Consider the following 57,671-nt stretch of genomic DNA (forward strand, 5'->3'; position numbering starts at 1 on the left):
CTGCGGTTTCTCCCATTCCGTCAACTCCATACATTTCCTTCATTTTCGGGTTGATAAAACGCCATCCGAACGTAGTATCAAACATCTGGCTGTCTCTTCCGAAAGCGGCACTTGGTTTTGACATCACATACGGCGAACGGGTCATATGTTCTACTCCGCCTGCAATATAAATTTCTCCTTCTCCGGCTGCAATAGAACGGAAAGCATTGGCAACGGCCGACATTCCTGAAGCACAAAGCCTGTTGACCGTTTCACCTCCTATCTTATATGGAAGACCTGCCAGTAAAAGTCCCATTCTTGCCACATTTCTGTTATCTTCTCCTGCCTGGTTGGCACATCCGAAAATAACATCCTCAATTTCATCAACAGGAACTTCCGGATTTCTGGCTACGATTTCTTTAAGCACAATGGCTGCCAGATCATCGGCTCTTACTTCTGATAATCCTCCCTGTAGTTTTGAAACAGGAGTTCTGACATAGTCTATAATGTATACGTTATTCATTTCTTATTAGATTTTAGATGATAGATTTCAGATAGCAGACATTTTCAAAATCTAATATCTGATGTCTTTTATCTTATTTATAGCTCTGTTATTTTTTTTCCTATTTTATATACCGTTCCTACGAATTTTGCAATCAGATCATTATTTTGATTGGTGATCTTAATATCGTAAACAGCTGTTTTCCGGGTATTATTCACCAGAATGCTTTCTGCCCTGAAAGTATCCCCTTCTTTTCCGGCTTTGGTAAAATTGATGATACAGTTCAGTGCTACCGCAGCATCTCCGGTGTTATTGGAGGAAAATGCCAGAGCGGAGTCCGCAAAAGCAAATGTTACTCCTCCGTGCACTGTTTTCAGCCCGTTAATCATTTCTTTTTTGATGGGCATTTCTATTAAACAGTAATTTTCTTTTACCTCAATCATTCTGATATTCATCCATTGGGAAAAATAATCCTGATTAAGCATATAATCTGCAACCTGTCTTGGATTCATTTCTGTCATACGTTCGTTATTTCTTCATATAATTCATCAGATAATCTATCATAAACACTCATGGTTTTGCCAAGAATGATCTGTTCGTAGGTAAGGTTTTCTGAGTCGGAAGGAACTTCAGGCGGATAAGGTGCATTCAAATCAATACCTTCTTCATTTGCCAGTCTTTTAATCAACATTTTGTATTTCTCATTAAACTTCCCCAACAGCTCAAGCCTTTCCTGAACATCTTCAATTGAGGACGCTTCTCTGATTAAATATTCTTTCTCAATTAAAAGTCTTACTTCAAGTTCTGCCCTGAATTCATCTATATTCATGAAAATATTTTATCTATTTTCCTTTTATTTCCTTAACCATTTTTTATCCGGAGCTATCAAATATTGTTTACCATCTTTGTCAAATCCCCAAACATCTGATATTTCTCTTAATTGAAACAAATCATAATCTTTTTTATGAATTTTGATTTTATTCAATCTTCTTAATTTTCGGTTAGCTTTTCTTTTATTCTCTTTTTCTGTCACAGCAGTAGTAATTCCCGTTATGGATGTTTTCCTTCTTGACCTACTCATCATAAAATAAACTAGCTAACAGATTTATAATTTTCTTAGCAAAGGGCTTTGTCTATACCTTTCTTCCTGGTATTCCCCGTAAAGATTCTGCAGGGTTTCTGAAATTTTTGCATATCCGATCTCTTTTCCCCAGTCTAATAATCCTTTTGGATAGTTGACTCCTTTCTGCATAGCCAACTCAATGTCCTCATCATTGGCAATACCTAATCTTTTGGCTTCAACGGCCTCATTGATCAGCATTGAGATAATTCTTAAAAAGATCTGCTGGTATAATGCGTCATCTTTTGAAGCTGCAGGTTTTTCTGCACCTTCACTGTAGTCATAGAAGCCTTTTCCGGTTTTTCTGCCGTGAAGTTTGGCTTCAGACATTCTCTGTTGAAGCAAAGATGGCTTATACTTCGGATCATAGAAATAATCTTTGTAAACGGTAGTGGTTACCGCAAAGTTGACATCAACTCCGATAAGGTCCATCAGTTCAAAAGGTCCCATTTTGAAGTTCCCGAGGGTTTTCATGGCTTCGTCTACCTGCTCAGGAGAGGCTATATTTTCTTCAACAATTCTTAATGCTTCGCCATAGTATGGACGGGCAATTCTGTTAACGATGAACCCAGGAATATCTTTAGCAATAACTGGTATTTTTCCCCAGTCTTTCATAAGGATATACATTTTTTCCGCTAAAGTTTTTTCTGTTACTAAAGATGGGATAATTTCCACTAAAGGCATTAGAGGTGCCGGGTTGAAAAAGTGGATACCAATGAAACGTTCCGGTTTCTTAAGTTCTGCACCCAGAGAGGTAATAGAAATGGAAGAGGTGTTGGAACTGATCACACAGCTGTCAGAAACATAGGTTTCAAGCTCTGTGAATACTTTGGTTTTAATTTCTTTGTTTTCGATGATGGCTTCAATGACAAGATCTGAATCTTTTAAATCCTGAAGAGCTTCACCTTTAACGATATTGGTTCTGATTTCTGCGGCTTTTTCCTGAGAGATTTTACCTTTTTCAGACAGTTTCTGAAGGGTCTTTTCCAGGCCGGTAAGCGCTTTATCAATCTGCGGTGTATTCGCATCGAATAAAACAACTTTGCATCCCGCTGTTGCAGCTACCTGGGCAATTCCTACCCCCATAGTTCCTGCACCGATAATTCCGATATTCATATTTTTAATTTGAAAATTTGAAAATGAGCTCATTTGAAAATTATTTAAATTTTGAAGTAGAAACAATTTTAGAGAGAATTAATATAATCTCTTTTAAATCTTTAAATAATTTCTCGTCCGGAGAACTCAAAAACGGTGATTGCAAACATAATAAAAACCAATATTCTGTTATGAATAAAATCAGTCTTACTTTTAGCATTTTGAGCTTCTCTTACATTAGCCCCAATAGATGTTCCCGATTTAAAAAATTTGATTCGCGATCGAAAATCTGCTTACCTTATAGAGTTCTTCTGAAAATTCAATAATATCCAATGTAAATTCGAAAGTTTTATTAACAATTATATTTTCCCTATCGTTTCTCATTTTAAAATTTTCAAATGAGCTCATTTTCAAATTGATTATTTTCCTTTATAATTAGGTTTTCTTTTCTGTAAAAAGGCATTTACTCCTTCTATGAAGTCTTCTGTTTCTGCAGCTTCCTGCTGAAGATCTCCTTCTAATTCAAGCTGCTCTTTCAGGGTATTGTTGTAAGAGTTTGCAAACGCTTTTTTCGTCAATTTGATCGCTGCAGTTGGCATATTGGCCATTTTTTCAAGGATCTCCATTGATTTAGGAGCAAATTCTTCTTCTGTGAACACTTCTGCCACAAGACCATGCATTTTAGATTCTTCTGCTGATAGTTTTTTACCTGTAAAGGCCAGATAATTGGCTAATTGCCTACCTAAAAGTTTCGGTAAGAAATAGGTTCCTCCTGTATCAGGAATTAATCCGATATTAGAGAATGCCTGTGAGAAATACGCTTTGTTGTTAGCCAGTACAAAATCACAGATCAGTGCCAGCATGGCTCCTGCTCCTACTGCAGGACCGTTTACCAAAGCGATAACCGGTTTTTTACAACGGGTAACTTCCAGCACCAAAGGGTTATAATAATCTACCACAATTTTTCTGATAATATCATTATCGCGATGCTCGTTCCCCTGTACAAAAGCATCATCCAGGTTCTGTCCCGAGCAGAAAGCTCTTCCTCTTCCTGAAATGGCAACACATCTTACTGTTTCATCTTCGCTGCATTCTTTAATAAAATCTTTCAGATCTGATAAAGACGGCTTTGTAAGAGCATTCATGGTTTCCGGCTGGTTGAGATAAGCAATTTTCAGTTTCCCGTCAAAATGCATTTCAATATCAAGTTGTGTATACATAGTTTTTAATTTTATTATTTAACAATGCACTAATTTAACAATATAAATCAATGTAACGGCCTGCCATACTATAACAATTGAACAGATTAACAATGTTACAAATAAAATGTAACAATATCGGCTACGCTTTGTTTATTGATTAGTGGCATTTAAAATAATCAAACGGCTCCAGACAGTCTAAACACTGATAAGAGGCCTTACATAGCGTGGATCCGAATCTGCTGATCTGTTTGGTATGTTCGGAACCACATCTCGGACATTTTTTCGGTTTTCCGATATGATGTTCGTCTGCTCCTTTTTCCGGAGGGGTAATTCCGTAAACACGGAGTTTTTCTCTGGCTTCATCGGTTAACCAGTCTGTTGTCCAGATTGGAAACATTTTGGTTACCACCTTTGCATCCCAGCCGTTTTCCTTCATCATTTTGATGATATCCTCTTCAATGGTAAACATTGCAGGACAGGCGGAATAGGTAGGTGTAATGATTACTTCACAGGTATTTTCACCAGTAACATGAGCTTCTCTTACAATTCCCAATTCCACAATATCAATCACGGGAATTTCCGGATCAGGGATTGTTTTTAATAAATCTAATAGGTTGTTCAATTTCTTTAATTTAACAATTTAGCAGTAGAACAAGACAATCTTTACTGCATTGTTGTACTGATATATTGGTCCATTGTCTACCAGGTACATCCCGGATATGCTCTCTGCATATACTGCAACTCGCAAAGGATATATCCAAAATATTCTGTATGGTATCCTGTTCTTGATTTTGGCTGCATGAAAGGATTAGCAGGATATTCTAACCCAAACTCCTGAAAATCTTTTTGTGTAATGGCTACAAACTCATTGTATAGTTCGTCAGCATTGGGAGCAATATTCAAAGCGATAAGGTCATCCTCTCCTTCTACTTTTGCAAACAATCCTTTGGTGTATTCCCAGATATTCTCAATGGCTTTTACCAAACGTTCACGGCTTTCCTCTGTTCCCTGGGCAAAAATTTTCATCCAGGAAGAAGTGTGGGTATAGTGATACTTTACTTCTTTCAATGATTTCTGAGCGATGGCAGAAAGTTCTTCATCGGCAGAGTTGGAAAGGGCTTCATACATCAGCTTCTGATAGATGGAGAACACATATACTTTAAGAATTGTCTGTGCATAATCTTCATTGGGAAGTTCTGTCCAGTGAGCGTTTACATATTCGTGTTCATATCTTAAAAAAGCAATGTCATCTTCACTTTTACCGTTGTCAATTACTCTTGAAGCATACACGTAAAAATTATTAGCCTGCCCCAGCTCATCCAACGCAATATTTGTCAATGCAATATCTTCTTCCAGATAAGGACCTTCACCGCACCACGCAGACAAACGCTGCCCCATAATGAAGCTGTCGTCTGCTAGTTTTAATAAATAATTATATAATGGGTTCATTGTTTAGTAGATTTCAGATTTCAGACATCAGATTTCAGATCGACAAAAAAAGTCTGGTATCTGAGATCTCATATCTTAAAATCTTGATTAATTACATATTTTTTACGTCGTTAGGGATTTCGTAGAAAGTTGGGTGACGGTATAGCTTATCATCAGCAGGATCGAAGAATGCCTCTTTATCCACCCCTTCTGAAGTCACAATATATTTACTTGGAACTACCCAAACAGAAGTTCCTTCTTTTCTTCTTGTATAAACGTCTCTTGCATTCTGCAAAGCCATTTCTGCTGTTGGCGCCTGTACAATTCCAACATGTTTGTGGGATAATCCCGGTTTAGTCTGAATAAACACTTCCCACATATCTAAATTTGCCATAATTAATTTGAAAATTTGAAAATTGGTTAATTTGAAAATTGATTGATTGCCTTCATTGAAAATTTGAGAATTATTAACGTTTTTAATTTATTTTCAAATTGGCACATTTTCAAATCATATAACTTCTTTTTGTTGTTTTTCTGCAAAAGCTATCGCCGCTTCTTTTACCCAAGAGTTTTCTCTTTGAGCTTTTCTCTTCGTTTCAATACGCTTTTTATTACAAGGACCGTTTCCTTTTAAGATGGTCATGAATTCATCCCATGGAAGCTCTCCGAAATCATAATGCTGTCTTTCTTCATTCCATTTCAGGTCTTTATCCGGAATCGTCAATCCTAAGAATTCAGCCTGAGAAACGGTAACGTCAATAAATCTCTGGCGAAGACTGTCATTACTTTCTCTTTTAACTCTGTAATTCATAGAGATTTTAGAGTTTGGTGAACTGTCATCATTCGGGCCAAACATCATCAGAGCCGGCCACCAGAAACGGTTCAATGAAGCCTGAGCCATTTCTTTCTGTTGTTTGGTACCACGGCAAAGCGCCATCAGAATTTCATATCCCTGTCTTTGGTGAAATGATTCTTCTTTACAAATCTTCACCATTGCTCTTGAATAGGGTCCATAAGAGTTCCCCATCAGCATTACCTGATTCATAATTGCCGCACCATCTACCAGCCAGCCGATAGCACCTATATCTGCCCAGCTCAAAGTAGGGTAATTGAAAATACTTGAGTATTTTGCTTTTCCTTCCAACATATCATCATAGGTAGCATCTCTGTCTGCTCTGATGCTTCCGTCTCCTAATGTTTCTGTTGCAGAATAAAGGTATAAACCATGTCCTGCTTCATCCTGAACTTTAGCCAAAAGCGCCATTTTTCTTCTCAATGAAGGGGCTCTTGAAATCCAGTTAGCTTCCGGCAACATCCCGACAATCTCAGAATGGGCGTGCTGTGAAATCTGACGAACCAATAATTTTCTGTAATCATCCGGCATTACATCTTTGGGTTCTACTTTATTTTCTTCGTGAACGTATTGAACAAATTTTTCTAAGTCCATAACTAAAATTTTTAAAATTTTAAAATGTAACAATGAATCAATATAACAGTCTAACAATAATTGTTACATGGGTAAACTGTTACATTGTTACATTAATTACACGTCATAATTAAGCATCACCACATTCGTTGTCGGGTGACATTGACAAGTAAGAACGTAACCTCTGGCTACTTCGTCTTCGGTAAGTGCGTAGTTTTTCTCCATGAATACTTCTCCTTCTAAAACCTGCGCTTTACACGTACAGCACACGCCTCCTTTACATGCGAAAGGAACCGGAAGCTGGTCTTTCAATGCTTTATCTAAGATACTCTCTTTTTTGGAATTTAAGTGGAACGAATATTCATCATCATCAATGATTACCGTTACCATACTTTCAATGTTGGCAATAGCCTTGAATTCATCACTCATTTCTTCGGAATTTTCTTCGTCAGGAGCGGTGAAATATTCAAATAATACCTGAATGGCAGGTACTTTTTTATCTTTCTTTAAATAATCAGCGATTCCTTTGATCATTTCTGCAGGTCCGCAGATAAAATAGGTCGCTTCTTTCACATCGATGTCTGTATATCTTTCAAACAGCTGTTCCAGTTTTTCGGCTGAAATACGCCCTTCAAATACAGGATCTTCGTGTTTCTCACGGCTTACCAGATAGATTACTTTCAGTCTTCCGTTGAAGTGCTCTACCAACTTATCAATCTCTGCTCTCTTCATCACATGATTCATGCTTCTGTTGCTGTAGAAAAGATAAGCGTTGCTGTTAGGCTCCTGGTAAAGGCTTTCTTTAATATTTGATAAAACAGGACTGATTCCGCTTCCCGCCGCCAAACCAACATAGGTTTTTACGTTCGTAGGATGGTAAGAGGTATTGAAACCACCCATTGGAGGCATTACTTCCAGCAGTTCATCCATATGAAGATGTTCATTGAAATATCCTGAAACTTTTCCTCCTTCAAGGAGCTTTACCAATACTTCCAACGTGTTGCTTTTCTCACTTGGGGCATTGCAGATAGAATAAGAACGTCTCTCTTCGTTTCCGTTGATAATCATCCGGAAATTAAGATACTGTCCCTGCTTGAACCTGAATTTATCCTTCAGCTCTTCAGGGATTTCTACCGCTACATTTACTGCTTCGGAAGTATCTTTCTGAACTTTTACAGTCTTAAGTTTATAAAATGAATTCATTATTTTTTAAGTATTCTATTAATTTTTCCGCCTTCACACTTCGGTAAGCTGTCCTGAGCGTGAATTTTTACTTTTGTGGTGATTCCTACCCGTTTTTTTATTTCGTTTTCTATGCTTTTTCCAAAGTTTCCAACAAAATTAAAATAATCATCGGTACCCGCCAGTATTTTTTGATCTTTCACCAATTCATCTGCGATTTCCACATCAATATCAAGTGCTACACACATCTGTTCTTTTTCAACGGGTGTCAGGTAATAATTCGGAACGACTCCTTTTACATGGGAAAAGGCTTCTTCAATCTGGCTTGGATAAACATTCACCCCTCTTACGATCAGCATATCGTCTGCCCGGCCTTTAATAGGTCTCATTTTCACCATGGTTCTCTTGCTGTTTTCATCATAATACAGGCTGGTGATATCGTTGGTCCAATATCTTAAAAGCGGCATTGCCTTTTTCGTTAATGTGGTAATCACTAAAACCCCTTCTTCCCCGAAAGGAACCGGCTGTTTGGTAACCGGATCTAAAATTTCCGGATAGAAATGATCTTCCCAGATGTAAGAACCTCCTTTTTCCTCAAAGTCTTCCATGGAAACCCCGGGACCGATAATTTCGCTTAATCCGTAGATATTCGTTGCATGAAGACCTAATCTTTCTTCAATATGTCCTCTGATAATTTCCGTCCATGGCTCTGAACCTAAAACCGCATATTTCAGACTGATTTCTTCAGCAGAAATTCCTCTGTTGGCAAATTCCTCGGCAATTGTCAGTGCATAAGACGGCGAACAGCAAATGACTTCCGGCTTGAAATCCATGATCAGATCTACCTGTCTTGCCGTCATTCCTCCTGAAATCGGAAGAACACTCATTCCTAATTTTTCTGCTCCATAATGTAGTCCCAGTCCACCGGTAAAAATTCCGTATCCGTATGCATTATGCAGCTGCATTCCCGGTCTGGCTCCAGCAGCATTTAATGATCTTGCCACCACTTCACTGAAAAGGTCTACATCTTCTTTGGTATAGCCCACCACGGTAGGCTTTCCCGTTGTCCCGCTCGAACAGTGAATTCTCTGCAGTTCACTTTTCGGAACAGTGAAGAGGCCGAATGGATAGTTATCTCTTAAATCCTGCTTATAAGTAATCGGAAGTTTCGCAATATCTTCTACCGACCTTATCTCTTCCGGAGCAATTCCTGATTTATTAAACTTTCCTCTATAAAATTCTGATCGCTCTGCAAGATAGGTGACCAAAGCCGCCAACCGGTCAGACTGAAGCTGTCTCAACTGATCGAGCTTCAAATATTCAACTGAAAAATCCATATCTTAACTAACTAACATTTGTTAGGTGTAAATTTAAAAAGATTTTGCTATCTGGCAAAATTTTTATGATTTTTATCACATTTTGAATGATTCTAAATAACTGGAATTCTGATGAGATAAGAATCGAAGATGGGAGCAGGAAGATGGAAGTTATAAATTGCGCATTTAAATTATGGTGGTTACCCTTAGTTTTAACAAACGATAAGACCTTCTAAAAAATCTGCTCAATCTGCCAGATCCGCGAGAGTTAAAATCATAAAATCTGTAAATCCGTGCGGTCTGTGGGAAAATTTGCATTGCTTCTTTTTTCAAACGCAAAGTTCATTGATAGGCAATGCTGATTTAGAGGAGGCAAAGATCGAATCAACTCCGTTGATTCGATGAAGCGGTCGTATAGCGACACGCTTACTATAGGCAAATAGTATAAAGCCGTTCTGTGGGAAATTTCTGTTTAAAAACGGGGCTCATCAGTATTTTTGATTTCCTCTCAGCCCGAAAAGAATTTTATCTCTTATCTCGCTAGTAATCTCATCGGTAGAATCGCTGTTTCTTTTGAACCAGAAATAAGAGTTATTTAGGGTATGCAGAATAAATCTTGTGGTAAAAGAAGGTGATTTCAATTCCCACATTTCCGCTTTGTAAATTTCAGAGATCAGCTCTTCCACTTCTTCCTGATAATTTTTTCTCAACTCTACAAATTCAGGAAGCCTTTCTTCGAGATGCTTCCATTCATTGGAATAAATATGGGTGACATCGCGGTTTTTAAGCACTACGGATAAATGCCTGTCAATAAACAAGTTTAGTTTATCCTTTGGGGCAGCTTCAGTACTTTTCACCTTCTGAAGTTCATCAAAAAATTCCTGAGCAATACCAAAGCATATCCATTCCAAAATTTCTTCTTTAGAACGGATGTGGGCATATAAAGATGCCGCCTTGATGCTGAGCTTCGTAGCCAGATCTCTCACCGAGCTTCCCATATACCCTTTCTCTTTGAAAAGTTCTACGGCTACGTCTAGTATTTTTTTCTGTTTTTCTTTAAGTTCCATATTTTTCAGTTACCCGGAAGTGCTTTTCGGCTGCGTACCCATCTTAATAAAAGAAGCATCACAATACCTGTCAAAATAAGATTTCCTGCTGCTGCATCACTAAAAAAACGGTCTAAAGTATAGGATTCACTTCCAGAATAAAAACTAAACTGGTGTGCCTGCATACTCCAGAATGCATTGCGAAACACAGCTATTACAGAGGGAATTATGAAAGTAAAGCCTAAAATAATTACATTTAATGCTACTGATGACAGGTTTTTCCTGTATCTGGCGATAAAAGCAAGCGACAGGAAAACAATTAATTCCACGAGCAAAGCTATCAAAAAAATCTGAAAACCTACAACACGGTCACTAATAAATCCCAGCAAAGCCGTATTTATGATTACCAGTAACATAAACGTCACAATAGAAATAAACCATTGCAGAAGAGAAGATATCCTGAATGTAATTACAACCATTGATAAGGTCGTCGCCAGATACAGCAATGCCAGAAAAATATCATAATGCAATACTTTAGCATCTTTTCCCATTATTAGATTCCCGTAATACTCTTTCAGGATATAAGAATCTGCGTAGAGCCCTTTTTTATTAGGAAGGTATTCAGGAACATCATAGGAGTTCCCCCTTCTGTCACCAATTAAAACATCAGAAACAAATTCCTTATTATAAAAATATTTAAACCACAGTGCAGTGGTTACATTAGTTTCTAAATGATGTTCTTTAAGCAGATCTAAATACTGGCTCAGGATTTTTTGCAGCTGTACGGAATCATTTCTATAAAAGAGCTGTCTGACCTGATCTGTATATAAAGAATCTAATTTGTTATCATAATAAAATACTTCCCGATCCTGATTGGCTATCATACTTTTCCAGGGATACTCTTTATCTTTATATTTGAAAAACTCACTATCAATAGTCTGATATACAGAATCAACAGGATCTATATAGGAACTTTCAGGCTGTCTTTCCTTATTATAATCATCATTAAGCATCAGCAGCCTGCCTTTATAGGTAATTTCAGCATTCCGGCTTAGCTGCTCAGCAGAAAAAACAGTTCTTGCAGCATATCTGCTTCCATAATTCACTGAGAAAAAAGCCATTGAAAAAAACACAAAAATTCCCAGTACAATCCACCATTCTTTAAAAAGATCGTCTTTCTTTTTAGGGTAAAATGATTTGAAACCATTATTCCTGATATAAAACAGAAACCATATAAGAAGAATAACACTTCCTATAATCCCAATTCCGAACGCTGTAAGATCCCTGTGTTTATAAAAATAAACATCTTTACGATAAAGATCTTTTCCAAAATCATTAAACCAGAAACCAGCCAGAAATGCCAGTATATGAAACAGTATTCCCACTATAACTATATAAGGAAATCTGGTATTCCACAACAATGGAAACCGAAGCAGTAATTGAGTATCAAATTTTTTCAACATAAGATCTATTTTAAAAAGAAAACCCGGCTTGATTTTGAAATATCACGGAAATAAACCAGATTAATTTCCTGGTCCAAAGAAAATTTCATAAAATCTTCCCTCTTCAAATCTCCGTTAAAAGTGGCTATAAATGTACTTCCGTTCTGCTCAAGAGAATGCAGTGGCAATATAGAGAGCTTACGCTTAAGTTCTGTAATTCCCTCATTCGTTTCGAATTCTACAATAAGAGATCCGGTTTCGTGTGCATTCAGATTCTGCTGTCTTCCTTTTTTCAGAAAAATAATCTGACCGGAATTTTTCTCAACTTCGTACAGTTGCTGTGAGCTGAGAACTACTGCCAAGGGACGAAACGGTGAATCCGCAATCTGTCTGAGATCTTCCAAAACGGTTTGCTGCGCAATAATATCCAGATTGGCAAGCGGTTCATCAATGAGCAGAATTTTAGGTTTTCTTAAAAGCATTCTGGCTAATTCAAATCTCATCTTATATCCTGAACTAAGATTTTTCCAGGCATATTCTTTAAATTCTCTTAATCCGAGCCTTGCAATGATCAGTTCTGTAATTTCAACTGCTTCATCAGGAGAATATCCGTATGATACCGCTGTAAACAAAAGGTTCTGGATAAGACTTCCTTTCCATGAAGGAGTACGCTGCGGAATATAAATAAGTTTGGAACGAAGATCATAGGCATCCGTATAAGGAAACAGATAATAAAGTTCTCCTTTATCTGCTTTCAGTTCTCCACACAGAGATCGGAGAAGTGTTGTCTTTCCGTTTCCATTCTCTCCTACTAAACCTGCTATTTCTCCGGTTCTGAGCTCAAGGTTCATAGGACCTAATGTAAAGGATTTAGAATGTTTTTTCTCCCAACCAATCATTTTGGTGAGAATATGGCGGTCCACAGGTTCTTTGTTCTGAAGCTGATCTGTAACTTCAGAAAGTAAGGCTGTCAGTTTTCCCGGCACCTCTTCCGAATGCTGGTGGCTGTCAAACCATTTCAGGAATAAGTTGGTTTTTCTGTAAAAATTAACGTGCTCTGTATCCAGCGTAAAATCTATAATCCGTTTCAACGCCTGATGATAATTCCCGGAACTGATCTGCTCTGCAGTTTCCTCTTTCTGTTTATGAAAAGTTTTCATCGGTTTTTATTTCGTCCTAAAAGGTATTAAATATTTTGTTTCCCCCGAATAAAATTAAAATCGGAAATTTTGTCAAGTTAATTTTACGTTAAAAATAACAAATCCGGAAATTTTGTCCATATTTTTTATAAATTTAATAATTGAACAGTTTTTGCGGTAAGGTAATCGATTAAATGATTAAATAACTGATGGCATTAAGAAACTAAGCCTTAAAATTTAGTTTCTTGATGTTTTTAAAAAAATTAAACCTGAATATATCATTACAAAAAACATAAAAATATGAACTTAAACCAATATACTGTAAAATCACAGGAAGCCATCCAGACAGCACAGCAGACTGCAATGGAGTTTGGCAACCAGAGTATCGAACCACAACACATTCTGGAAGGAATCTTCCAGGTGGATGAAAATATATCGCCTTTCTTATTAAAAAAATCTGAAGCAGATGCCAATCTGGTAAGAGAACGCAACCGTGAAAGTTTAGAAAAACTTCCTAAAGTACAGGGAGGAAATATCTACTTATCACAATCTGCTAACAAAGTATTATTAGATGCCCCCAACATCGCTAAAAAAATGGGTGACGAATATGTAACGATTGAGCATTTATGGCTATCCCTTTTAGAAACAACTTCGGAGGTCTCCAAGATGCTTAAAGATATGGGCGTAACCAAAAATCTTTTGGAAGGCGCCATCAAAGAATTAAGAAAAGGAAGCAAAGCTACTTCTGCCAGCTCAGAAGAAACCTATCAATCCTTAAATAAATATGCAAAAAACTTCAACGAGTTAGCTGCTGAAGGGAAGCTGGATCCGGTAATCGGACGTGATGAAGAGATCAGAAGAGTGCTTCAGATCCTTTCCAGAAGGACAAAGAACAACCCTATCCTTATCGGGGAACCCGGTGTAGGTAAAACCGCTATTGCTGAAGGAATTGCACACCGTATCATCAGCGGGGACGTACCGGAAAACCTGATGGACAAAACATTGTTCTCACTGGATATGGGAGCTCTGATCGCTGGCGCCAAATATAAAGGTGAATTCGAAGAGCGTTTAAAATCCGTTGTGAATGAAGTCATCAAGTCTGATGGACAGATTATTCTTTTCATCGATGAGATCCACACCCTTGTAGGAGCAGGAGGTGGAGAAGGAGCTATGGATGCTGCCAATATCCTTAAACCAGCTTTGGCAAGAGGCGAACTGAGAGCTATCGGAGCGACTACCTTAAACGAATATCAAAAATATTTTGAAAAGGATAAAGCTTTGGAAAGACGTTTCCAGAAAGTAATGGTGGAGGAACCGGATACTGAATCCGCTATTTCCATTCTTCGTGGAATCAAAGATAAATATGAAGCTCACCATAAGGTAAGAATCAAAGATGAAGCGATTATTGCAGCAGTAGAAATGTCTCAACGGTATATTTCAGACCGTTTTCTACCGGACAAAGCAATTGACCTTATTGACGAGGCTTCTGCAAAACTGAGAATGGAAATCAATTCAAAACCGGAAGATCTGGATGTACTGGACAGAAAACTGATGCAGCTTGAAATTGAATTAGCGGCTATTTCCAGAGAAGGCAACCAGACGAAAATTGATCATTTGAAGGAGGATATTGCCAAAATCTCCGAGGAGAGAAACGAGATCAATGCCAAATGGCTGAAAGAAAAACAGAAAAGTGAAGATCTTACCCAGATCAAAAAAGATATTGAATCTCTGAAACTGGAGGCAGAAAGAGCATCCAGAGCCGGAGATTATGCAAAAGTAGCAGAGATCCAGTATGGAAAACTCCGCGAAAAAGAAGAAGAACTCAGTAAGATGGAGCTAGAAATGCAGAACCATCAGAATGAGCTTATCAAGGAAGAAGTTACTTCTGAAAATATTTCTGAGGTGATTGCAAAATGGACCGGTGTTCCTGTAACAAAACTATTACAATCAGAAAGGGAAAAGTTACTGAATCTTGAAACAGAGCTTCACCACAGGGTTGTTGGCCAGGATGAGGCTATTCAGGCTGTAGCAGATGCTATCCGAAGAAACAGAGCCGGGCTGAGTGATGAGAAAAAACCAATTGGATCATTCCTGTTCCTGGGTACAACCGGAGTTGGTAAAACTGAATTGGCAAAAGCTTTAGCAGAATTCTTATTTGATGATGAGAACAACATGACGAGAATTGACATGAGTGAATATCAGGAACGTCACAGTGTTTCAAGATTAGTGGGAGCGCCTCCGGGATATGTAGGATATGATGAAGGCGGACAGCTTACTGAAGCGGTAAGAAGAAGACCTTATTCTGTAGTTCTTCTGGATGAAATTGAAAAAGCTCATCCGGATGTATTCAACACGCTTCTTCAGGTCTTAGATGACGGACGTTTAACGGATAACAAGGGACGTGTGGTGAATTTTAAAAATTCTATTATCATCATGACTTCGAATTTAGGTTCACATCTGATCCAGGAGAATTTTGAAAATATTACGGATGAAAACCAGGATGAGATTGTGGATAAAACCAAAGACGAAGTTTTTGACCTTCTGAAACAGACTCTGCGTCCGGAATTCCTGAACAGAATTGATGAGGTAGTATTGTTCCAGCCTCTCAGAAAAAAAGAAATCGGAAAAATTGTTCAGTATCAGTTGAGAGGATTTAATGATATGCTTGCAAAACGTAACATCATCATGACTGCTACTCAGGATGCCGTAGATTATCTGATGAACAAGGGCTATGATCCCGCTTTCGGAGCGAGACCTTTAAAAAGAGTGATCCAGCAGGAAGTTCTTAATAAATTATCCCGAGAAATTCTTGCCGGAACCGTGAATGACGGAGACCGTATCACTTTAGATTATTTTGACGAAACCGGTCTTGTTTTCAGACCGTCAGAACAATAAGTAGTTTTTTTTCATATATATTATTTTTGTAAGTAAGTGCTGCAGCCCAATCTGCAGCACTTATTTTTTTAACCATCATTTATCAAAACAAAGTGAAATATCGTTATATTTACAATACCACAAATTATCAACTCAAACAAAATCATTATGAAAAAGTTAAAAAGAAATGAATTAAAGAAAATCAGCGGCGGTGCAGCCGCGGTAATTACAGAATGTGATATCAATATGAACTGCCCGCGAGGCCTTTGCTGCTCCACCGGAAATATCTGCAGAGACCCGAAAAGATATCCATGTATTTAACTTCAGTTCGGGATAAGAATATTTGATGGATGCAGGTTTGAAGCTGGATGATGGAAGAGGGAAGTTTTCAAAGCCATTAAGAACAAATATTGATCTGTTTTTATTTAATTTGATTTTCTGGTAGTTTTCAATACGTATAACTAAAAGTAACTTCCAGCCTCCTTCTTCCATCTTCCAACCTTTTACCTTTTAACTCCTTAACCCGAACTAAGGTTATTTAATAAAAACACCAACCGGAGAATTATTTTTCCGGTTTTTTTGTCTTTTTGATGAAATTATTTTTTTCACGGTAAATTTTACTCTCATGTGCCTCATATTATTTTTTAAAATATAAGATGAAAAATTTTCAATAAAAATTAAATAAAAAAGGATAATTTAAATTACAAAAAATACATACTTTAATGTAAAAAATGTTAAAATGCTAAATAATACATAATCAATATATATTTTTCATACATTTGTGATAAACCAAACCACAAAATATAAATTTTATGAAAAAAACAGTATTAGGAGTATTAATTACTCTTTTTGTTTCATGTAACAATGAAATAGAAAATCCTACCGCCGAAAATCCAATTCAGGATCAATCCACAGCACTTGCTAAAGACGGCGCCATATGCGGCTCGGATGTAGTAAGACAGAAGCTCCTTTCAGAAAATCCCGATGCAGCACAACGTATGATGCAGATAGAGAACAACACCGCTGAATTTATTGAACAGAAAAAGATGGGCAAAGTTCTTCCGGATGGCAGTGTTGAAATCCCGGTGATCTTCAATGTTCTGTACACCAATTCAACGAATAATGTGTCTGATGCGAGAATCAACTCACAGATTGATGTACTGAACAAAGCTTTTGCGTCAACTCATGCTAATGTTTCCAACATTCCTTCTGCATTCCAGCCTGTGAATGCCGGAGATACGAAGATCAAATTCAGACTGGCTCAGATTAACAGAAAATCAACAACTACTTCCAACTGGGCTCCTAATGATAATATGAAAAGATCCTCTACAGGTGGAATCAACGCTACAGACCCTACGAAATATCTGAATATTTGGGTGGTTAATTATATGCCATACCAAACCGGCTACGTACTTGGATATGCTACCTTCCCTGAATCTGCAGGTCTCTGGAATGACGGAGTGGTTATGATGGACGAATACGTAGGTGAAGGCGGACCAGTAGCTACCCATAATAAAGGAAGAGTAACAGTGCACGAAGTAGGTCATTACCTAAACCTTAGACACATCTGGGGGGATGCCAACTGCGGAAACGATTTCGTAGATGATACGCCACAGCAGATCACTAACCACAGAGGCGTTCCTTCTTATCCTAAAATGGAAACATGCGGTGGTGTATCGCGTTCAACAATGTTCATGAACTATATGGATTATTCTGATGAAACAACACTGTTTATGTTTACCAAAAAACAAAACGACAGAATGCAGGCTTCTATTTCTGCTAACGGACCAAGGGCCGGGTTGAGAATATTATAAGCACAATATCACATTTTTTATATTAAGTCTCCAGATCATTTTGGAGACTTATTTTTTTTCAAGTTTTATACAATCCGTAAAAACACGGAGAATTAAGGGGAAAAAACACATACGTTTTAACATAAAATTTCACGAAATTTGCATTAACAACTAACATTTTACTATAAAACTACGTTATGAAGACAAAAATTACTCCAGAAGGTGATGCTTTAGCAGCTGCCCACGGAACAAATACGATCGCCTCAGATCTTGTTCAGACACTTATTAACAATTATAGAAGCAACCAGATGAATCTGGTTAACAAAGGATTAGGCATTACCGATTCTAACTCGATCTGGTTTGATCTTCCCAAGCTGAAAAATTTCATAGCAGCCATGGAGGATGAGATCAAAAGTAGTAATCCTGATGTTTCAGATGAAGATATGGGAATCCGGTTTTACTATGCAGCCTATCCAAAAGCAGAAGAATGGGATATCATGGCAGACCATCCTGTGGAAAAGGAATATGCAGAGAGACATACGCTTGTTATGATTCCTACGATGAAAAAAGCTGATGAAAATGGTGAGATGCTGGATTATGATTTTAACCCGTTAAATGAGATTTCAGGAAAATCAATGGCTTTGTTTTCAAAATCAAAAGGCGGCACATTCCCTGATATTACGTTCGCAGAAAATCATGGAACACTGGCTCCTCCATCAGATCCTAAAGTACAAAGTTTTTAATTTGAGCTCACCCATTTCACGTAACACCCTATATGACTGATTTTCAGAAATTACTTCAGGAATCTTTAATCTGGACAGAAGGATTTGCTGCCATAGTTTCTCTTTTTTACTACAAACGTGAAAAAGACTATACCTGGAAGTATTTCTCACTGTACCTTGTTCTGATGTTTCTATGTGAGGCAATGGGAAAATGGGGACATCATCTTATAGAATATGATAAACCTAAGTTTTTCAATTACTTTGTGATTCCTGCAGAATTCATTTTTTTCTATTGGTTGTATGCTTCAAAATCTTTTGGAAAGCCCAAGCTATTTTACATCCTGTCATTTCTGTATTTACTCTCTTTTTTACCCAGTGAGTTTTTCTTTACCAGTAAAAAAATAATCTTCTCATTTAATTATACCTTCGGATGTCTCATTCTGATGGTACTCGTAATTATGGAATATTATAAACAGGTCAATTCCTCGGAAATTTTAAATTTCAGCAGAAACAAGATGTTTTACATTAACCTGGGAGTTACATTATTCTATATCGGAACATTACCATTCTGGACCTTCTTTAGCCTCCTCAGCGAGTATAAAGAACTCTGGAATCTCTATTTTAATTATTTTCTGATCACCGGAATTATTATGTATCTTTTATTTTCAATTTCATTCATATGGGGAAAACAGAGCTCATCATAACAATTATTCTCTTTAATATCTTTTTTGTGCTGTTTGTTGTAGCTGTAATTATATACATCCGAAAATACAAACAGCGCAAAAGAGAATATATCAATGAAATTGAAATAAAAAATGAAATTCACAAACGCGAACTTCTGGCCACACAGCTGGAGATTCAGCAGGCTACCATGCAGCAGATCGGCCGTGAGCTTCATGATAATATCGGACAGAAGCTGACTTTGGTAAGCCTATACACCCAGCAGCTCCTATATGAAAACAAAGTACCTGAAGTAAGTGAAAGAATCGATCAGGTTTCACAAATTATCAACCAATCGCTTCAGGATCTCAGAAGCCTTTCAAAAACCCTGACTGATGACAATATAACCCAGAAGGAAATTGTAACTTTGATTCAGGAAGAGGTAGATAATACGAATGCTTTTCAAAGATGCCATATCACATTTGAGCACAATTTTGAACAGCTGGATCTTGGGTTTGTTCATAAAAATGTACTGCTGAGGATTACACAGGAATTTATCCAGAACAGCATCAAACATGCCAATTGCAAAAATATTTTCATCAACCTGAATACTTCTGAAAATATTCTTTGGGAACTCAATCTCAGGGATGACGGTATTGGATTTGACAGTACCAAGACCACATCCAACGGTATCGGACTGACCAATATGAAGAACAGGGCAGCCATTATAGGAGCAGAATTCAAATTTGAAAGCCAAGAAAACATCGGTACCTCGCTCAACATTATTTTAAAGAAACAATCATGAAAAAAACTATAGTGATCGTTGACGACCACATTCTTATTGCCAAAGCTCTGGAAGGCATCATAGGTAACTTCAGTGAATTTGAGGTAATTTATGTATGTGAAAATGGTAAAGACCTGATCCAGAAGCTTGAAAACAAAAGCCCGATTCCGGATATTATTCTGTTAGACATCAGCATGCCCATCATGAACGGCTTTGAAACGGCAGCCTGGCTTACAAAAAATCATCCTGATATTAAAGTGATGGCCCTCAGCATGCAGGGTGATGATAACAGCGTCATCAAAATGATTAAAAGCGGAGCAAAAGGATATTTATTAAAAAATACTCATCCAAAAGATCTGGAAACGGCATTGACTAAATTAAATTCCGAAGGTTTTTTCTATCCAGAATGGGCCTCAAAGATCATTTTTTCCAATATCGGAAAAGAAATGGACACTGAAAATACAGTACGAATTTCAGACCGTGAAAAAGAGTTTCTGAAATATACCGTTACCGAACTAAGCTATAAAGAGATTGCAGATAAAATGTGCTGCAGCCCGAGAACGGTGGAAAGCTATCGTGACCAGCTCTGCGATAAATTAGATCTTAAAACCCGGGTAGGTCTTGCAGTTTTTGCCATCAAAAATGGTTTCGCCAATTGATCAGGAAATATATTCCGAAAAAAATCAATCATTTCTTTATTTAATCTACAATATTTCACCTTATAAAGATTAATTTTTAATTAAAATATCCTGTTATGTTTATCGAAAATAAATTTAAATCAATAAAATACACGATAACATAAATAAAACATAATAATACGCGCTATATTATGCGATATATATAAATATTTTTAAATTAATTTTGCATATTAATTTTTTATACTATAATTTAGCAATTCAAACCACTTAAAAAAATAGTATGAAAAAAGTTCTATTAGGAGCCGGAATAGTCTTTCTGGCCTCCTGCAGCAACGACACGAATCTAAACAACGAATCTTCAGAAGGAGAACCGCAGACATCACAGGTTTCCAGCAAAAGAACCTGTCCTTCAGACCAAATGAGGGATGAAATTTTAAACAAAGATCCCGAGGCCCGCGCAAGAGTCCTAGCCATTGAAAAATATACAGAAAACCACATTAACGACATCAAGGTAGGCAAAGTATTGGCCGATGGGACCGTAGAGATCCCTGTCGTATTCAATGTCGTGTATAAAACAGCTGCCGAAAATGTTTCCGATGCAAGACTTCAATCTCAGATTGATGTCCTGAACAAAGATTATGGAGCTACCAATTCCGATATCAACAATACCCCTGCAGAGTTTGTTCCTGTAAAAGCCGGAGACACGAAGATCCGATTCAGGCTGTCAAAAGTTGTCAGAAAACAGAGCAACACTACTCTATGGAATCCTGATCAGAATAAAATGAAAGCGGCAAGTACAGGAATTGCAGCTACTTCACCAGACAATTATTTGAATATCTGGATTGTTAACCAAATGAGTAACGGTACTCTTGGTTACGCTTATTATCCGGGAACAATTTCATCATCACTGGATGGTGTTGTTATTGCAGCTCCTTATATCGGAACTGGCTCGGGAACTTCTGCTCCATACAATCTGGGCAGAACAGCGACTCATGAAGTAGGCCACTATCTGAATCTTCCACACCTTTGGGGATCATCAAATACAGGCTGTCAAACGGATTATTCCAATGATACCCCTCTTTCTCCCGGCCCGAATTACGGAGTTCCATCCTATCCTCTTAACCGTACCTGCAGCGGGGTAAGCCGTTCTCAGATGTTCATGAATTACATGGATTATGTGGACGACAGAGCAATGCATATGTTTACAGCCAATCAGAAGCAGAGAATGCAGGCTGTAGTAGCAGCATCCGGTCCAAGATCGGGATTAAGACTTTATTAAAATCAACCCAAAATATAAAAAGCCTGAACGATTTGTTCAGGCTTTTCAGTTTATAAAGGTCTTGTATTATCTTCCGGTGTGTAGTCCATAAAAAGGTCTCCGTCCAAAGTAACCGATTTTACTTTCTTTTTTATAGGAATAACAAGGTCTGTCTGTTTTTGATTTTTCTCCCACAAAGCCGGTGAAAAATGAAGTTTTTCTGTGGTTCCGTCCTCGTAGCTCAAAACAGCGTCAAAAGGAATGGCAAATCCACCAACATTATCAACGTTTACCGTAAGAAGATCATTAAGCTGTGAAGCTCCTTTTACTTTTAAATCAATATAATTATTGGTATAGAACCAGTTATTAAAGAACCAGGTGAGGTTTTTACCGGATCCGGTGCTCATAGAATTGAAATAATCCCATGGAACAGGATGTTTTCCGTTCCAATTATCCATATAATGATGTAATGCTTTTTTGAACAGTTCATCGCCCAGATAATCCTTCAGTGCCAGATAAGAAAGGGAGGCTTTTACATAGGAATTGTTTCCATATCCGGCTCCGCTTACCTGTGTACTCATGGTAATGATGGGCTGGTCCTGTTCTGCAGATGGATCTTTAATCCACCTTTTGATTCTGAAGTTTTTAAAGAATTCTTTTGCGGCTGCCTCACCGTTCTCATCAATTCCGATAAGATATTCCAGTGTGGTTGCCCAGCCTTCATCCATAAAAGCATATCTGGTTTCATTAATTCCCATGTAAAAAGGGAAATAAGTATGGGCTATTTCATGGTCTGCCGTTAGTCTTGCATCCTGGAAATTATCCGGAATACTGCTATCGTTGATCATCATTGGATATTCCATATCGGCATATCCCTGGATGGCAGTCATTACATTATAAGGATATTCTACTCCCGGCCAGTTTTTCGAAAACCAGTCCAGGTTATAACGCATCCAGTCTACATAATGTTCAAAATCTTTGGCATCTGTTTTATAACCCGCCTGAACGCTTGCTCTCTTGGTTTTCAGCTGAACGCTTGCTGCATCCCAAACATAATGGTTGCTTAATGCAAAACAAAAATCGGTGATATGGCTGGCTTTGAATTTCCAGATATTCCATTTGTTCGGTTTAGTTACTTTTCCGGATCTCATTTCCTGTTCAGTGGCAATGTGTATCACCTTATCGCTTTTCAATGAGTTTTTATATCTTTTCAGGTATTCCGGTTGAAGAACAGCGTCAGGATTCAGGAAATCTCCGGTTGCCCAGACCACAAAGTTCTTCGGAGCGGTGATGCTGAAGCTATAATCATTAAAATCATTATAAAACTCCTGTCTGTCGGAGTGAGGCAGCATATCCCAACCGTTGTAATCATCATAAACTGAAATTCTCGGGAATGAATAGGCTACATAAAAAGTTTCAGGATCAATCTGCCCTTCTCTTCCACTCTGTACAGAAAGCGGATATTCCCATTCGATTTTCACCTCAGCTTTTGTACCTGCTTTAAGGGGTTTATTCAGTTTTACTTTTTCAACAGTACTCCAATCATCACTGTTGATGTTATACTTCTCACCATTCACAATGAATGATTTGATATGAAGCCCTGAAGATAAAAAATCCTTTGAAACAAAACCGGATCTTGGAGACTGCGGTTTATGAAGGTTATTCACAAATCTTATCGCCAGCTCATTAAGCTGATCCGGGCTATTATTGCTGTACACAATCGTTTCTTTTCCTGAAACTATTTTTGTACCGGCATCTACCTTTACATCTACATTATAAACTCCTTTATTCTGCCAGTAATTTTTACCGGGTGCTCCGGAAATATCCCGGGTTCCTTTTTCATACGCCTTTTTAATATTTCTCGGCATATACAATTCTTGAGCAGAGACCAATTGCATAGATACAGCAACAGCCAGGGCATAAAGAAGTCTTTTCATGTCTCCAATTTTTAAAAATTGGTATCAAAATTAGCGAAAATGTGACACAGAATGACCATTTCTTTTATAATAATGTTTTATGGATATTAGTTTTTTATTGAAATTATTTATAACCGGCTTTGTTCATCTGTTCGTTTTATATTTTTTGCATTCTTTACAGCCTGATTTCCAAAATTATACTTTAAAGAAAGAGTAAAGCCCTGCGTATCTGAATAATCCAGAAAATAATTATCCTGATTAGCATATTTCGTACTAACCTTCTGCCCTGTACTTCTGAAAATATCATTGAAAACAAAAGAAGCCTCTAATTTCTTATTGAAAAATTTACGATTCATTACAAAATAAGCTGACCACATATTGGAAATTCTGAACGTTCCCTGTACACCGGGAGAATAATACTTATGCCCAACTTCCATTTTCCAGTCGCTGCTCTTATCCAGGGTAAAGCTTGTGGAGACATCAGATACCCAGTTCCAGACTTCGTTTTTGTACAGCTGACCGTCAATTCCTTTGAAATAGTTCTCATTATGTTCCAGATTTTGAGACAAAACAAAATTCCACCACGGTTTAACCTGAAAGTTTTTATAAAGACTTAGCCCATACGCCTGATCCTTCTCAATATTGGTGAAATAATAGATCATCTGGTTAGTGCTTGGCTCCTGAAAAGAGATTTCCATAGACGGATCGAGTTCCTTTCTGTAATAAAGGTCTGCATTCCAGCCTTTCCATGAATAGGTAAGATTCAGGTTATGAATAATCGTTGCTTTCATTTTCGGATCTCCTTGATAATAGGAGAAGAGATTATAATAAGACTTTGCAGGGTTTAGCCATGAATAGTAAGGGCGGTTGATCCTTTTTCCATAAGAAAACCCGAATTCATGCTTACTGTCGGTGGTATATTGGGCATAAAAAGTAGGAAACAGGCTCCAGTAGTTATTTTTATTCTGTTCATAGGGTTCGGATACCACTCCTTCCAGGTCTGTCATTTCTGCCCGGAGGCCTCCTTTGAAATTCCACTTTCCAAGATTGTAAGCCAGCGAGGAGTACACTGCAAAATTATGTTCTTTATAATCGAAAAGGCTGCTTTTTTCCGGTCTGTGCAAAAGAGTTCCGTTTTGATTATCCGAAAAATCGAGACCGCTTCTGGTCTTCACAAAACTGTATTTTGCCCCGGATTCAAGTTCTAATTTTTCTCCTTTCCACTGATAATCTGCCTGTGTGGAATATAATTTCACATCTGTTTTATTCTGGGTTAAAAAATTATCATTTCTGGGTGCCTGCCCGGCAAAGTTCAGCTCGGTGATTACATTCTGGTATTTATCTCCGTTGTTTCCGGTAAAATAGCTGATCCAGGAAATACTGCTTTTTTTATTCAGCTTCCGGTCTGCCTGGAAGCTCAGGGAATTATTGCTGGTTCGTGAGTAGTGGTCATTGATTGTGGTATAATGAGACTCTACAATATCTTGAGCATTATAGATCAGGGTAGGCACGTAATAGGTACCGAAAGATTTCGGAGAAAAATATCCTGAATAATTCAAGCTGATATTGGTAAGGCTGTCTATTTCATATTCAGCATTGAAATTCACGGTGTTCTGTGCCTTATTCTTATCTTTCCGGTTCATGATACTTACCCAGCGGGTCTGGTTTTCCTGATAATTCACATAATCTGTTCCTTCGCGGTAATAAGTTCCCATTCCCCTGTAATAGCTTCCCATCAGGGAAAGTTTATCTTTTTTGTAGTATTGGGAAAGTCCCATATTTCCTTTGGCATATTGAGTCTGAACATATTTGGACGAAAGAATTCCACGATAGCCTTCAATTTTATTTTTCTTCATAACAATATTCAGCACGGCACTTCCGGAAGCTTCATATTTGGCAGGCGGATTGGTAATCACCTCCACTGATTTTATATCATTTCCCTGTGTATTTTCAAGAAGATTCTTCAGCTCATCCCCCGTCAGCATTACTTTTTTATCATTGATGGTCACCAGAATGGCTGTGCTTCCTTTTACGGTAAGCACATCATTATTCACGGTTACATTGGGTGTTTTTTTTAGGATTTCCCAAGCATTAAGAGAAGAAATATTACTGTTTTCCACATTGAATTCCAGGCGGTCTACTTTTCTTGTTACCTGAGGTTTCTGTTTGGTCATTACAACCCCTTCGATTTCCTGAGTTTCCTTTTCCAGAATAACTTTCAGAGCTTCACCACCGTCTTTTAGTGCAACTATTTTCTCGAACGGTGCATAATCTGCTTTTTTTACCATCAATTTTACAGAATCACCGGAAATTCCTTCCAGCACAAAATAACCTTTTATGTCAGATTTTACAGTTTTGATTAGTTCATTGTTCAGATTAAATACTTCTACTTCGGCAGCCGGTATTTTCCGGTTGTCTGCATCCGTCACTGTTCCTTCCGTCTTCTGTATCTGGGCAGAAAACATCAATGGGAAAAGCAGAAAAAAACAAGCTTTATACATATCATTAGTTTTACCGTACAAACTTCCGCATTCATGCAGAGAATATCGGTTAATAAAAGGTTAATGGCAGGTTAATGCCTGTTTGGGGAAAGGCGAAAGTTTTATCTTTGCTGTGATGATATCCAAAAGTAAATACCTGATTGCCTTATTTGCAACTTTATTCCTGCTATTGTTAGGAATACAGGTTTACTTTATCTACAAAACCTATCAGGTGAAGGAACGTGAGGTTTACAGAACTATTCAGGACGGGCTTTCCGGATATACTGATAAGCTGGAAGATATCAGCAGTATTAAGGAAATGAAAGATGACTCCCTTCAGAAAACCTTTATCCGATATTATGATAAAGAGATCAGTAAACAGGAATTTCTTGATTTCTTTGTTGAAAACAGAAGAGCCATCAAAGAAAGGCTTCTCCGTTATCTCGACTATCGTATGAAAACAAACGGCTATGATATTGCTGCAAAAATAGAATATACTTCCATTATTCATATTCCGGACAGCACCCGCTTGATTGATAAGCCCATTCTTCTTTTTGAAACAAAGAATAAAGTTACCAATCCCAAAATTACCAATGAAGGAAGCTGGGAAACCTCATCAAAAAATGAATCCGGGAAAGGAAAGCTTAAAAACAACTCATTTCTTATTAAAAGCAATACTGAGTTTGAAATTTCAAATATCAAAAGTATCGTCTTTAAAGAGCTTATTTTATTGATATTGTGTTGTATTGCCCTACTGACAGGTGTTATGATGCTGTTTATTTTCACCGTCAGGAATCTCGTCCGCCAGCAAAAGCAGGTGGAAGTTCTCCACACCATTGTGGATAACATTTCTCATGAGTTTAAAACACCAATAGCCACTCTGAAAATTGCATCAAAAGCATTAAAGAAGGACTGGAATACGGAAACACTGCCCCTTATTGAGCGGCAGATCAGTCGCCTTGAAAGCCTGATGTTCCAGCTGCACAAGGATGAGACAGAAGGCAATCTTAGCCAGACCCAGCCTGAAGACTGGAATTTTTTCATCCAGGATCTTGCCTTCACTTATCCTCAGATTAATTTCGAACTGAAGAATCATATTTCAGGTGTACTTCCTTTTGATAAAAACCTGATGGAAACCGTTATCAAAAACCTATGTGAAAACAGCGTAAAATATGGCTCTTCAGTTGTAAAAATCAACATCAACAGGCTTACGGAACATGTAGAAATAGAAGTAACGGATAACGGGCAGGGCATAGAAAAAAAGGAACTTAAAAATATTTTTGAAAAATTTTACAGGGTTCAGTCCAATAATATTCACAACAGCAAAGGGCTCGGGCTCGGGCTCTACTTTGTTAAAAACATTGTGAATAAATATCACGGAAAAATTGATGTTTCAAGCCGCCCTGAAATGGGAACCATCTTTAAAATAATCCTTCCTTATGAAAACTAAAATTCTTTTGGCAGAAGACGATCCGGATTTCGGAATGATCCTGAAGCAGTATCTTGAACTGGAAGATTTTGAGGTAATGTGGTTTCAGAATCCTGAGGATATTCTGCCTCTTTTAAAATCAGGTTTTCCTTTTCATATCGGGATTCTGGATATTATGATGCCGAATATTGACGGTTTTTCTCTGGCTAAAATGATATTAAAAGAGAAAAATGATTTTCCGCTTCTCTTTCTGTCTGCCAAAAACCAGAAAATAGACCGTCTTACAGGCCTAAAGATAGGAGCTGACGATTATATTGCCAAGCCCTGCGATCCGGAAGAACTTGTTTTGCGGCTCCGGAATATCCTGAAAAGAATCCAGCCGGCCGCTTTTCCACAAATGATAAAAATCGGCACTTATTCCCTCGATACAGACAAACTTCTGCTTTCCCATCATGAAGGAAATATTCGCCTTACAGCCCGTGAGCAGGAACTTCTGCTCTATCTTCTGAAGCATAATCAAAGTACCATCAAAAGAGATGACATTCTGGATACCCTTTGGGAAACCAATGATTATTTTACGGGAAGAAGCCTTGATGTATTCATCAGCAGACTTAGGAAATATTTCATCCATGATCCTGAAATAAAAATCCAATCCCTCAGAGGAATCGGATTTGAAATTGATTTTCCCAGAGACTAATTCAGTTTAAAAGGAAAGCTCTGTCAAAACAGGAAAATGATCTGACGGATACAGCAGATTTTCCCTTCTGTCGTTGATATGTCTGTGTGACTTTATTTTGAATCCTTTTACAAAAATATAGTCAATTCTGTCTTTTGGTATTTCATTTACATTGAATGCGGTGAACGTTCCTATCGGACCGTAATGTTTCGTTTCTGAGTGGTAAAAGCTGTCTTTCAGGTTCTGTGAAAGGATCTTTACAGGTTCCGTATCATCGGTCAGGTTGAAGTCTCCGCTTAACGTTACCGGAAGGTTTTTAGGATTGATTTCTTTGATCTTCTTCAGGATCAGATCAGCAGACTTCACTCTCGCTACATTACCAACATGATCGAAATGAAGATTCATCGCCAGAAATTCTTTTTTAGACTTTTTATCTTTAAAAACAGCATAGGTACAGATTCTGTTCAATGCGGCATCCCAGCCTTTTGACGGTTTCTCCGGAGTTTCAGATAGCCAGAATGTTCCAGACCTCACCACTTCAAGTCTCTTTGTATTGTAAAAAATAGCAGAAAATTCACCTTTTTCCTTTCCGTCATCTCTTCCTACACCCACATAATCATAATTCTTAAGTCCGTTTTTAATATCTTTCATCTGCTCAGGAAGTACTTCCTGTACTCCGAAATAATCAGGATGATAATAGGTGAGCAGATCTGCAACATCCTGCTTTCTTTCCGGCCATGCATTATCTTTGTCTGATGCTACATTCAGCCTGATGTTGAAACTCATTACGGTAAGGTCCTGTGAAAATCCCAATGCAAAAAACATCAGGAGAATCATTGAAAATCTGAAATTCATAAGCTTATTTTATCAATAAGAGACAAAAATAAAACTTCTCTGCGACAGGGAAGCTTTATTGATATGATTATATTGTTAAATTATCTTTTTCTTCTTCTATAGATATAAAATAATCCTGAAATTCAGTTTTCAAAACCGGCAGCTCACTTTCAAGCTTTACAACCCCTATGGTTTTATAATGAGCAGTAAGCATGATTGCTTTAGTTTTGAGGAGCGCTTCAAGTTTTTTTAAATTTATATCTTTCTTTAAAACAGCAAGGTAGGTAATCATATTTATATCTGTATTAAACCGTTTCCTATGTCTCTGTATTTTATGTCTTCAATGGGTCTTGCTCTCTTTTCAATAAGTTCCCAGATTTCTTTTGCCGATTTATCGGGAAACTGTTCCATATACAAGGCCGCAAGTCCGGTAACATGAGGGGCAGCCATACTGGTTCCGCTCATAGCATAATACAGATTACTTTTATTTTTTGAATTTTTGGGATAGGCACTTATAATATCCACGCCCGGAGCACAGACATTGACATTGCCTCCTGTTGAAGGATTGAGTCCTGCATTTGAAAACCTGGCCACCTTCATCTGTCCGTCAATTGCTGCAACCGCCATGATAGATTTTGAATTGGCCGGCATTGAAACGGGCTGCGGAATCTGCGGTCTGCTGCTATCATTTCCTGCCGCAGCTATGATAAGACAGTTATTTTCCAATGCTCTTTCCCCTATCGTTTCAAAAAGAACTGAAGGTGAATCATTAAGTTTTACAGGAGCAGCCAGTGAAAGAGACAGGATCCTGAACTTTTTCGTAATAGCCCAGTCTATCGCATCAATCACACTGCTCGTAGTGCCCCTTCCGCTATCTGACAGTACTTTCGCAATTTTCAGATTGCAGTCTTTGGCAATTCCGTAACGTTTTCCGATGTCATTTCGGATATTTCCTGAAGCAACACCTGCACAGTGGGTACCATGCCCGTTGGGATCTCTGTTCCAGTCTTCTCCGTCAATGAAAGATTTACCTTCAATTTCCCGGGATGAGAAATCAGGATGAGAAAGCTGAAGACCTGTATCCAGTATACAGATATCAATACCCTTTCCAGAATATTGAGCATTTTCCAGTCCGATAGCTTTCAAACCCCATTCCATTTCAACCAAAGACTTTTGTGGCAATGGTTTATTGGTCATGTATTTTTCAAGTTCTGAAATTTTTTCTGCGATTCCAGCTGACTGTTTTTTAAGTTCATTGATCAGCTGTAATTCATCTGCCGGGAAAAACTCCCGTTCTTTTTCATAATAAACAATAGAGTTTGATGCGTTTTTCACCGCACTTTTCAATTGCTCTTCATCCATATTCTCCACAACGAGGACTCCCAGGTTTTTGTACAGTACACTGTTATCCTGATCAATAATATCATAAGAACGGTTTTCTTTGGAAAGAAGTTCTGAAGAGGTAATATTTACTTCCAGCTCTTTCTCAATTTTTTTGAGCGATGCTTTCTGCTGGTCTTTCAGCAGCACAATATATCTTCCGGTTTCCATAATGATCTTTTTTTAAATTAACTTCTGAAATATTTTTTCCAGAATGAGGAAAATATCTTCCGGAATAATGGTTAGTCTGAGCTTCTTATTAATTCCAGAGATGGCTGTATTCTGTGTTACCAGTGAGGTCCAGAAACTTTCAATCTTCGAAACAGAATCCATTTCCTTCAGTTTTTCATCATCCAGAATCCCGTTCTGGTATAGTGAAACAATGATTCCGGAAATAAGTTCTTCCGCATCGTCCAGCTTTTTGTTTTCCTTAGCGTATATTTCCATCAGAATGTCATAAATACTTTCCATTCCATTGAATGAAAATCCCCAGAGAAGATCACGTTTTCCAGCCGTTATTTTCTCCATTTTTATGGGATTAAAGCTTCTTTTCACGGTTGCAACCATACTCATGATCTTCAAAACTTCAGATTCATGAGTGGTACTTCCTTTTGTACGGAAATATTCCAGAACCTCGTTGAGAAAAGCTTCCAGCCGGGCATCAAAGTCAAACGATTTTGACAGGTATAAAGCCTGAACTTCATTGAAATGCTCGAGAAGTTCTTTGATTTTCTGTACGGTGTAATGAATAAGTTCCTGCATTATTCAAAAGTTATCTGTTCTATTTCGTTGCCGTCTTTATCTTTGTATGACACAATCCTTATTCCTTCTTCCTCCATTTCCACATGAAGGTTGATGAATAATTTGTCTTTATCTTCTGCTGCTGATGTATTGGGATCTATGTAAATGTTGTTCAGCTTTGCATTCACCAGTGTATATTTATTCAGTAAAACCTTTGAAAAGATTTCTTTCAGCTCATCAATTTCCTCTTCTCCTGTTCCGTCCTGAGGGCGGAAAATTCCGCTATTGAGAACTTTTATTCTGTTTCTGAGATCCAGTTTAAGCACTTCATTGGCAGGCAGCTTCCCGAACTTCTGGTCGTTCTTTTCCAGTTTACTGAACAATGTTTTAAATTCTTCCGTCTGAATCTGTCTTTTGGTAATTACAGGAATATTCAGTTTTTTCTCTTTATTCACCAGCTGAATTCTTTCGTTCATTTCCGAGACAAACTGATCCTGGTTCAGCTTAAAATTGTATTTGGGAGCCGAATCTATATCGGTAATCTTAATGGGAATATCCATCTTTACACTGGGCAGGGCATAACGTGGAACCTTAAAATATTTAAGGTACTCATGCTTGGCATATTCTTTTGCAATAAGAACAGCATTCTCATCAGCTTTTTTACGAGCCTGAATTATCTCGTTATTGAGATAATCCAGGTAATCTGATAATTTGATCATTTTCGTAAAAATTGTTATTGTGAAAGAAGTCCAAGAACTTTTTCAAGTCCTGCCGGCATTTCATCATTGGTAGCCCGTACTTTTACTCCCAGAGAGTATTCTTTTTCCACTTTAATTCCTGTACTGGAAGTTCTTTTGTATGAAACATCCACTTTGAATTTTACAGGTCCCCATCCTCCGGAAACTCCGGCATTGATTCCAAATTCATCACTTACATCTTTGGTGTAGGTAGAATTAAGTTTAACGTTAAAATCTACCTCACAGGTTTCAATTCTAAAGCTTGGAACGTTCAGCAGCGCAATAAAAGGCACTGTGATTTCCACATCATCAGGAATAGTCTTAGGATTAGTTGCGCTTACCGCCTCATCAGGTTTAAAATCCGGATTCGGAATATTTTTTTTGTATTTAAATTCTGCCATTCTCAGTTTTTTCGGACTGGCTGCATTGGCAGGATCTGTAAGCTCAAAACCTACTTCATTGATGAAATTAACGGTAGCAATAGAGGCATTAGACTGTGCTTTTACGCAGGCATCCAAAGGTCCGCCGATAATGGTGGCAAAATCAATACTTCCCAGTTCTGCAGCAAAATCTGCGCTGGCAGCGTCTGAAGTTTTGAAAATCTCTTCATCGGCAGCCATTTTACCGGCAATAAGCTTCATAAGTTCTGCAGATGCTCCGGAAAAAGATTTTTCCCACTTTTCATCATAATTCTTTTTGAAATCCTCCACGATATTCAAGAGCTCTTTATTGGTAAGGGTTGCCAATTCTGAAGTCTCTATTCCTGAAACTTTTTCGTAAACTGCCGGAGTAAGAACTTTTTCTACTCCTGACAGAAGGTCGATCAGCTCATTTTTTGTTTTTTTGGTGTGGCTTGCTTCAAGCACCGATTTTAATGTTTCCATGTTCTTTTGTTTTTAAATTAATACTGTGGGGCAAAATTATCCCACTAATAATCAAAACACTACAGGAAAACCCCTCGATCTGCCCCGGAAAAACACCCTAAAAAATAAAAGCCTGAGTTCACGGTTGTGAAGCTCAGGCTTTTGATCATTGATATATTCTTATCCTATACCAGCAGAATATTTATGCCGGTGTCCAGGTATTGTTTTTAGTATTGACGTCCGGAACTACGGAATCCGGATCCAGCATTACTTCCGTAATTTCTTTAGTGGAATTAACTCTGAAGGTCCATTCTGTATTTCGTTTCCAGATTTCAACAGGAATTTTTACAGTTTGTTTGGTTCCGTCTTTGAATTTTAACTGAACGGTCGTTGGCATTGGCAGCTGTCCCAGGTTTTCAACGGTAATCTGCGCTCCGTTTTTAAAATCACCATTGACATATTTTACCTCTTTCACCGACTGATCAATCTTCCATTTGTTGATAAACCATCCTCTCCAGAACCAGCTGAGTTCCTCTCCCGAAACGTTTTCCATTGTATGGAAGAAATCCCAAGGGGTAGGATGTTTGAAGGCCCAGCGATCAATATAGGTTTTAAAAGCTTTGTCAAATTTTTCAGGTCCCAAAACGGCCTCCCTTAAAATTTCAAGCCCAAGCCCCGGTTTATAGTAAGCCAAAGCTCCGATGCTTCTTTCTTTCATGTTATCAGGACCTACCATCACAGGTTCCAGGTTATCCCCCATCATGAAACTTCCGGTTCTGGCCAGGTCTTTCTTTTTATAGTATTCCCCATTGTTGAATGCTTTTGTGGATAACTCATTAATAAAGGTGTTGAAACCTTCATCCATCCAGGCAAAAAGCCTTTCATTAGAACCAACAATCATTGGGAACCAGTTGTGCCCGAATTCATGATCTGTTACTCCCCAAAGATCTTCTCCTGCAGAATCCATATGGCAGAACACAATTCCCGGATATTCCATTCCTCCTTCGTTTCCTGCAACATTAGTGGCCGCAGGATAAGTATATTCATACCATTTTTGAGAATAATGCTCTATAGCAGCCTTTGTATATTCCGTAGATCTGCCCCAGGCTTTCTCTCCTCCGCTTTCTGCAGGATAAGCTGATATAGCCAGTGATTTTTTACCGCTAGGAAGGTTTATTTTTGCAGCATCCAGAATGAATGCAGGTGAAGAAGCCCAGGCAAAATCACGGGTCTGTTCAATTTTAAACTTCCATGTTTTTGTTCCTGAAGTCTGATTTTTTCCGATCTCGGATTCTGTACGGATCATTACTGTTTTATCACTGCCCTTTGCCTGCTGCCAGCGGTTATTCTCTTCTTTGCTGTAAACATCTTTAGCATTCAGAAGTTCTCCGGAAGCTACTACATAATGATTGGCAGGAACGGTTATATTGGCTGTAATATTCCCGTATTCCAGATAAAACTCTGATGCTCCAAGATAAGGCAGGGTATTCCAGCCCATTACGTCATCATACACGCACATTCTCGGATACCATTGTGCCATGGTAAAGATTTTACCATTTTTGGTTTTCTGAACTCCCATCCTGTCAGAACCGTATTCAGGAGAGATAAATGAATATTCGATGGCAATTTTAGCTTTACCTCCTTTGGCTTTAAGTTCATTTGGAAGGTCAATCTGCATCCGGGTGTCCGTAATGGTATATTTTACTTCTTTTCCGTCCAGTTTTACGGATTTGATCTTATAACCTCCCTCTAGTTTTTCGCCACGGGCTCCGTTTCGGCTTCCCGAAAGCGGAACCAAAGCATTTCCTCTGGAATCTTCTGCAAACAGGTTCTGATCCAGCTGCAGCCAGAGAAACCCTAATTTATCAGGGCTGTTATTGGTATAGGTAATTTCAGCGGTACCGGAAATTTCGTTTTCGGTTTCATTCAGTGAAACATTCAGGTTGTAATCTGCAGAGTTCTGCCAATAGGCATGCCCGGGCTGTCCGCTTGCAGACCGGGTTTCTGTTCCTGTCTGTGGATAAAAGAAAGGTTTAAATGCTTCTACATAACTGTATTTTGGAGCTTCTTGTGCTAAGGCTGTTCCTGATAAAAGAAAAACTGCAGCCGCAGCAACAAGACCTGGGAGCTTAAAATTCATTTGAAAAAATTTAGTAAATTCAGGGTATAAGTTATAAAAAATCCCGGAATCGTTACACTCCGGGATCTTTTTTAGTTTATTTTTATTTTAATTGGATTTTTTTGCCTTGATCATTGCTTCAAGGGCATCCCACATTTCCTTAGGAATATCTTCAAGCATATTAAACTCTCCTGCTCCCTGCAGCCATTCTCCGCCATCTATTGTCACGACTTCTCCATTCATATAAGCCGAATAATCTGAAACCAGATAGGCCGCAAGGTTGGCCAGCTCCTGATGTTCACCTACTCTTCTTAAAGGAACTTTTTTCCTCATATCGAATTTTTCCTGAAGATCTCCCGGAAGCAGCCTGTCCCATGCTCCTTTGGTAGGGAAAGGTCCCGGTGCGATGGCGTTGAAGCGGATCCCATATTTTGCCCACTCTACGGCAAGCGATCTTGTCATAGCCAGAACTCCTGCTTTGGCACATGCTGAAGGAACTACATAAGCAGAACCTGTCCACGCATATGTTGTCACAATATTCAGAACGGTTCCCGGCGTTTTAGAATCAATCCAGTGTTTTCCTATAGATAGTGTACAGTTCTTGGTTCCTTTTAAAACAATATCCAGGATAGAATCAAATGCAGAATGTGTCAGTCTTTCGGTTGGGGAAATAAAATTTCCTGCTGCATTGTTCAATAAAATATCAATTCTTCCGAATTCTTTTAAAGCTGCTTCTTTCATAGCTTCTACCTCATCCCAGTTTCTGACGTCACAGGATACGGAAAGCACTTTTCCACCGGTTTCTTCTTCCAGTTCTTTCGCAGTAGCCTGGAGTTTTTCAAGGTTGCGGGAAGTGATTACCACTTTGGCTCCCAGCTCCAGAAAATATTTAGTCATCGCTTTTCCCAGTCCGCTTCCGCCTCCTGTTACAATAGCTACTTTATCTTTCAATGCGCCTTCACGCAGCATTGGTTGTGTGTACATATTCATAAATGTTATTATTTTAAATACAGTTTATCACGTAGATTCTACAGACCATATCAGAGCAGCTATAAAATAAACATGAGATCGCTAAATGCTTACTATGTAAATTTAATACAATTATTCTTGCGGTTAATTTTAAAAATTATGCGGGAGATAATAACGACGGTATAATTAAAACAAAAAGCCGTTTCATTGTTGTGAAACAGCTTTATTTTATTGTTTTAAAAATTAATTATGCAACAACCACTCCTTTAAATGAAAGTGTTTTAGGAGTTTTACTGTCGCTTGTCGTTACATTTACGTTTTTGATAAATGGGCCCGCTGCTGCTGCATTATAGCTTGCTTCTACAAACCCTTTTTTCCCTGGCGCAATAGGTTCTTTGGTGTAATCTGCGGTTGTGCATCCACATGATGGTGCTACATTCTCAATAATGATTGGCTTTGAAGTAGTGTTGGTAAATTCAAATCTGATTAACTTTGGTTTTCCCTGAGGAATATTTCCAACATCAATAGATTCTGATTTCCATTTAACAGCATCTGCAATCATTTTTACCACAGCAGGGTTTTCTGTAGCCGATACATTAGCATAAAACGGAGAGAAGGCAAAAACAGCCAAAAGTGCAGAGATAGTTAATTTTTTCATGTATATAAATTTTATAGTTAAAAGATCAAAGGAATTCTTTATTTATTTTTGGTATAACAAATATAGAGCGGAAAACCGACAGAAGTTGTTAACTGCTATCAAACATTTGTTAACGAGTTGTTAATGATAAAAGATATATAGATATTTTTAGATAATATTGTTTAGGAAAATGGAAATAAAAAGACTCAATATTATTATAACGCTCGGGTTTGTTGCTATTATCGGGATTTTAATAGCCCAGCTTCTCTGGACCCGCCAGGCTTATAACCTTGAGGATAAAAAATTTAATCAAAAAGTAAATATTGCTTTACTGGAGGTCGTGGAGAAATTATCCGAAGGGAAAACGTCTTTCACTGAAAACCCGGTACAGAATATCGCTAATGATTACTATGTGGTTAATATTAACAATGAATTTCACCCTGTAGTTCTTGAACATTACCTGAAGACGGAATTTAACCGCTTTCAGATCAATACCGATTATGTATATGCCTTATACAACTGCCACAGCGATAAAATGATTTATGGAAAATACATTCCTAAAAATCAGGAAAGCTCCAATAATAAAGGGATTAGTTTTCCAAAACATAAGAATCTGACGTATTATTTTTCCATACGATTTCCGGATAAAACCACTTATCTGATCAGCTCGTTAAGGTTCTGGTATTTACTCACGTTTGCTCTCATTATCATTCTTTTAGTATATGTCTATTCCATCTATACCATTATTCAGCAGAAAAAATTCTCTGAGTTGCAACGCGATTTCATCAATAATATGACCCACGAGTTCAAGACTCCGCTGTCATCTATTCTTCTTGCTTCAGAAGCACTCAACAAACAGAATGCGATACAGGAGAACACCAAACTTCAGACGTATACTTCCATTATCATCAACCAAAGCCACAAGCTCAACAGCCATATTGAGAAAATATTGAATATTGCCAGAACTGATACTTCAGGACTGTCATTAAAGCTTCAGAAGATCATACTGCTTCCGTTTGTTCAGGAAATTGCAGAGACTATAGAACAAAAGAATGAAAACCTCAGCATTCGTGTAGATATTGAAAATAATGTATCTGTAATGGCGGATGAATTCCACTTTACCAACATCATATACAACATTTTAGACAACTCTGTGAAGTATTGTGAAAAGCACCCCGAGATTACCATTTCATCTCATAAAGATTCAAAAGGTTTATATTTAAAGTTTAAAGACAACGGAATGGGGATTCCTGCTAAAAATATTCCTCATATTTTTGATAAATTTTACAGGGTGAATACCCAAAAGAGCGATGAGATCAATGGTTTCGGATTAGGACTATTTTATGTAAAGAAAATCGTACAGCAGCATGGATGGAAAATTTCAGTTGAAAATAATACAGACCAGGGAATTACTATCACGATTTTTTTCCCCTTTTAAATTAATAATGGAGAAGTAATGGAGAAATCTAAAATTTTATATGCCGAAGACGACAAAACAATCGCTTTCCTGATTCAGGACAGCCTGGAAAATTATTATGACATCCATTGCTGCCCGGACGGTAAATCAGCCCTTGAAGCCTTCAACAGCCAAAGTTTTGACATCTGCCTGCTGGATATTATGATGCCTGAACTTAATGGATTTGAACTGGCCCAGTATATCCGCAGCAAGAATTCTGATATTCCTATTATTTTTATTTCTGCAAAAGCTTTAAAAGAAGACAGGATCAAAGGTCTTAAGATTGGTGCTGATGATTACCTTGTTAAGCCATTCAGCATTGAGGAATTAATCCTAAAAATTGAAGTTTTCCTGAAGCGCACCAAGAAAACAGATCATTTTCCGCTGAAATACAAAGTTGGAAAATTCGATTTTGATCCCAGAAACTATACTTTACAAGATCATGAAGGCAGCATCGCCCTTACCCAGAGGGAATCTGAACTGCTGTTGTATTTTATCCGTCACAAAAACACGGTTGTTAAGAGACAGGACATCCTGAAAGCCATTTGGGGAGACGATGACTACTTTATGGGAAGAAGCCTGGATGTATTTATTTCCAGATTACGGAAAGTACTTGCCGGTGAGCAGAATATCCTGATTGAAAACCTCCATGGAATAGGGTTCCGATTTTCCGAAAAAGCATAAGATAAAGGGAGCCACAACTGGAAAAAGAAATAACTTATTAATCCGTTTTTCTCTGATTTTTAATTAATTTTAATCTCTGAAAATTCGGCATTAATGAAAAATCAAGGAACCACTCCATCTGTTTTTATCTTTCTTTTATTGTTCAGCGTAAGCTTTCCTGCTCAAAAATTTGAAAAATTAATCCAATATGTCAACCCATTAATCGGTACCGAAAAAATGGGGCATACCTATCCCGGAGCAACTGTTCCTTTCGGAGCCGTACAGCTGAGTCCGGAGACGGATACCATTTCTTACGAGCTTAACGGCAAATACAACGGTGAGGTTTATAAATATTGTGCAGGATACCGTTATGAAGATAAAACCATTATAGGGTTCAGCTCTACTCATTTCAGCGGAACCGGACATTCAGATCTCGGAGATTTCCTGATTATGCCAACCGTTGGAAAGCTTCAGCTCAATCCAGGCACTGCCTCCCATCCCGAAAGCGGATACAGAAGCAGATTTTCTCATCAGAATGAAAAAGCCGAGGCCGGATATTATAAAGTAAAACTTGATGACTACAATATTCTGGCAGAACTTACTGCATCTGCAAGAACTGGAGTTCATCGGTATACCTTTCCCCAATCTGATCAGGCGCATATCATCTTAGATCTTACCGCCGGAATTTATAATTATGAGGGTAAAAACATCTGGACCTATGTGCGAGTGGACAATGACGGAACTGTGACAGGCTACCGACAAACCAACGGCTGGGCCAGAACAAGAACGGTTTATTTTGCCATGAAGTTTTCAAAGCCTTTCAAATCTTACGGACAGAAAAATTATGACGGACAACAGCCTTACAAAGGATTCTGGAGAAAATTTGATCAGACAAAAAATTTTCCGGAGATCGCAGGTAAAAACTTAAAAATGTATTTTGATTTTGATACCAAAGAGCAGGAAGCTATTGAAATCAAACTGGCCATTTCACCAGTCAGCCAAACCAACGCTCTGGAAAATCTGGAAAAGGAAACAGGCACATTATCCTTTGATCAGGTGAAAGCAAACGCTCAGGAAGAATGGAATAAAGAACTGAATAAAATGATCATCAAAGGTTCTGAAACCGAAAAAGTCAATTTTTATACAGCCCTGTATCACACGTTTATCAGTCCCACTACCTATATGGATATCAACGGAGAATACAAAGGACTAGATCAGAATATCCACAAAGCGGAAGGCTTTACCAATTATACTACATTTTCAATCTGGGATACTTACCGTGCTCTTCATCCTTTATTCAATATTATCCAGCCCAAGCGGAACAATGATATGGTTAAATCAATGATGGCTCATTATCAGCAGTTCTCCATGAAAATGCTGCCGATATGGTCGCATTATGCCAATGACAACTGGTGTATGAGCGGTTATCACAGCGTAAGCGTTGTTGCAGATGCCATTATCAAAGGAAATTACAACGGTGATGCCAAAGAAGCATTAAAAGCCTGTATTGCTACCGCCAACAAAAGAGATTATGAAGGAATAGGATATTATATTGATAAAGGATATATTCCTGCTGAAAAAAATGGAACATCCGTTTCCAATACATTAGAGTATGCATACGACGACTGGGCCATTGCACAACTTGCCAAACACCTGGGAGAAACAGAGATCTACAATCAGTTTATCAAACGATCTGAGAACTGGAAAAATAATTTTGATCCAGGCATAGGCTTTATGAGACCTCGTCTGGCAGACGGAAGCTTCAAAAAAGATTTTGATGTATTGAGCACCCACGGACAGGGCTTCATTGAAGGAAACTCATGGAACTACAGTTTCTTTGTCCCACAAAACCCTAATGAGCTGATCAATGCGATGGGCGGAAAGAAAAAATTTGCGTCAAAACTGGATGAACTGTTCACCATGCATCTTCCTGATGAGTTTTTTGCTGATACAGAAGATATTACCCGCGAAGGAATTATCGGCGGCTATGTTCATGGCAACGAACCTGCTCATCATGTGGCTTATCTTTATAACTGGGCAGGGCAGCCGTGGAAAACACAGGCTCAGATCAGACGTATTCTGGAAATGCAGTATAAAGCCACTCCGGATGGTCTTGGTGGCAACGATGATGCAGGACAGATGAGTGCCTGGTATATTTTAAGCTCACTTGGCCTTTATCCTGTAGCTCCGGGATCTGAAGACTATTCAATAGGAAGTCCGGCTGTTGATCACGCCATCCTTAACCTGGAAAACGGAAAGATTTTTGAGATTGAAGCCATCAACCAAAGCCAGAAAAATGTATACGTTCAGAAAGTTGTTTTAAACGGCAAAGAGATCAAAGATTTTACATTAAAACATTCAGAGATGATGAAAGGTGGAAAACTGACATTTCATATGGGTGTTAAACCCAAAAAGTAATAATCTGATAAAATGAAAAGGCCAATCTGCGATATGCAGATTGGCCTTTTTTATGTTTTTGTCTTTCCGAATTTTATTCCACTTCAAAAAGCAGCCTTTCCCCGAATTTCCCTTCGGCTATCTTCCCGTTGTCAAAAACAAGATGTCCGTTCACAAAGGTATGGGTTACTTTAGAATGTAAATTCATTCCCTCCAACGGGCTCCAGCCACATTTGTACAGAAGGTTATCTTTGGCAACGGTCCAGTCTGCATTTAAATCTACTAAAACCAAATCTGCTTTGTAGCCTTCTTTAATAAATCCTCTTTTTTCAACTCTGAAAAGAATGGCCGGATTATGGGACATTTTTTCAACGATTTTTTCCAGAGATATTTTACCATTTCTGTAATTCTCCAGCATCACGGGCAAAGAATGCTGTACCAGAGGTGCCCCGGATGGACATTTTAAATATTTATTCTCTTTTTCCTCAGCAGTATGCGGCGCATGATCAGTTGCAATCACATCAATTCTTCCGTCCAGAAGAGCTTCCCAAAGACCATCTTTATCCTGTTGGGTTTTTACTGCAGGGTTCCATTTGATTAAACCGCCTTTGGTTTCATAATCTTCATTGGTAAATGTTAAATGATGAACACAAACCTCTGCAGTAATTTTTTTATCTTTTAACGGAATATCATTTCTGAAAAGTGCAGTCTCTTTTGCTGTTGAAAGATGGAAAACATGAAGTCTTGCTCCTGTTTTTTCCGCCAGTTCAATCGCCTTTGAAGAAGATTTATAGCAGGCTTCTTCACTTCTGATCAGATGATGGAATTTTACAGGAATATCTTCACCGTATTCATCAATATATTTTTGAGTATTGGCTTTAATTGTTGCTTCATCTTCACAATGAACAGCAATCAGCATTTTTGTGCTGCTGAAAATATTCTCAAGAGTTTCAGGATTATCAACCAGCATATTTCCTGTAGAGGAACCTAAAAACAACTTAATTCCCGGAACATTTCTGGGATTGGTCTTTAAAACTTCTTCAAGGTTATCATTGGTTCCTCCCATCATAAAACCGTAGTTGGCATATGCTTTTTGAGAAGCGATCTCGTATTTATCGGCCAATAACTCCTGCGTAACTGCATTAGGAACCGTATTCGGCTGATCGATAAAACTGGTTATTCCTCCTGCAATCGCTGCTCTGGATTCACTTTCAATATCTCCTTTGTGCGTCAGTCCCGGTTCTCTGAAATGTACCTGGTCATCAATAACACCCGGAAGAAGATATTTTCCGGAGCCGTCAATAATCTGGTCTGCATCTTCGGAAATTTGGGAATCTATTTTAGAGATGAGGTCATTTTCTATTAAAACATCGCCATCAAAGATTTGGCCCTCGTTAACGATTTTTACATTTTTGATAAGGATTTTCATTGTACTTTTTAGAAATTAGATGTTACATATCAGAAGCCAGAAAAGTTTTGTGCTGTCAATATAAAATGTCATTACAGAGTTCCAGCTTCTACTCTTCAGCTTCTATAAAAAACAAAATTAAGATTTATGAATGAATTTAAAGACGCTCGTTAAAAATCAATTTCTAAATATTTACATTTGCATAAAATTTTCGATTTGTATAAGAAATTATTTGGGCAGACTGCTGTATATGGACTGAGTTCTGTATTGGTGCGTATTTTTCCTTTCATCGTCGCACCCATTGTCACAAAATTTTTTGGACCTGCTGCATCGTCTCCCTTTGTAGACTGGTATTCCATTGCAGGGGTAATTACCGTATTACTCACCCATGGTATGGAAACTTCTTTTTTCAGGTTTGCACAGGAGGATAATATTGATAAAAAAACATTAATCTCCACTTGCTCGGTAAGTATCATCAGCGTAGGTCTTATTTACCTTATCTTAGGGTATGTATTCAGGTATCAGTTGGCGCAGGCCTTTGAAACTCCGGATCAGGTCAATTTTCTTATCATTTTCTTATTCATTCTGTCATTAGATGCTTTTTCCACGATTCCGTCTGCAATATTAAGACTTCAGGGCAAACCTTTTAAGTATATGCTTTCCAAGGTAGCCGGTTCTGTAGTTTATTTCCTGCTGGTTGTATTTTTTATCCGATGGCTTCCTAAGCATCCTGAAGGCATATTCGGACTGAAATACAATCCGGATTTCGGGGTAGGTTATGTTTTTGTGGCCAACCTTATCCAAAGTATCATCACTCTTTTAATTGTAGGAAAGGAATTTTTCAGCTTCAGCATCTCCAAATTCGATTTCAATTTATGGAAAAGGATTATGAACTATTCATGGCCTGTAATGATTGCAGGATTAGCAGGTATTGTTAATCAGACCCTGGACAGACAGTTTTTGAAATATTTACTTCCGGAGAACCAGGCCCGTCATCAGATAGGGGTTTATGGAGCTGTGTATAAAATAGCAACTTTTATTACTGTTTTCAGGCAGGCTTATCAGCTGGGTATTGAACCTTATTTCTTTTCAAGCTTTAAGAATAAAGACTCTCATAAAACGTATGCCGTACTGATGGATGTTTTCGTCATTTGCAGCTGCATTATTTATATGGGGCTGATGGTCAACCTTCAGTGGATCTCTGAAAAATACCTAGGAAATCCGCTTTATTATGAAGGAATTGAAATCATTCCTTTTGTAATGCTGGGCGCTTTATTTTTAGGAATATATCTTAACCTGTCTATATGGTATAAGCTATCAGATCAGACACGGGTAGGACTCTATATATCAATCATAGGAGCATGTATTACGATCCTCATCAACTTCCTGTTCATTCCAAAGTACGGATATTGGGCCAGTGCAGTTGCTGCCTTGGTAACCTTCATGTCGATGATGATTATTTCCTATGTATGGGGGCAGAAACAGTACCCTATCCATTATAATACAGGGAAAATATTAATGTATTTGGCCTTTACTGTCGGGTTCTCACTGCTGTCTTTTTATGAGTTCAGAACCAATTATCTGGTGAGTAACCTGTTCCTTCTTCTTTTTATAGGACTGGTAGCTTATAAGGAAAAGGCGATATTATCCAGAATTATAAAAAGGTCTTAGGCTTTGGTCTTTAATTTGATGCTTTTCAAGCCTGTTATTAATTAACAATTTTCCACGGATATAAATCATATCATACGGAAGGTTTTAATTGCTATCTTTAACCTTACAAATCAAACTAACTAACATAAAAAACATTCTTAAATAGTCTATGAAAATAATTGTTCCTATGGCTGGACGCGGTTCCAGATTACGTCCACATACTCTTACTGTTCCCAAACCTCTTATTCCTATTGCCGGAAAACCAATTGTTCAGAGACTGGTGGAAGATATTGCTAAAGTAGCGGGAGAACCTATTGAAGAAGTAGCATTTATCATCGGAGATTTCGGACCTGAGATCGAAAAATCGTTAATCCATATCGCAGAAAAACTGGGTGCAAAAGGAAGCATATACTATCAGAATGATCCTCTGGGAACAGCTCATGCTATCAAGTGTGCAGAAGCTTCCATGCAGGGAGATGTGGTCATTGCCTTTGCAGATACTCTTTTCCGTGCAGACTTCCAGCTGGATAAAAATTCAGATGGTGTGATCTGGGTGAAAAGTGTAGAAGATCCGTCTGCTTTTGGTGTGGTAAAACTGGACAATTACGGTTTTATTACAGATTTCGTAGAGAAACCTCAGACTTTTGTTTCTGATCTTGCCATCATCGGGATCTATTATTTCAACAGTGCTGAAAAGCTGATGGATGAGATCAACCATATCATTGATAACGATATTAAAAACGGCGGTGAATACCAATTAACCATGGCTTTGGAAAACTTAAGAGCCAAAGGGGCAAAATTCACTTTAGGAAAGGTAAATGACTGGATGGACTGCGGAAACAAAAATGCAACCGTAGAAACCAACAGCAAAATTCTTGAATACGAAAGAGAAGAAATGATGAAATATCCTGCTTCGGCTGTTATTGAAAATTCACTGATTATCCAGCCTTGCTTTATTGGAGAGAATGTAAAAATATCCAACTCAAAAGTAGGCCCGGGAGTATCATTAGGAAATAATACAATAATTGTTAACTCCAATATTGAGAATTCCCTGATTCAGGAGAATACAAGAATCAATCACGGAAATCTTTCCAATTCCATGATTGGAAATTCGGCGCAGTATTTCGGTGTTGCAAGAGAAATTTCTTTAGGTGATTATTCCGTACTGGATTTTTTATCTAAATAAACCAAAACTTATTATTCCCAAACAAGATAATCCAAGCCACACAAAAGATTTTGTGTGGTTTGGCGTTAATATTGCAAAGTATTCTTTAATCTGAAAGATAAACACATGAAAAACTGTATCCTGATACTTTTAGTACTTCTTACCTTATCATCGTGCAAAACAAGAAATGCCGCAAAAAACAACAGCGGCAATGTGCAGGACAGCACTGTAGTTTCAGAAGATGGTAGAAAATCCAAAGATGACGGTGAATCTGTGAGAGACAAATACACCTTTTTTGAACATGTGCTTATCCCTCCCAAATTTGAGCAGATTAAAATAAACAGTAAAGTAAACGTACAGACAGGGAGCTTTATTCCGACTCTTGATGCTACCATTTATATTGAAAATGATAAAAAAGTCTGGATGAACCTTCAGGCCCTTCTATTTAATGTAGCCAGAGGAATTGCTACTCCGGAGGGGATTAAAGGCCAGGATAAGACCAGTAAAACATATATCGATTCAGATTTTGATTACCTCAATAATTTACTGAATGTAAACTTCATCGATTATAAATCCCTGGAAAAAATTCTGATGGGAAGAACTTTTGTTAAAATCAATGATTCAAATTTTACATTAACCCAAAATGCACAGGGGTTTAAAATGGTCTCCAATGCCAACCAGAAGATTGTTACCGATGAAAAAACAAGGGAATATAAAATTGTTCTGCTCTATGATACCAATTATGATTTGCTGAGCGTTAATTTAAAGGATGTTCTGTCTTCTGATGAACTGGAAATTTCTTACAGCAACTGGAATGAATACAACGGAATCCGTCTTCCAAAAAATGTTAAAATAATTATAAAAGGCTCAAAATCTAGTCAGATTTTACTGGAAAATACGAAATTTGACTTTTCGAGGATGGAAACACCTTATTCTGTACCATCCAGTTACAAGAAAATTGAGATTAAATGATTAGAAAATTTAGCTTTTTAATAGGTATTTTGATGTTCGGACTGCATCAGGGGCAGCAGAACAAGGAACAGCTTCAGAAGCAGAATGCCGAACTTAAAAAACAAATTGCACAAATAAATACAGATTTAGCGAAAACAAGAAACGAATCTAAACTTTCAGTAGCCTATCTTACCAACGTTAATAAAAAATTATCTTTAAGAGAAAAGGTGTATTCCAATACTCAGAAAGAAAAAAGATTTATTGAAGATGAGATTTATCTGCGTCAGCTGGAAATTAACCGCCAGAACAAAGAATTGGCCGTTCTTAGAAAGAATTATGCGGAAGTTCTTGTAAATGCTTATAAAAACAAAGGGGTACAGAACAAAGTAACCTTCATTCTTTCTGCCAAAAATTTAGGCGAGGCCATCAGAAGAGTACAATACCTGAAACAGTATTCTGATTACCAGGATAAAAAAGCTTCTGAAATTACTGATGCCGCTAATCAGATTAAAAAATCCATTGCTCAAAAGCAAACCTCCGTTAAGGAAAAAGAAAATCTTCTGGTGAACCAGCAGAAAGATCTTACGACCATTAATGCGGAAAGAGCCCAAAAGGAACAGTTGGTGGAAGATTTCAAGAAGAACGAATCAAAACTTACGGCTGAACTTAGACAAAAGCAGGCTCAGAATAAAGTAATAGAGGGGCAGATCAGAGCAATTATTGCTGAAGAAATCAGAATAGCAAAAGCTGAAGAAGAAGCCAGAAAGAAAGCCGAAGCTGAAAAAATACGTCTTGCCAAACTTGCTGCTGAAAGAGAAAAAGCAAGAATTGAAGCAGAAGCAAAAGCAAAAGCAGAAGCTCTTGAAAGAGAAAGAAAACTCGCTGAAGCAGAAGCTAAAAAAACAGCTGAACTCGCCGCTAAAAGAGCTGAAGAAGAGAAAAAACGAAGCGAAGAAGCCGCAAGAGCTGAAGCTAATGCCAAAGACGAAGCCAGAAGAGTTGCCGCTAAAAAAGCATATGACGAAGCGAATGCCAGAGCCAAAGAAGCTGCAGAAAAACTAACAGCAGCCAAAGCAGCAGAAACAGCCCTTGCCAAGAGAAAAGAAGAAGAGAAAAAAGCCGCAGAAACTAAAGCGATGACCAATTACGGGGTGTCTGCAGCTCCTGCCGGAAGTAGTTTTGCAGAGAGCAAAGGGAGATTGGGATATCCAGCAGACAGAGCCGGACAGATTACCCACCGATTTGGAAGACAGCCGCACCCGGTTTTCAAAAATATTACGGAAGAAAATAACGGTGTTAAAATTTCAGTTCCTTCAGGAACACGCGCGAAGTCTGTATATCCGGGGTCTGTTTCTTCAGTAATGGCTAACAGTGACGGAACAAAAACCGTTATTGTGAAACACGGAACCTATTTTACGATCTATTCCAACTTAGGAAGCGTAAGTGTCTCCAAAGGACAGCAGGTTTCTGCCGGTACGCCAGTGGGTACCGTTGCTCAGGATTTTGACGGTGCTTATACCCTTGATTTCCAAGTATGGAACGGAAGTACACCAGTTGATCCATTAGGTTGGATTTCATATTAAAAAAAGCGTAACTTTGCAAAAATTTTAAGAGATGAATACACTAACAATACTTGCCTTATCTTGGCAGCACGTTCTGATCGTAGCCATACTTTTGGTCTTACTTTTCGGAGGAAAGAAAATTCCGGAACTAATGAGAGGAGTAGGCTCAGGGATCAAAGAATTTAAAGATGCGGTAAAGGAAGAAGACAAACAACCTGGCTCAGAAAACAAAACGTCTTCTAACTCAAATAATAATTCTTCCAGCAACTAAAAAGCCCCAGAATTAATGAATTTCACTGAAACTGCATGGAAAGTCTTCAATCAATCTATTGAAGACTATCACGTGTCTGATGACGTTAACACTCTAATTAATAACCCGTTTGAAAAAGACAGTTTGGAACGGATTTTGTATGCAAAGAACTGGATTGATACCGTTCAATGGCATTTAGAAGATATTATTAGAGATGAAAATATCGATCCTGCTGAAGCTCTTCAACTGAAGAGAACAATTGATGCTTCTAACCAGAAAAGAACAGATCTGGTAGAATATATCGACGGCTGGTTCCTTAGAAAGTTTGAAAATATAACTCCTGAACCTGATGCAAAAATCAATACAGAAACTCCCGCTTGGGCAGTAGACAGGTTATCAATTCTTGCATTAAAGGTTTATCATATGTCATTAGAAGCTAATAGAGATTCCGCTTCTGAAGAGCACCGTGCAAACTGCCAGGCAAAACTGGATGTACTGCTTACCCAGAAAGAAGACCTATCCACTTCTATAGATCAGTTGCTTGCTGATATTGAAAACGGTAAAGTTAAGATGAAGGTATACAAACAAATGAAAATGTATAACGATGAAAGTCTTAACCCAATCCTCTATCAAAAGGGGCAACAGAAATGAAAAAACTATTTTTTTTTGGAGTACTAATCATCATCACTTCCTGTGCAACGGAAAAGCTTAACCTTTCTCCGCTGTCCAATAATTTTTATAGCGAAACTAAAGGCTCTGATTCAGACAGAGGCTCAAAGAAGAGTTTTGATATCAATATCAAAGAAAATGTTAACGCTTCTGAAATCTCAAACCTTATTTCTACTTTTCCAAAGTTTAAGAATGATGGTCTGAATGAAGAGATAACAAGCTTAAAATACAGCCTTCAGAATTATCTGTATGCTATTGACGCTAATAATTTAAACGGGAAAAACAGAGCGATTAAAAGCTTCGAAAAATCATATAAGAAAATTCAAAAACTCAGACAGAATATTGAAAAGGATGACAATGAGGTTCTTAACAGGTATCTGGTTCGTCTGAAAACGAATATCTCTGTTATTGAAGATTCTTTGAAAAATTAATAATTAACTGCAGTATTAATGATTAAAATTCAGGCGGAAGCCAATGTTCCCACAGAGCACGGGACTTTCCGAATGATCGCTTTCTCTGAAAACGAAAATGACTGGATGCCCCACATGGCCATCGTAGCAGAAAATACAGACTTCACAAAACCGGTGAACGTACGTTTTCATTCAGAATGCATTACCGGAGAGGTTTTTCACTCAAAAAAATGCGAATGCGGACAACAATTGGATGCCGCAATGAAATATATCCATGAGAACGGAGGAATGATTATTTATCTTCGTCAGGAAGGAAGAAATATAGGAATCATCAATAAGCTGAAAGCCTACTCGCTTCAGGAAAAAGGATTGGACACTGTACAGGCAAATCTGGAACTGGGACTTCCTGCTGATGACCGAAATTTCGGAGTGGCTATTGAGATCCTTAATCTGTTAGATGTAAAAGATGTCAATTTGCTGACAAACAATCCTGAAAAGGTAAAATATGTAACAGAAAGCAATGTACACCTTAATTCACGGATTCCTTTACAGATTCCGGCCAATGAAATAAGCAAAGGCTATCTGAAGACAAAAAAAGACTTCTTCGGACATCTGCTGGATGACAATGATAATTAAATAAAAATAATACAAGCTTCAGATTTCTGGAGCTTTTTTTATGCCCAATCATTATTAGAAGAAGAGAAAAAAATCATGCATTTCTAAAGTAAATAACCTGAATTCGGGTTAAGGAGTTTAAATATAAAAGGTTGGAAGATGGAAGAAGGAGGCTGGAAGTTACTTTTAGTTATAAATACTGAAAACCTCTGTAAAATCAAGAATGACATGTTAATCAATATAATTATCAGGTCGCTCCTACGGAGCTTACCTTGAATTTGAATAATGTATTAAATTCTATGAACAGAGTGCTCCTAAGAAGTATGTTGAAAAAAGTTCAAATACCTCCATTTTTACAAAAATAGAACCAATCTCAATTCGGGTTAAATAGCAGCCGATGTTTCAAAGATAAACAAGATCGCGTTGTTTTTATCTTAAGCACTAGTATTTTATATTATTATATCTTTCTTTATGACTAAAAAATCAAAAGCCCCAGGATTGCTCCTGAGGCTTTTTTAATTATAAAAAACTGAAAAGATATTCTTAATTAATTCACTTTGGTAGTTTTTACCTTAGTTTCATCCAGATTATAATATTTTACTACGGCATTATAATCACTTGTATCTACTGTTGCTGCATTCTTGCTTGCTGAAGCCGGAACCAGTACAATTCTGAATCTCTGATTATTTAAATAATCGGCTCTCTCAGTTGGTGTCAACTGTGTATCAAGATCGAAATTTTCATCATCAACTCTGATTTGTACGTTCTGAGAATCAAAAACAAAATTATAATCAAATACTCTGTTGTTCGGCATACCCGTTACATTGGGAAGGTATACAGATTTTGGAATCTGCTGCCATGCATTACCAGCTGCTCTATATACCAGGACTACATCTGTTGCTTCAATATTAATTCCCTGTGTAAATGCATAACCGTTTGCATTGGTTAATGATCCTGTGATATCTCTCATTCTGGAATAGGTATCTCCATCCCCCACTACATCATCCTTATTATCACAACTGTACACAAACAATGTTGCAAAGGCAAGAAGTAAAAATGGAATTATTTTTTTCATTTTCATAAAAGTTTAGTTATTATTTATATAGCGTATTCAAATCATATACCAAAAATTTCAAAAACTTTGTTTTTCATCATTTTTTTAATTGTATTTTTGTTCTTATAGAAAAGATCATGAAGAAATTAATATATACTTCCCTCTTTATTTGTGCATTCATAAGCCCTGCTGCCAAAGCACAGTACCAGCCCAAAAACCTTTCCAAAGACGATCTGAAAAAGGCCCATCACTGGGTAGACAAGACCTACAGATCACTTTCCCAGGATGAAAAGCTGGGCCAGCTGTTTATCGTAGCATTGTACACGAATAAAGGCGAAGGCTATATTGAGCAGGTAAGAAACATCGTGGTTAATGATAAGATTGGAGGTCTGATCCTGATGCAGGATGACGCTGCCAGAGAAATCAGTCTGGTGAATGAATTTCAACAGAAATCCAAAGTTCCGATGATGATCGGAATGGACGCTGAATGGGGATTGTTCCAGAGGATCGCTACAGCTCATAAATTTCCATGGGCTATGACTCTTGGTGCTATTCAGGATAAGAGCCTTATTTACCAGATGTCTGCCAAAATTGCTGACGACTGTCACAGAATGGGGATCAACTGGGACTTTGCGCCGGTTGTTGACGTTAATACCAACCCAGGCAACCCGATCATCGGAAACAGAAGCTTCGGATCGGAAGTAGATAATGTCATCAGCTCTGCCCTATCCTATTCCAACGGTCTTCAGGATAATACCATCCTCGCTGCCATCAAGCATTTTCCGGGACATGGTGATACCAGTACAGATTCTCACCTTGATCTGCCTGTTGTTTCCCATAACTTAGACAGACTGAACACTGTTGAGCTGGCTCCTTTTAAAGCTTTAATGGATAAAGGAATCGGAGGAGTGATGGTAGCCCATTTATATGTTCCGAGCTTAGAATCCGGAAAAGGCATTCCTGCTTCGGTTTCTAAAAATATTATTACAGGATTACTGAAAGATAAATTAGGCTATAAAGGTTTAATTATCACTGATGCATTAAATATGGGTGCTGTAGCCAATAAATATAAACCGGGTGAACTTGATGCTTTAGCGTTTAAGGCAGGAAATGATATCATGCTATTCTCCCAAGGAGTTTCCGAAGGAAAAAAATTAATCCAGAAAGCTATTGATAATCGTGAAATTTCACAATCCAGAGTAGAAGAAAGTGTAAAGAAAATTTTATTGACGAAATATTTTCTCGGCCTTGACAAATACACACCAAAAAACCCGGAAAATATCAACAGCGACCTGAACAATGACTCTCATAAAACCCTTGTTCAGAATCTTTATGCCAATGCTCTGACTTTATTAAAAGACGACAAGAAATTACTTCCTGTTACAGGAAAGCAGGTCTATTACGTTCCATTGGAAGAAGCTCCGTATCAAACATTCGCTAATCAGCTTGGGTCTAATGTTATGATCAAAAAAGCCAGTGAAATCAATGCTATTCCTGCAGGATCAATGGTAATCGTTGGTTTCCATAAAGATAATTCAACGGCTTATAAACCTTATAAGATTTCAGCAGAATCAAAGAAAATACTAGCTGACCTTACCAAAAAACAAAACGTTATTTTAAATGTGTTCGGAAGTGCTTACGCGCTGAAAGACATTGATATTTCAAATGTGTCTACTGTTCTTGTATCTTACGAAAACAATGACGATTCAATGACAGCTGCAGCCAATGCTCTGAATGGAAAGACAAAAATCTGGGGCAGACTGCCTGTTCTGGTTAACGACCAGCTTAAAGCAGGTATGGGTATAGACCTTAATGCCGGCGTGAACACAACCGTTTCATCAACATCAAAACAACAATAATCTAATGAAAATAGGCATACTTTGCTATCCAACCTACGGAGGAAGCGGAATTGTAGCAACAGAACTCGGAATGTCTCTTGCTAATAAAGGCTATGAAGTACATTTCATCAGCTCAGCGCTTCCCGCAAGATTAGACATCACCAATCCCAATATTTTCTTTCACAGGGTAAATGTTCAGACTTATCCGCTTTTCCAGTATCAGCCTTATGATATTGCTTTAAGTTCGATGATCTATCGTGTCGTGAATCTTTATAAGCTGGATCTGCTTCACGCTCATTATGCTATTCCTTATGCATATGCAGCATTCACCGCCAAACAGATGCTGAAAGAAGACAATAATGACATACCTTTGGTAACCACCCTTCACGGAACAGATATTACGCTGGTGGGACAACATCCAAGCTACAAACATGCTGTGGAGTTTTCCATTAATCAGTCAGATGCTATCACTTCTGTTTCTGAAAGTCTGAAAAAAGATACCCTTCAGTTTTTCAATATCAAAAAAGAGATTCAGGTTATTACCAATTTTATTGATAATTCTGAATTTGATGACTGTTCGGAATGCCAGCGAACACAGTTTGCCAATCCTGACGAAAAAATCCTGATTCACGTTTCCAATTTACGTCCGGTAAAACGCGTGGAAGAAGTGCTTCAGATCTTCAAGAATGTAGAGAAAAAGGTAAAATCAAAACTGATCATCATTGGTGAAGGTCCGGATATGGAAAAGGTTAATCAGTTTCTGGAGGAAAATCCTGATCTTATTTCCAAGATCCGTCTTTTAGGAAAAGTAAATGACCTGTATAAAATTTTACAGCTTTCCGATGTATTTCTTCTTCCTTCAGAACAGGAAAGTTTTGGTTTGGCTGCTTTGGAAGCCATGGCTGCTTATACTCCGGTCATCAGTTCCAATGCGGGCGGAATTCCTGAGGTAAACATTCAGGGAGAAACCGGATTCCTTGCTGAGATCGGAAATGTGGAAGCCATGAGCAATTATACGATCAAGCTCCTGAGCAATGATGAGCTTTTAACCCAGATGAAGCAGAATGCCAAAGACCAGGCGATCAAGTTTGATCTGAAAAACATTCTTCCGATCTATGAGGAAATGTACAGAACAACCATAGAAAATTTCAAGAAAGAAACCGTTGCAGGAATCAACTGACAATACGGTAAACAAGCATAAAATAGTGAATATCTCCTGTGAAAACGGGAGATATTTCTTTATAGCACAGCCCACAGATAATTTGTATAATTTTTATCTAAAACCTAAAGTATAATGAAAGAATAAATTAAAAAATAAGATCTGAAAAACATTCTTTCTCTTAATAAAGAAATGTATAGAACAACTGCTGAAAATTTCAAAAAGCGGTTACGAAATATCTGTTATTTAGAGTATTTTTATGCTAGCACTTATGACAGAAAAACTCCTTCAATATCTTTGGAATTATAAAATTTTCCAACATTTTGACTTCAGAGACACTGAGGGGAACCCTGTTGAAATCATCCATTACGGGAAATGGAATACGAATGCTGGTCCTGATTTCTTAGACGCCCAGATTAAAACAAAAGGGCTTCTGATTGCCGGAAATATAGAGCTACACATAAGAACCTCGGACTGGATCTTTCACAATCACTCCACAGATCCTAATTACCAGAATATTATTCTTCATGTGGTATTCCTGAACGATGCAGAAATTGATGACCTCAGCCGGCGAAATGTTCCCACTCTGGAATTGAAAGATCATATTGATGAAAATGTTCTCTGGAAATATGAAAAGCTGGTAAGTGGTAAGACTTTCATTCCCTGTGAAAATATTTTCAATCCTGCTAAAATTCCGATTGCTTTTCATGAAGAGAATATCCTGAAAAAACTGGATGAAAAATCTCTGGAACTGGAAAAGAGTCTGGATCTTCATAAAAACAATTTTGAGGCGGTACTTTTTCACAGTCTAGCCTACTCTTTCGGTTTAAAAGTAAATGCTCATATCTTCAGACAGATTGCAGAAAGCATTGATTTTAGTATCATCAATAAAATCCGGCAGAATGAAATACAGCTTGAATCCTTGTTTTTCGGAGTTGCAGGATGGCTTGATCAACCTATGGACGGGCAAATGATGCTCTGGAAACGGGAATTTGAATTTATTAAGAAGAAGTTCAATATTACTGATCTGAAATTTCATCCTAAATTTTTACGCCTGCGTCCTCCTAATTTCCCTACTATCCGTCTCTCTCAGCTGGCCGATCTTTATTACCAACACCAGAATTTATTTTCAAAACTCATCAGGGCGGAAAGTACGGAAGAATTGTATCATGTATTCTCACCCATCAAAGCATCGGAATACTGGGATTGTCATTTTAATTTCGGAACAATCTCAAAGGTTCAGCCCAAAATTTTGAGCAGAGATTTTATTGAACTGGTTATCCTGAATACAGTTTTACCTTTAAAATATACCTACCATAAATACCATAAAGAAGAAATTGCAGGTGAAGTCCTTGACTTTTACCGGAATATAACCACTGAAAAAAATACGATAACCTCCGGATGGAAAAAAATAGGTCTGAACTGTAAAAATGCTTTGGAAAGCCAGAGCCTGATTTATCATTACAAAAACTCGTGTACCGAAAAAAATTGCTTAAATTGCAGTATTGGATTTAAACTTTTAAAAGAATCTTCAAATGTTTGATAATATCCGCCATAAGATGGAAAGAGAATGGTTCGGTGTTCTTACGAGAACCGGGGCTAAACTGGGAATTCCTGTATCCAAGCTAAGGATATTCTTTATCTATTCAACTTTTGCCACTGCCGGCTTCTTCTTTCTGATCTATCTTGGATTGGCTTTCACGCTTTGGATCAAAGATATTTTTATTACCAGAAGACCCAGTGTTTTTGATTTATAATTATGGAATTTTTACCAATTACTACCGCTGAAGACTATAGAGTTCAGGAAATCTACTCTTCTTATACCTCAACTTTTCCTGAAGACGAGCGAAGAGACTGGAATCAATTTACTGCTCTTTTTTCCAATCCTCATGTAAAAGTAATCTCTGTACTGCACAATTCACAGACGATAGGATACCTGATCATCTGGGAACTGAGTTCTTATGTTTTTGTAGAACATTTTGAGGTTTTTGAGACCTTCAGAAGCCAAAAGCTAGGATCACACATTACAGGATACCTGTTTAAAACTTATCCCCGAATTGTTCTGGAAATAGAGCCGGATCATTTGGGAGAAGATGCTAAAAGACGCTATGCTTTTTATCAGAAAAACGGATTCACCCTGATTGATGAAATGTATGTACAGCCCAGTTATGGTGAAGGCAAAAAGCCATTAGATCTGTGGCTGCTTGCGAACTATGCCCCTGAACACCTGAAGGAGATCAAAGAAGAAATTTATGATGTAGTATATCATTAAAATATAATTTCCACTCAATGAAGGCTTCCCTTTTTTGCATTATTTTTTAGGTCAACTTTAAAATGGCAAAACAGGGAAGTTTATTTTTTATTCATCACTTCTCTTTAAATATTTATTATTCTCCAGGATAAAGATTCTCTACTCTAAAATTATCCCTTTCTTTTTTTCTTTTAACCTAATACTTAAAGTTATGGCCTCTGCTATAAATTCAAAAGTATAAAAAATGATGGTAAGGATTTTTTAACTACCTTTAATAATCTATAAAACAAAATGTTATGATTAAAATTATCACCCTTTTGATGAGCATATTATTGGCAAATACTGTTCTGTATTCACAAAATACTACTCAGAAAAAAATTGTTATTAAATTGGTCGATGAAATTAACGAGGCTATTCCATCGTATAAGGTTATTTTAACATCAAAACCTATTAAGCTCAGGAAATATAATAAAATGAATAATCAGAATAAAATTCCGGCTTCAATACTAATAGATTCAATATTAACTGATTACAGAGGGGTAGCTACTGCTATTGTAAAAGCCAATTATTCCAGAAGGAAAATATATTTAAACTTTGTAAATTCTTATTATATAGACCAATCGACAACTCTTCATCTTTCAAAATTACCAACCGATACCCTGTTAATCAGCCTAAAACCTGCAGGGCAAACCTTACAAAGTGAAAAAATCTCAGAAAGAAGTGTACAGATTAACACCACGACCAACAATTCCGGACTTTTATTAAACACCGCTGCTGTTAAGCTCTCCAATGAAAAATTTGAGATATTGGGACAAAATAAGTCAGATAAAACAATATTTATAAATTCCATCCGGTCGGCTGCAAGCGATTGTATTGTGGATAGTTATCCAAAAGTATTACAAGCCGGGGAGGCTTTTAAAATTGGTGTAATTGCTTCTTCTGCAAAAATTCCAAAAAATGCAAGCCGTATATTTAAGTTGTATACCTCCAATAATGACAAACAAGATAACTTCACCATTATTTGTGAATGGATAAATTAATTATAAAAAATGATGATATGTGGATCATTAAAATATAAAAACGCCGAAGAATATTCTCCGGCGTTTTATCTTTATGTCTTTTAAAACTCTTTGAGGATTATGATATTTTTAGTTCTAATTCACCTGATATTCAAGTTTTATGGTAATACTGGCTTCTTTTTCTTTGGAAGAAGTATTGAATGTTCCACCGTAGGAATAATCTTCATTGGAATTGGGTGCAGTAATCTGAATCACTCCCATCGTTGCTTTTTTAAGGCTGCCCAGGCTGCTTCCTGAGTTTTCTGCAATTTTTTCTGCTCTTTCCTTAGCATCTTTTGTAGCACTTGCAATCATTTCCTGCTTTACTGTAGCCAGCTTGGTATAGAAATAGGAAGGTGAAGAAGACGTAAATTCGATACCGCGGTTGATGATCTCGGTAATGTTTCTGGAAAGGTTTTCAATATTTGCCACATCTTTGCTTTCAATAGAGACTTTCTGTGTTAGATTATAGCCTGAAAACTCTCCCTGTACATAGTTTCCGTTGGAATCGTTATAGCTTCTGAACTGTTTTTGAATATCTACAGAAGAAAAGACAATCTCATTTTCTTTCACTCCTTTTGAGGTCAGATAATCATGGATCACCTTCCGGTCCAATGCCAGCTCATCATAAGCTGATTTTAAATCTATGTTATTTTTAGAAAAACTTCCGGACCAGGTAATAAGATCAGATACGAACTGTTTCGTTCCAAGTCCTGTCACAGCTATTG

General features: G+C 37.7%; 56 protein-coding genes (2 of these 56 cut by a window edge). 27 read left to right on the top strand and 29 right to left on the bottom strand.

Annotated features, from left to right (window positions below; genetic code table 11):
- The 15 genes from pcaF to J2Y40_RS20195 form a co-directional block, all read right to left on the bottom strand.
- Positions 1 to 502 carry the beginning of a 3-oxoadipyl-CoA thiolase gene (gene pcaF, locus J2Y40_RS20125; RefSeq protein ID WP_153397873.1) on the bottom strand. The gene continues 704 nt to the left of window position 1, outside the view, so the window shows 502 of its 1,206 coding nt (coding positions 1-502); it begins with the start codon at positions 500 to 502; its stop codon lies beyond the left edge, outside the window.
- 77 nt (positions 503 to 579) lie between these two features.
- A complete protein-coding gene (locus J2Y40_RS20130) occupies positions 580 to 993 on the bottom strand; it encodes a PaaI family thioesterase (protein WP_153399973.1) in 414 nt (137 codons plus the stop codon).
- Positions 994 to 998: 5 nt separating this feature from the next.
- Positions 999 to 1,310, bottom strand: coding sequence for a hypothetical protein (locus tag J2Y40_RS20135; protein ID WP_153397871.1), 312 nt, complete (start codon positions 1,308 to 1,310; stop codon positions 999 to 1,001).
- A 24-nt stretch (positions 1,311 to 1,334) separates the two neighbouring features.
- Positions 1,335 to 1,565, bottom strand: a complete 231-nt coding sequence (locus J2Y40_RS20140; protein WP_231128726.1) for a hypothetical protein — start codon at positions 1,563 to 1,565, stop codon at positions 1,335 to 1,337.
- Positions 1,566 to 1,586: 21 nt separating this feature from the next.
- Positions 1,587 to 2,717, bottom strand: a complete 1,131-nt coding sequence (locus tag J2Y40_RS20145; protein WP_409017726.1) for a 3-hydroxyacyl-CoA dehydrogenase NAD-binding domain-containing protein — start codon at positions 2,715 to 2,717, stop codon at positions 1,587 to 1,589.
- 398 nt (positions 2,718 to 3,115) lie between these two features.
- Positions 3,116 to 3,916: an enoyl-CoA hydratase-related protein gene (locus J2Y40_RS20150; RefSeq protein ID WP_310000962.1), complete on the bottom strand. Its 801-nt coding sequence runs from the start codon at positions 3,914 to 3,916 to the stop codon at positions 3,116 to 3,118.
- A gap of 139 nt (positions 3,917 to 4,055) precedes the next feature.
- Positions 4,056 to 4,520 carry a 1,2-phenylacetyl-CoA epoxidase subunit PaaD gene (paaD, locus tag J2Y40_RS20155; RefSeq protein WP_310000964.1) on the bottom strand — a complete coding sequence of 155 codons (465 nt, stop codon included), beginning with the start codon at positions 4,518 to 4,520 and terminating at the stop codon, positions 4,056 to 4,058.
- A 77-nt stretch (positions 4,521 to 4,597) separates the two neighbouring features.
- Positions 4,598 to 5,347 carry a 1,2-phenylacetyl-CoA epoxidase subunit PaaC gene (gene paaC, locus J2Y40_RS20160; protein ID WP_153397864.1) on the bottom strand — a complete coding sequence of 250 codons (750 nt, stop codon included), beginning with the start codon at positions 5,345 to 5,347 and terminating at the stop codon, positions 4,598 to 4,600.
- Positions 5,348 to 5,438: 91 nt separating this feature from the next.
- On the bottom strand, positions 5,439 to 5,720 hold the full coding sequence (paaB, locus tag J2Y40_RS20165; RefSeq protein WP_002981782.1) for a 1,2-phenylacetyl-CoA epoxidase subunit PaaB: 282 nt from the start codon (positions 5,718 to 5,720) through the stop codon (positions 5,439 to 5,441).
- Between the two features lie 114 nt (positions 5,721 to 5,834).
- On the bottom strand, positions 5,835 to 6,773 hold the full coding sequence (paaA, locus tag J2Y40_RS20170) for a 1,2-phenylacetyl-CoA epoxidase subunit PaaA (protein ID WP_153397862.1): 939 nt from the start codon (positions 6,771 to 6,773) through the stop codon (positions 5,835 to 5,837).
- Positions 6,774 to 6,869: 96 nt separating this feature from the next.
- Positions 6,870 to 7,955, bottom strand: coding sequence for a 2Fe-2S iron-sulfur cluster-binding protein (locus tag J2Y40_RS20175; RefSeq protein ID WP_153397860.1), 1,086 nt, complete (start codon positions 7,953 to 7,955; stop codon positions 6,870 to 6,872).
- The gene (locus J2Y40_RS20180) at positions 7,955 to 9,271 is read right to left on the bottom strand and encodes a phenylacetate--CoA ligase (protein WP_310000971.1); all 1,317 of its coding nucleotides are present in this window, start codon (positions 9,269 to 9,271) and stop codon (positions 7,955 to 7,957) included. The genes J2Y40_RS20175 and J2Y40_RS20180 overlap by 1 nt, the downstream gene beginning before the upstream one ends.
- A 467-nt stretch (positions 9,272 to 9,738) precedes the next feature.
- Positions 9,739 to 10,317, bottom strand: coding sequence for a TetR/AcrR family transcriptional regulator (locus J2Y40_RS20185; RefSeq protein WP_153397856.1), 579 nt, complete (start codon positions 10,315 to 10,317; stop codon positions 9,739 to 9,741).
- Between the two features lie 5 nt (positions 10,318 to 10,322).
- Complete coding sequence (locus J2Y40_RS20190) at positions 10,323 to 11,759, bottom strand: hypothetical protein (protein WP_310000973.1); 1,437 nt, start codon at positions 11,757 to 11,759, stop codon at positions 10,323 to 10,325.
- A 5-nt stretch (positions 11,760 to 11,764) separates the two neighbouring features.
- Complete coding sequence (locus tag J2Y40_RS20195) at positions 11,765 to 12,898, bottom strand: ABC transporter ATP-binding protein (RefSeq protein ID WP_310000975.1); 1,134 nt, start codon at positions 12,896 to 12,898, stop codon at positions 11,765 to 11,767.
- Positions 12,899 to 13,177: 279 nt separating this feature from the next.
- On the opposite strand from J2Y40_RS20195, the gene clpB reads away from it, so the two are divergent.
- The 8 genes from clpB (at position 13,178) to J2Y40_RS20235 (ending at position 21,627) form a co-directional block, all read left to right on the top strand.
- A complete protein-coding gene (gene clpB / locus J2Y40_RS20200; protein ID WP_153397850.1) occupies positions 13,178 to 15,772 on the top strand; it encodes an ATP-dependent chaperone ClpB in 2,595 nt (864 codons plus the stop codon).
- Positions 15,773 to 15,919: 147 nt separating this feature from the next.
- Positions 15,920 to 16,072: a hypothetical protein gene (locus tag J2Y40_RS20205; RefSeq protein ID WP_185152004.1), complete on the top strand. Its 153-nt coding sequence runs from the start codon at positions 15,920 to 15,922 to the stop codon at positions 16,070 to 16,072.
- Between the two features lie 491 nt (positions 16,073 to 16,563).
- Positions 16,564 to 17,565 (top strand): zinc metalloprotease, encoded by a 1,002-nt coding sequence (locus J2Y40_RS20210; RefSeq protein WP_153397845.1) that lies wholly within the window; start codon positions 16,564 to 16,566, stop codon positions 17,563 to 17,565.
- Between the two features lie 176 nt (positions 17,566 to 17,741).
- Positions 17,742 to 18,287 carry a hypothetical protein gene (locus J2Y40_RS20215; protein WP_153397843.1) on the top strand — a complete coding sequence of 182 codons (546 nt, stop codon included), beginning with the start codon at positions 17,742 to 17,744 and terminating at the stop codon, positions 18,285 to 18,287.
- A 32-nt stretch (positions 18,288 to 18,319) separates the two neighbouring features.
- Complete coding sequence (locus tag J2Y40_RS20220) at positions 18,320 to 18,970, top strand: hypothetical protein (RefSeq protein WP_153397841.1); 651 nt, start codon at positions 18,320 to 18,322, stop codon at positions 18,968 to 18,970.
- Positions 18,946 to 19,731: a sensor histidine kinase gene (locus J2Y40_RS20225; protein WP_153397839.1), complete on the top strand. Its 786-nt coding sequence runs from the start codon at positions 18,946 to 18,948 to the stop codon at positions 19,729 to 19,731. The genes J2Y40_RS20220 and J2Y40_RS20225 overlap by 25 nt, the downstream gene beginning before the upstream one ends.
- Positions 19,728 to 20,369, top strand: coding sequence for a response regulator transcription factor (locus tag J2Y40_RS20230; protein ID WP_153397837.1), 642 nt, complete (start codon positions 19,728 to 19,730; stop codon positions 20,367 to 20,369). The genes J2Y40_RS20225 and J2Y40_RS20230 overlap by 4 nt, the downstream gene beginning before the upstream one ends.
- A gap of 259 nt (positions 20,370 to 20,628) precedes the next feature.
- A complete protein-coding gene (locus J2Y40_RS20235; protein ID WP_153397835.1) occupies positions 20,629 to 21,627 on the top strand; it encodes a zinc metalloprotease in 999 nt (332 codons plus the stop codon).
- Positions 21,628 to 21,677: 50 nt separating this feature from the next.
- Here J2Y40_RS20235 and J2Y40_RS20240 read toward each other — a convergent pair whose 3' ends face one another.
- Both J2Y40_RS20240 and J2Y40_RS20245 read right to left on the bottom strand, forming a co-directional pair.
- A complete protein-coding gene (locus J2Y40_RS20240) occupies positions 21,678 to 23,543 on the bottom strand; it encodes a M1 family metallopeptidase (protein ID WP_153397833.1) in 1,866 nt (621 codons plus the stop codon).
- 107 nt (positions 23,544 to 23,650) lie between these two features.
- Positions 23,651 to 26,023 carry an outer membrane beta-barrel family protein gene (locus J2Y40_RS20245; RefSeq protein ID WP_310000979.1) on the bottom strand — a complete coding sequence of 791 codons (2,373 nt, stop codon included), beginning with the start codon at positions 26,021 to 26,023 and terminating at the stop codon, positions 23,651 to 23,653.
- A 115-nt stretch (positions 26,024 to 26,138) separates the two neighbouring features.
- Here J2Y40_RS20245 and J2Y40_RS20250 point away from each other — a divergent pair, with 115 nt between their 5' ends.
- Both J2Y40_RS20250 and J2Y40_RS20255 read left to right on the top strand, forming a co-directional pair.
- Positions 26,139 to 27,452: a HAMP domain-containing sensor histidine kinase gene (locus tag J2Y40_RS20250; RefSeq protein WP_310000981.1), complete on the top strand. Its 1,314-nt coding sequence runs from the start codon at positions 26,139 to 26,141 to the stop codon at positions 27,450 to 27,452.
- Positions 27,442 to 28,128: a response regulator transcription factor gene (locus J2Y40_RS20255; RefSeq protein ID WP_310000983.1), complete on the top strand. Its 687-nt coding sequence runs from the start codon at positions 27,442 to 27,444 to the stop codon at positions 28,126 to 28,128. The genes J2Y40_RS20250 and J2Y40_RS20255 overlap by 11 nt, the downstream gene beginning before the upstream one ends.
- A gap of 6 nt (positions 28,129 to 28,134) precedes the next feature.
- On the opposite strand, the gene J2Y40_RS20260 is transcribed toward J2Y40_RS20255, so the two are convergent.
- The 9 genes from J2Y40_RS20260 to J2Y40_RS20300 form a co-directional block, all read right to left on the bottom strand.
- A complete protein-coding gene (locus tag J2Y40_RS20260) occupies positions 28,135 to 28,962 on the bottom strand; it encodes an endonuclease/exonuclease/phosphatase family protein (RefSeq protein ID WP_310000985.1) in 828 nt (275 codons plus the stop codon).
- Between the two features lie 67 nt (positions 28,963 to 29,029).
- On the bottom strand, positions 29,030 to 29,233 hold the full coding sequence (locus tag J2Y40_RS20265; protein WP_310000986.1) for a hypothetical protein: 204 nt from the start codon (positions 29,231 to 29,233) through the stop codon (positions 29,030 to 29,032).
- A 2-nt stretch (positions 29,234 to 29,235) separates the two neighbouring features.
- Positions 29,236 to 30,492: a S8 family serine peptidase gene (locus J2Y40_RS20270; RefSeq protein ID WP_310000988.1), complete on the bottom strand. Its 1,257-nt coding sequence runs from the start codon at positions 30,490 to 30,492 to the stop codon at positions 29,236 to 29,238.
- Between the two features lie 12 nt (positions 30,493 to 30,504).
- A complete protein-coding gene (locus J2Y40_RS20275; protein WP_310000989.1) occupies positions 30,505 to 31,083 on the bottom strand; it encodes a hypothetical protein in 579 nt (192 codons plus the stop codon).
- A complete protein-coding gene (locus J2Y40_RS20280; protein WP_153397818.1) occupies positions 31,083 to 31,781 on the bottom strand; it encodes a hypothetical protein in 699 nt (232 codons plus the stop codon). Before J2Y40_RS20280 ends, J2Y40_RS20275 begins: the two co-directional genes overlap by 1 nt.
- A gap of 14 nt (positions 31,782 to 31,795) precedes the next feature.
- A complete protein-coding gene (locus J2Y40_RS20285; protein ID WP_196782927.1) occupies positions 31,796 to 32,683 on the bottom strand; it encodes a DUF2589 domain-containing protein in 888 nt (295 codons plus the stop codon).
- Between the two features lie 181 nt (positions 32,684 to 32,864).
- Positions 32,865 to 34,802 (bottom strand): M1 family metallopeptidase, encoded by a 1,938-nt coding sequence (locus J2Y40_RS20290; RefSeq protein ID WP_310000992.1) that lies wholly within the window; start codon positions 34,800 to 34,802, stop codon positions 32,865 to 32,867.
- Between the two features lie 87 nt (positions 34,803 to 34,889).
- The gene (locus J2Y40_RS20295) at positions 34,890 to 35,771 is read right to left on the bottom strand and encodes an SDR family oxidoreductase (RefSeq protein ID WP_153397814.1); all 882 of its coding nucleotides are present in this window, start codon (positions 35,769 to 35,771) and stop codon (positions 34,890 to 34,892) included.
- Between the two features lie 226 nt (positions 35,772 to 35,997).
- Positions 35,998 to 36,408 (bottom strand): DUF1573 domain-containing protein, encoded by a 411-nt coding sequence (locus tag J2Y40_RS20300; RefSeq protein ID WP_153397812.1) that lies wholly within the window; start codon positions 36,406 to 36,408, stop codon positions 35,998 to 36,000.
- Positions 36,409 to 36,577: 169 nt separating this feature from the next.
- Here J2Y40_RS20300 and J2Y40_RS20305 point away from each other — a divergent pair, with 169 nt between their 5' ends.
- From J2Y40_RS20305 to J2Y40_RS20315, 3 genes are all read left to right on the top strand, one after another.
- Complete coding sequence (locus J2Y40_RS20305) at positions 36,578 to 37,825, top strand: HAMP domain-containing sensor histidine kinase (RefSeq protein WP_310000993.1); 1,248 nt, start codon at positions 36,578 to 36,580, stop codon at positions 37,823 to 37,825.
- An 18-nt stretch (positions 37,826 to 37,843) separates the two neighbouring features.
- Positions 37,844 to 38,527, top strand: coding sequence for a response regulator transcription factor (locus J2Y40_RS20310; RefSeq protein WP_310000996.1), 684 nt, complete (start codon positions 37,844 to 37,846; stop codon positions 38,525 to 38,527).
- Positions 38,528 to 38,620: 93 nt separating this feature from the next.
- Positions 38,621 to 40,924 carry a GH92 family glycosyl hydrolase gene (locus tag J2Y40_RS20315; protein WP_310000998.1) on the top strand — a complete coding sequence of 768 codons (2,304 nt, stop codon included), beginning with the start codon at positions 38,621 to 38,623 and terminating at the stop codon, positions 40,922 to 40,924.
- Between the two features lie 73 nt (positions 40,925 to 40,997).
- Here J2Y40_RS20315 and J2Y40_RS20320 read toward each other — a convergent pair whose 3' ends face one another.
- On the bottom strand, positions 40,998 to 42,332 hold the full coding sequence (locus tag J2Y40_RS20320) for a dihydroorotase (protein WP_310001001.1): 1,335 nt from the start codon (positions 42,330 to 42,332) through the stop codon (positions 40,998 to 41,000).
- Between the two features lie 195 nt (positions 42,333 to 42,527).
- On the opposite strand from J2Y40_RS20320, the gene J2Y40_RS20325 reads away from it, so the two are divergent.
- The 8 genes from J2Y40_RS20325 (at position 42,528) to ribA (ending at position 49,604) form a co-directional block, all read left to right on the top strand.
- Positions 42,528 to 43,982, top strand: a complete 1,455-nt coding sequence (locus tag J2Y40_RS20325) for a lipopolysaccharide biosynthesis protein (RefSeq protein ID WP_153397802.1) — start codon at positions 42,528 to 42,530, stop codon at positions 43,980 to 43,982.
- Between the two features lie 148 nt (positions 43,983 to 44,130).
- A complete protein-coding gene (locus J2Y40_RS20330; RefSeq protein WP_153397800.1) occupies positions 44,131 to 45,147 on the top strand; it encodes a sugar phosphate nucleotidyltransferase in 1,017 nt (338 codons plus the stop codon).
- A 105-nt stretch (positions 45,148 to 45,252) separates the two neighbouring features.
- Entirely contained in the window at positions 45,253 to 46,098 is an 846-nt protein-coding gene (locus tag J2Y40_RS20335; protein WP_310001003.1) for a DUF4292 domain-containing protein, read from the top strand.
- The gene (locus tag J2Y40_RS20340; protein ID WP_310001004.1) at positions 46,095 to 47,660 is read left to right on the top strand and encodes a peptidoglycan DD-metalloendopeptidase family protein; all 1,566 of its coding nucleotides are present in this window, start codon (positions 46,095 to 46,097) and stop codon (positions 47,658 to 47,660) included. The genes J2Y40_RS20335 and J2Y40_RS20340 overlap by 4 nt, the downstream gene beginning before the upstream one ends.
- 31 nt (positions 47,661 to 47,691) lie before the next feature.
- Complete coding sequence (locus J2Y40_RS20345) at positions 47,692 to 47,910, top strand: twin-arginine translocase TatA/TatE family subunit (protein ID WP_310001006.1); 219 nt, start codon at positions 47,692 to 47,694, stop codon at positions 47,908 to 47,910.
- A 15-nt stretch (positions 47,911 to 47,925) separates the two neighbouring features.
- A complete protein-coding gene (locus J2Y40_RS20350) occupies positions 47,926 to 48,540 on the top strand; it encodes a DUF4254 domain-containing protein (protein ID WP_153397793.1) in 615 nt (204 codons plus the stop codon).
- On the top strand, positions 48,537 to 48,989 hold the full coding sequence (locus tag J2Y40_RS20355; RefSeq protein WP_153397791.1) for a hypothetical protein: 453 nt from the start codon (positions 48,537 to 48,539) through the stop codon (positions 48,987 to 48,989). Before J2Y40_RS20350 ends, J2Y40_RS20355 begins: the two co-directional genes overlap by 4 nt.
- Positions 48,990 to 49,007: 18 nt before the next feature.
- Positions 49,008 to 49,604 carry a GTP cyclohydrolase II gene (gene ribA / locus J2Y40_RS20360; RefSeq protein WP_153397789.1) on the top strand — a complete coding sequence of 199 codons (597 nt, stop codon included), beginning with the start codon at positions 49,008 to 49,010 and terminating at the stop codon, positions 49,602 to 49,604.
- A 526-nt stretch (positions 49,605 to 50,130) separates the two neighbouring features.
- Here the strand turns inward: ribA and J2Y40_RS20365 are convergent.
- On the bottom strand, positions 50,131 to 50,658 hold the full coding sequence (locus J2Y40_RS20365) for a hypothetical protein (RefSeq protein WP_153397787.1): 528 nt from the start codon (positions 50,656 to 50,658) through the stop codon (positions 50,131 to 50,133).
- Between the two features lie 116 nt (positions 50,659 to 50,774).
- Between J2Y40_RS20365 and J2Y40_RS20370 the strand changes: the two genes are divergently transcribed.
- The 6 genes from J2Y40_RS20370 to J2Y40_RS20395 all read left to right on the top strand — a co-directional run bounded on the left by J2Y40_RS20370 (position 50,775) and on the right by J2Y40_RS20395 (position 56,925).
- Positions 50,775 to 52,496, top strand: a complete 1,722-nt coding sequence (locus J2Y40_RS20370) for a glycoside hydrolase family 3 N-terminal domain-containing protein (protein ID WP_310001009.1) — start codon at positions 50,775 to 50,777, stop codon at positions 52,494 to 52,496.
- 4 nt (positions 52,497 to 52,500) lie between these two features.
- Positions 52,501 to 53,655 carry an N-acetyl-alpha-D-glucosaminyl L-malate synthase BshA gene (gene bshA / locus J2Y40_RS20375; protein ID WP_153397783.1) on the top strand — a complete coding sequence of 385 codons (1,155 nt, stop codon included), beginning with the start codon at positions 52,501 to 52,503 and terminating at the stop codon, positions 53,653 to 53,655.
- 250 nt (positions 53,656 to 53,905) lie between these two features.
- Positions 53,906 to 55,177 carry a DUF2851 family protein gene (locus J2Y40_RS20380; RefSeq protein ID WP_310001011.1) on the top strand — a complete coding sequence of 424 codons (1,272 nt, stop codon included), beginning with the start codon at positions 53,906 to 53,908 and terminating at the stop codon, positions 55,175 to 55,177.
- Positions 55,170 to 55,391 (top strand): PspC family transcriptional regulator, encoded by a 222-nt coding sequence (locus J2Y40_RS20385; RefSeq protein WP_034725857.1) that lies wholly within the window; start codon positions 55,170 to 55,172, stop codon positions 55,389 to 55,391. Before J2Y40_RS20380 ends, J2Y40_RS20385 begins: the two co-directional genes overlap by 8 nt.
- A gap of 2 nt (positions 55,392 to 55,393) precedes the next feature.
- The gene (locus J2Y40_RS20390; protein ID WP_153397779.1) at positions 55,394 to 55,906 is read left to right on the top strand and encodes a GNAT family N-acetyltransferase; all 513 of its coding nucleotides are present in this window, start codon (positions 55,394 to 55,396) and stop codon (positions 55,904 to 55,906) included.
- Between the two features lie 275 nt (positions 55,907 to 56,181).
- Entirely contained in the window at positions 56,182 to 56,925 is a 744-nt protein-coding gene (locus tag J2Y40_RS20395) for a hypothetical protein (protein WP_153397777.1), read from the top strand.
- Positions 56,926 to 57,039: 114 nt separating this feature from the next.
- On the opposite strand, the gene J2Y40_RS20400 is transcribed toward J2Y40_RS20395, so the two are convergent.
- Positions 57,040 to 57,671 carry the 3' portion of an SIMPL domain-containing protein gene (locus J2Y40_RS20400; RefSeq protein WP_310001016.1) on the bottom strand. 103 nt of this gene lie beyond the right edge of the window, so 632 of the gene's 735 nt are visible here — the last part of the coding sequence; its start codon lies beyond the right edge, outside the window; the stop codon is at positions 57,040 to 57,042.

Origin of the sequence: Chryseobacterium sp. 2987 (assembly GCF_031456375.1) — a bacterium.
Lineage (GTDB): Bacteria > Bacteroidota > Bacteroidia > Flavobacteriales > Weeksellaceae > Chryseobacterium > Chryseobacterium vaccae.

Bases quoted from the DNA above. Each gene is read 5' to 3' on its own strand.
- J2Y40_RS20260 (WP_310000985.1), bottom strand. From the start codon at position 28,962: ATGAATTTCAGATTTTCAATGATTCTCCTGATGTTTTTTGCATTGGGA.
- J2Y40_RS20335 (WP_310001003.1), top strand. From the start codon at position 45,253: ATGAAAAACTGTATCCTGATACTTTTAGTACTTCTTACCTTATCATCG.
- J2Y40_RS20295 (WP_153397814.1), bottom strand. From the start codon at position 35,771: ATGAATATGTACACACAACCAATGCTGCGTGAAGGCGCATTGAAAGAT.
- J2Y40_RS20245 (WP_310000979.1), bottom strand. From the start codon at position 26,023: ATGTATAAAGCTTGTTTTTTTCTGCTTTTCCCATTGATGTTTTCTGCC.
- J2Y40_RS20235 (WP_153397835.1), top strand. From the start codon at position 20,629: ATGAAAAAAGTTCTATTAGGAGCCGGAATAGTCTTTCTGGCCTCCTGC.
- J2Y40_RS20145 (WP_409017726.1), bottom strand. From the start codon at position 2,717: ATGAATATCGGAATTATCGGTGCAGGAACTATGGGGGTAGGAATTGCC.
- ribA (WP_153397789.1), top strand. From the start codon at position 49,008: ATGATTAAAATTCAGGCGGAAGCCAATGTTCCCACAGAGCACGGGACT.
- J2Y40_RS20220 (WP_153397841.1), top strand. From the start codon at position 18,320: ATGACTGATTTTCAGAAATTACTTCAGGAATCTTTAATCTGGACAGAA.
- J2Y40_RS20300 (WP_153397812.1), bottom strand. From the start codon at position 36,408: ATGAAAAAATTAACTATCTCTGCACTTTTGGCTGTTTTTGCCTTCTCT.
- J2Y40_RS20240 (WP_153397833.1), bottom strand. From the start codon at position 23,543: ATGAAAAGACTTCTTTATGCCCTGGCTGTTGCTGTATCTATGCAATTG.
- J2Y40_RS20205 (WP_185152004.1), top strand. From the start codon at position 15,920: ATGAAAAAGTTAAAAAGAAATGAATTAAAGAAAATCAGCGGCGGTGCA.
- J2Y40_RS20270 (WP_310000988.1), bottom strand. From the start codon at position 30,492: ATGGAAACCGGAAGATATATTGTGCTGCTGAAAGACCAGCAGAAAGCA.
- J2Y40_RS20135 (WP_153397871.1), bottom strand. From the start codon at position 1,310: ATGAATATAGATGAATTCAGGGCAGAACTTGAAGTAAGACTTTTAATT.
- J2Y40_RS20285 (WP_196782927.1), bottom strand. From the start codon at position 32,683: ATGGAAACATTAAAATCGGTGCTTGAAGCAAGCCACACCAAAAAAACA.
- paaC (WP_153397864.1), bottom strand. From the start codon at position 5,347: ATGAACCCATTATATAATTATTTATTAAAACTAGCAGACGACAGCTTC.
- J2Y40_RS20210 (WP_153397845.1), top strand. From the start codon at position 16,564: ATGAAAAAAACAGTATTAGGAGTATTAATTACTCTTTTTGTTTCATGT.
- J2Y40_RS20365 (WP_153397787.1), bottom strand. From the start codon at position 50,658: ATGAAAAAAATAATTCCATTTTTACTTCTTGCCTTTGCAACATTGTTT.
- bshA (WP_153397783.1), top strand. From the start codon at position 52,501: ATGAAAATAGGCATACTTTGCTATCCAACCTACGGAGGAAGCGGAATT.
- J2Y40_RS20310 (WP_310000996.1), top strand. From the start codon at position 37,844: ATGGAGAAATCTAAAATTTTATATGCCGAAGACGACAAAACAATCGCT.
- J2Y40_RS20395 (WP_153397777.1), top strand. From the start codon at position 56,182: ATGATTAAAATTATCACCCTTTTGATGAGCATATTATTGGCAAATACT.
- J2Y40_RS20315 (WP_310000998.1), top strand. From the start codon at position 38,621: ATGAAAAATCAAGGAACCACTCCATCTGTTTTTATCTTTCTTTTATTG.
- J2Y40_RS20275 (WP_310000989.1), bottom strand. From the start codon at position 31,083: ATGCAGGAACTTATTCATTACACCGTACAGAAAATCAAAGAACTTCTC.
- J2Y40_RS20175 (WP_153397860.1), bottom strand. From the start codon at position 7,955: ATGAATTCATTTTATAAACTTAAGACTGTAAAAGTTCAGAAAGATACT.
- J2Y40_RS20225 (WP_153397839.1), top strand. From the start codon at position 18,946: ATGGGGAAAACAGAGCTCATCATAACAATTATTCTCTTTAATATCTTT.
- J2Y40_RS20330 (WP_153397800.1), top strand. From the start codon at position 44,131: ATGAAAATAATTGTTCCTATGGCTGGACGCGGTTCCAGATTACGTCCA.
- J2Y40_RS20385 (WP_034725857.1), top strand. From the start codon at position 55,170: ATGTTTGATAATATCCGCCATAAGATGGAAAGAGAATGGTTCGGTGTT.
- J2Y40_RS20265 (WP_310000986.1), bottom strand. From the start codon at position 29,233: ATGATTACCTACCTTGCTGTTTTAAAGAAAGATATAAATTTAAAAAAA.
- J2Y40_RS20180 (WP_310000971.1), bottom strand. From the start codon at position 9,271: ATGGATTTTTCAGTTGAATATTTGAAGCTCGATCAGTTGAGACAGCTT.
- J2Y40_RS20185 (WP_153397856.1), bottom strand. From the start codon at position 10,317: ATGGAACTTAAAGAAAAACAGAAAAAAATACTAGACGTAGCCGTAGAA.
- clpB (WP_153397850.1), top strand. From the start codon at position 13,178: ATGAACTTAAACCAATATACTGTAAAATCACAGGAAGCCATCCAGACA.
- J2Y40_RS20345 (WP_310001006.1), top strand. From the start codon at position 47,692: ATGAATACACTAACAATACTTGCCTTATCTTGGCAGCACGTTCTGATC.
- J2Y40_RS20305 (WP_310000993.1), top strand. From the start codon at position 36,578: ATGGAAATAAAAAGACTCAATATTATTATAACGCTCGGGTTTGTTGCT.
- J2Y40_RS20250 (WP_310000981.1), top strand. From the start codon at position 26,139: ATGATATCCAAAAGTAAATACCTGATTGCCTTATTTGCAACTTTATTC.
- J2Y40_RS20195 (WP_310000975.1), bottom strand. From the start codon at position 12,898: ATGAAAACTTTTCATAAACAGAAAGAGGAAACTGCAGAGCAGATCAGT.
- J2Y40_RS20320 (WP_310001001.1), bottom strand. From the start codon at position 42,332: ATGAAAATCCTTATCAAAAATGTAAAAATCGTTAACGAGGGCCAAATC.
- J2Y40_RS20340 (WP_310001004.1), top strand. From the start codon at position 46,095: ATGATTAGAAAATTTAGCTTTTTAATAGGTATTTTGATGTTCGGACTG.
- J2Y40_RS20390 (WP_153397779.1), top strand. From the start codon at position 55,394: ATGGAATTTTTACCAATTACTACCGCTGAAGACTATAGAGTTCAGGAA.
- paaA (WP_153397862.1), bottom strand. From the start codon at position 6,773: ATGGACTTAGAAAAATTTGTTCAATACGTTCACGAAGAAAATAAAGTA.
- J2Y40_RS20190 (WP_310000973.1), bottom strand. From the start codon at position 11,759: ATGTTGAAAAAATTTGATACTCAATTACTGCTTCGGTTTCCATTGTTG.
- J2Y40_RS20215 (WP_153397843.1), top strand. From the start codon at position 17,742: ATGAAGACAAAAATTACTCCAGAAGGTGATGCTTTAGCAGCTGCCCAC.
- J2Y40_RS20280 (WP_153397818.1), bottom strand. From the start codon at position 31,781: ATGATCAAATTATCAGATTACCTGGATTATCTCAATAACGAGATAATT.
- J2Y40_RS20290 (WP_310000992.1), bottom strand. From the start codon at position 34,802: ATGAATTTTAAGCTCCCAGGTCTTGTTGCTGCGGCTGCAGTTTTTCTT.
- J2Y40_RS20150 (WP_310000962.1), bottom strand. From the start codon at position 3,916: ATGTATACACAACTTGATATTGAAATGCATTTTGACGGGAAACTGAAA.
- J2Y40_RS20140 (WP_231128726.1), bottom strand. From the start codon at position 1,565: ATGATGAGTAGGTCAAGAAGGAAAACATCCATAACGGGAATTACTACT.
- J2Y40_RS20380 (WP_310001011.1), top strand. From the start codon at position 53,906: ATGACAGAAAAACTCCTTCAATATCTTTGGAATTATAAAATTTTCCAA.
- J2Y40_RS20130 (WP_153399973.1), bottom strand. From the start codon at position 993: ATGAATCCAAGACAGGTTGCAGATTATATGCTTAATCAGGATTATTTT.
- J2Y40_RS20230 (WP_153397837.1), top strand. From the start codon at position 19,728: ATGAAAAAAACTATAGTGATCGTTGACGACCACATTCTTATTGCCAAA.
- J2Y40_RS20350 (WP_153397793.1), top strand. From the start codon at position 47,926: ATGAATTTCACTGAAACTGCATGGAAAGTCTTCAATCAATCTATTGAA.
- J2Y40_RS20355 (WP_153397791.1), top strand. From the start codon at position 48,537: ATGAAAAAACTATTTTTTTTTGGAGTACTAATCATCATCACTTCCTGT.
- J2Y40_RS20255 (WP_310000983.1), top strand. From the start codon at position 27,442: ATGAAAACTAAAATTCTTTTGGCAGAAGACGATCCGGATTTCGGAATG.
- paaB (WP_002981782.1), bottom strand. From the start codon at position 5,720: ATGGCAAATTTAGATATGTGGGAAGTGTTTATTCAGACTAAACCGGGA.
- J2Y40_RS20370 (WP_310001009.1), top strand. From the start codon at position 50,775: ATGAAGAAATTAATATATACTTCCCTCTTTATTTGTGCATTCATAAGC.